The sequence below is a fragment of the Salipiger pentaromativorans genome (genome assembly GCF_024721115.1).
GTDB lineage: Bacteria > Pseudomonadota > Alphaproteobacteria > Rhodobacterales > Rhodobacteraceae > Salipiger > Salipiger pentaromativorans.
Map to the genome: position 1 here is coordinate 1 of NZ_JAMDHK010000002.1, position 54451 is coordinate 54451.

General features: G+C 67.0%; 59 protein-coding genes and 1 tRNA gene (1 of these 60 cut by a window edge). 34 read left to right on the plus strand and 26 right to left on the minus strand.

Features of this window, described 5'->3' with window-relative positions; genetic code table 11:
- Positions 1-75 precede the first annotated feature (75 nt).
- The 4 genes from M4578_RS03070 to M4578_RS03085 form a co-directional block, all read right to left on the minus strand.
- Positions 76-486 carry a hypothetical protein gene (locus M4578_RS03070; RefSeq protein WP_258091977.1) on the minus strand — a complete coding sequence of 137 codons (411 nt, stop codon included), beginning with the start codon at positions 484-486 and terminating at the stop codon, positions 76-78.
- 9 nt (positions 487-495) lie between these two features.
- Entirely contained in the window at positions 496-2454 is a 1959-nt protein-coding gene (parE, locus tag M4578_RS03075; protein ID WP_258091978.1) for a DNA topoisomerase IV subunit B, read from the minus strand.
- A 112-nt stretch (positions 2455-2566) separates the two neighbouring features.
- Positions 2567-2854: a hypothetical protein gene (locus tag M4578_RS03080; protein ID WP_258091979.1), complete on the minus strand. Its 288-nt coding sequence runs from the start codon at positions 2852-2854 to the stop codon at positions 2567-2569.
- Positions 2855-2926: 72 nt separating this feature from the next.
- On the minus strand, positions 2927-3523 hold the full coding sequence (locus tag M4578_RS03085) for an outer membrane protein (protein WP_258091980.1): 597 nt from the start codon (positions 3521-3523) through the stop codon (positions 2927-2929).
- Positions 3524-4062: 539 nt separating this feature from the next.
- On the opposite strand from M4578_RS03085, the gene M4578_RS03090 reads away from it, so the two are divergent.
- Positions 4063-4485 carry a DUF4168 domain-containing protein gene (locus tag M4578_RS03090; protein ID WP_258091981.1) on the plus strand — a complete coding sequence of 141 codons (423 nt, stop codon included), beginning with the start codon at positions 4063-4065 and terminating at the stop codon, positions 4483-4485.
- A 96-nt stretch (positions 4486-4581) separates the two neighbouring features.
- Here the strand turns inward: M4578_RS03090 and M4578_RS03095 are convergent, their stop codons facing one another.
- Together M4578_RS03095 and lepA are read right to left on the minus strand one after the other, a co-directional pair.
- Positions 4582-4824, minus strand: a complete 243-nt coding sequence (locus tag M4578_RS03095) for a hypothetical protein (protein WP_258091982.1) — start codon at positions 4822-4824, stop codon at positions 4582-4584.
- A 192-nt stretch (positions 4825-5016) separates the two neighbouring features.
- Positions 5017-6816 carry a translation elongation factor 4 gene (lepA, locus tag M4578_RS03100; protein ID WP_258091983.1) on the minus strand — a complete coding sequence of 600 codons (1800 nt, stop codon included), beginning with the start codon at positions 6814-6816 and terminating at the stop codon, positions 5017-5019.
- A 68-nt stretch (positions 6817-6884) separates the two neighbouring features.
- Here lepA and M4578_RS03105 point away from each other — a divergent pair, with 68 nt between their 5' ends.
- Both M4578_RS03105 and M4578_RS03110 read left to right on the plus strand, forming a co-directional pair.
- A complete protein-coding gene (locus M4578_RS03105) occupies positions 6885-8399 on the plus strand; it encodes a hypothetical protein (protein WP_258091984.1) in 1515 nt (504 codons plus the stop codon).
- A 195-nt stretch (positions 8400-8594) separates the two neighbouring features.
- Complete coding sequence (locus tag M4578_RS03110; protein ID WP_258091985.1) at positions 8595-8939, plus strand: hypothetical protein; 345 nt, start codon at positions 8595-8597, stop codon at positions 8937-8939.
- Positions 8940-9031: 92 nt separating this feature from the next.
- Here the strand turns inward: M4578_RS03110 and hisD are convergent, their stop codons facing one another.
- A complete protein-coding gene (gene hisD, locus M4578_RS03115) occupies positions 9032-10321 on the minus strand; it encodes a histidinol dehydrogenase (RefSeq protein WP_258091986.1) in 1290 nt (429 codons plus the stop codon).
- A 90-nt stretch (positions 10322-10411) separates the two neighbouring features.
- Here hisD and M4578_RS03120 point away from each other — a divergent pair, with 90 nt between their 5' ends.
- The gene (locus tag M4578_RS03120) at positions 10412-11380 is read left to right on the plus strand and encodes a LysR family transcriptional regulator (protein ID WP_258091987.1); all 969 of its coding nucleotides are present in this window, start codon (positions 10412-10414) and stop codon (positions 11378-11380) included.
- A gap of 120 nt (positions 11381-11500) precedes the next feature.
- Here M4578_RS03120 and M4578_RS03125 read toward each other — a convergent pair whose 3' ends face one another.
- Positions 11501-12265: an alpha/beta fold hydrolase gene (locus M4578_RS03125; RefSeq protein WP_258091988.1), complete on the minus strand. Its 765-nt coding sequence runs from the start codon at positions 12263-12265 to the stop codon at positions 11501-11503.
- A gap of 122 nt (positions 12266-12387) precedes the next feature.
- On the opposite strand from M4578_RS03125, the gene M4578_RS03130 reads away from it, so the two are divergent.
- Entirely contained in the window at positions 12388-12768 is a 381-nt protein-coding gene (locus M4578_RS03130; protein ID WP_258091989.1) for a hypothetical protein, read from the plus strand.
- A 47-nt stretch (positions 12769-12815) separates the two neighbouring features.
- Here M4578_RS03130 and M4578_RS03135 read toward each other — a convergent pair whose 3' ends face one another.
- Together M4578_RS03135 and M4578_RS03140 are read right to left on the minus strand one after the other, a co-directional pair.
- Positions 12816-13508: an NUDIX hydrolase gene (locus tag M4578_RS03135; protein ID WP_258091990.1), complete on the minus strand. Its 693-nt coding sequence runs from the start codon at positions 13506-13508 to the stop codon at positions 12816-12818.
- 45 nt (positions 13509-13553) lie between these two features.
- Positions 13554-14006: a DUF983 domain-containing protein gene (locus M4578_RS03140; RefSeq protein ID WP_420854796.1), complete on the minus strand. Its 453-nt coding sequence runs from the start codon at positions 14004-14006 to the stop codon at positions 13554-13556.
- A 253-nt stretch (positions 14007-14259) separates the two neighbouring features.
- On the opposite strand from M4578_RS03140, the gene M4578_RS03145 reads away from it, so the two are divergent.
- From M4578_RS03145 to M4578_RS03160, 4 genes are all read left to right on the plus strand, one after another.
- Positions 14260-14940 carry an EF-hand domain-containing protein gene (locus M4578_RS03145; RefSeq protein ID WP_258091992.1) on the plus strand — a complete coding sequence of 227 codons (681 nt, stop codon included), beginning with the start codon at positions 14260-14262 and terminating at the stop codon, positions 14938-14940.
- Between the two features lie 91 nt (positions 14941-15031).
- On the plus strand, positions 15032-15616 hold the full coding sequence (locus M4578_RS03150; RefSeq protein WP_420854793.1) for an RNA polymerase sigma factor: 585 nt from the start codon (positions 15032-15034) through the stop codon (positions 15614-15616).
- On the plus strand, positions 15609-15983 hold the full coding sequence (locus M4578_RS03155; protein ID WP_258091994.1) for a hypothetical protein: 375 nt from the start codon (positions 15609-15611) through the stop codon (positions 15981-15983). The genes M4578_RS03150 and M4578_RS03155 overlap by 8 nt, the downstream gene beginning before the upstream one ends.
- Positions 15984-15986: 3 nt before the next feature.
- On the plus strand, positions 15987-16490 hold the full coding sequence (locus M4578_RS03160; protein WP_258091995.1) for a periplasmic heavy metal sensor: 504 nt from the start codon (positions 15987-15989) through the stop codon (positions 16488-16490).
- Between the two features lie 17 nt (positions 16491-16507).
- On the opposite strand, the gene M4578_RS03165 is transcribed toward M4578_RS03160, so the two are convergent.
- Entirely contained in the window at positions 16508-17941 is a 1434-nt protein-coding gene (locus M4578_RS03165) for a diguanylate cyclase (RefSeq protein ID WP_258091996.1), read from the minus strand.
- Between the two features lie 105 nt (positions 17942-18046).
- Here M4578_RS03165 and M4578_RS03170 point away from each other — a divergent pair, with 105 nt between their 5' ends.
- From M4578_RS03170 to M4578_RS03190, 5 genes are all read left to right on the plus strand, one after another.
- Positions 18047-18331: a DUF3572 domain-containing protein gene (locus tag M4578_RS03170; RefSeq protein WP_258091997.1), complete on the plus strand. Its 285-nt coding sequence runs from the start codon at positions 18047-18049 to the stop codon at positions 18329-18331.
- The gene (locus M4578_RS03175) at positions 18328-19023 is read left to right on the plus strand and encodes an HAD family hydrolase (protein WP_258091998.1); all 696 of its coding nucleotides are present in this window, start codon (positions 18328-18330) and stop codon (positions 19021-19023) included. The genes M4578_RS03170 and M4578_RS03175 overlap by 4 nt, the downstream gene beginning before the upstream one ends.
- A gap of 97 nt (positions 19024-19120) precedes the next feature.
- Positions 19121-19738 (plus strand): heme NO-binding domain-containing protein, encoded by a 618-nt coding sequence (locus M4578_RS03180; RefSeq protein ID WP_258091999.1) that lies wholly within the window; start codon positions 19121-19123, stop codon positions 19736-19738.
- A complete protein-coding gene (locus tag M4578_RS03185) occupies positions 19735-20724 on the plus strand; it encodes a GGDEF domain-containing protein (RefSeq protein ID WP_258092000.1) in 990 nt (329 codons plus the stop codon). The genes M4578_RS03180 and M4578_RS03185 overlap by 4 nt, the downstream gene beginning before the upstream one ends.
- Before the next feature lie 82 nt (positions 20725-20806).
- Positions 20807-20881, plus strand: a tRNA-Gln gene (locus M4578_RS03190).
- Between the two features lie 64 nt (positions 20882-20945).
- On the opposite strand, the gene M4578_RS03195 is transcribed toward M4578_RS03190, so the two are convergent.
- Positions 20946-21926 carry a LysR family transcriptional regulator gene (locus M4578_RS03195; RefSeq protein WP_258092001.1) on the minus strand — a complete coding sequence of 327 codons (981 nt, stop codon included), beginning with the start codon at positions 21924-21926 and terminating at the stop codon, positions 20946-20948.
- 94 nt (positions 21927-22020) lie between these two features.
- Here M4578_RS03195 and M4578_RS03200 point away from each other — a divergent pair, with 94 nt between their 5' ends.
- From M4578_RS03200 to M4578_RS03235, 8 genes are all read left to right on the plus strand, one after another.
- Positions 22021-22887 (plus strand): ABC transporter permease, encoded by an 867-nt coding sequence (locus M4578_RS03200; protein ID WP_258092002.1) that lies wholly within the window; start codon positions 22021-22023, stop codon positions 22885-22887.
- The gene (locus M4578_RS03205) at positions 22887-23669 is read left to right on the plus strand and encodes an ABC transporter permease (RefSeq protein ID WP_258092003.1); all 783 of its coding nucleotides are present in this window, start codon (positions 22887-22889) and stop codon (positions 23667-23669) included. Before M4578_RS03200 ends, M4578_RS03205 begins: the two co-directional genes overlap by 1 nt.
- Positions 23670-23711: 42 nt before the next feature.
- Positions 23712-24854, plus strand: a complete 1143-nt coding sequence (locus M4578_RS03210; protein ID WP_338054499.1) for an extracellular solute-binding protein — start codon at positions 23712-23714, stop codon at positions 24852-24854.
- Positions 24855-24976: 122 nt separating this feature from the next.
- On the plus strand, positions 24977-26062 hold the full coding sequence (locus M4578_RS03215; protein WP_258092005.1) for an ABC transporter ATP-binding protein: 1086 nt from the start codon (positions 24977-24979) through the stop codon (positions 26060-26062).
- Complete coding sequence (locus M4578_RS03220; protein ID WP_258092006.1) at positions 26059-27396, plus strand: aminotransferase family protein; 1338 nt, start codon at positions 26059-26061, stop codon at positions 27394-27396. Before M4578_RS03215 ends, M4578_RS03220 begins: the two co-directional genes overlap by 4 nt.
- A complete protein-coding gene (kce, locus tag M4578_RS03225) occupies positions 27396-28322 on the plus strand; it encodes a 3,5-dioxohexanoate:acetyl-CoA acetone transferase (protein ID WP_258092007.1) in 927 nt (308 codons plus the stop codon). The genes M4578_RS03220 and kce overlap by 1 nt, the downstream gene beginning before the upstream one ends.
- On the plus strand, positions 28319-28798 hold the full coding sequence (locus tag M4578_RS03230) for a GNAT family N-acetyltransferase (protein WP_258092008.1): 480 nt from the start codon (positions 28319-28321) through the stop codon (positions 28796-28798). The genes kce and M4578_RS03230 overlap by 4 nt, the downstream gene beginning before the upstream one ends.
- The gene (locus tag M4578_RS03235; protein WP_258092009.1) at positions 28795-29817 is read left to right on the plus strand and encodes a histone deacetylase family protein; all 1023 of its coding nucleotides are present in this window, start codon (positions 28795-28797) and stop codon (positions 29815-29817) included. Before M4578_RS03230 ends, M4578_RS03235 begins: the two co-directional genes overlap by 4 nt.
- Here the strand turns inward: M4578_RS03235 and M4578_RS03240 are convergent.
- Positions 29814-30080, minus strand: a complete 267-nt coding sequence (locus M4578_RS03240) for a c-type cytochrome (protein WP_258092010.1) — start codon at positions 30078-30080, stop codon at positions 29814-29816. The two genes, M4578_RS03235 and M4578_RS03240, sit on opposite strands and share 4 nt — an antisense overlap.
- An 80-nt stretch (positions 30081-30160) precedes the next feature.
- A complete protein-coding gene (locus tag M4578_RS03245; protein WP_258092011.1) occupies positions 30161-31051 on the minus strand; it encodes a LysR substrate-binding domain-containing protein in 891 nt (296 codons plus the stop codon).
- Positions 31052-31180: 129 nt separating this feature from the next.
- Here M4578_RS03245 and M4578_RS03250 point away from each other — a divergent pair, with 129 nt between their 5' ends.
- Positions 31181-32401 carry an acyl-CoA dehydrogenase gene (locus M4578_RS03250; RefSeq protein WP_258092012.1) on the plus strand — a complete coding sequence of 407 codons (1221 nt, stop codon included), beginning with the start codon at positions 31181-31183 and terminating at the stop codon, positions 32399-32401.
- A gap of 120 nt (positions 32402-32521) precedes the next feature.
- Here M4578_RS03250 and M4578_RS03255 read toward each other — a convergent pair whose 3' ends face one another.
- From M4578_RS03255 to M4578_RS03290, 8 genes are all read right to left on the minus strand, one after another.
- On the minus strand, positions 32522-34711 hold the full coding sequence (locus M4578_RS03255; RefSeq protein WP_258092013.1) for a 3-hydroxyacyl-CoA dehydrogenase NAD-binding domain-containing protein: 2190 nt from the start codon (positions 34709-34711) through the stop codon (positions 32522-32524).
- Positions 34708-35181, minus strand: coding sequence for a cupin domain-containing protein (locus M4578_RS03260; RefSeq protein WP_258092014.1), 474 nt, complete (start codon positions 35179-35181; stop codon positions 34708-34710). The genes M4578_RS03255 and M4578_RS03260 overlap by 4 nt, the downstream gene beginning before the upstream one ends.
- Positions 35182-35183: 2 nt before the next feature.
- Complete coding sequence (locus tag M4578_RS03265; protein WP_258092015.1) at positions 35184-36395, minus strand: acetyl-CoA C-acetyltransferase; 1212 nt, start codon at positions 36393-36395, stop codon at positions 35184-35186.
- A gap of 10 nt (positions 36396-36405) precedes the next feature.
- Entirely contained in the window at positions 36406-37044 is a 639-nt protein-coding gene (locus M4578_RS03270; protein ID WP_258092016.1) for a glutathione S-transferase family protein, read from the minus strand.
- 361 nt (positions 37045-37405) lie between these two features.
- Entirely contained in the window at positions 37406-37618 is a 213-nt protein-coding gene (locus tag M4578_RS03275) for a hypothetical protein (protein WP_258092017.1), read from the minus strand.
- 49 nt (positions 37619-37667) lie between these two features.
- Positions 37668-39446: an acyl-CoA dehydrogenase C-terminal domain-containing protein gene (locus tag M4578_RS03280; RefSeq protein ID WP_258092018.1), complete on the minus strand. Its 1779-nt coding sequence runs from the start codon at positions 39444-39446 to the stop codon at positions 37668-37670.
- A gap of 33 nt (positions 39447-39479) precedes the next feature.
- The gene (locus M4578_RS03285) at positions 39480-39878 is read right to left on the minus strand and encodes a MerR family transcriptional regulator (protein WP_258092019.1); all 399 of its coding nucleotides are present in this window, start codon (positions 39876-39878) and stop codon (positions 39480-39482) included.
- 252 nt (positions 39879-40130) lie between these two features.
- Positions 40131-40502 (minus strand): MerR family transcriptional regulator, encoded by a 372-nt coding sequence (locus tag M4578_RS03290; protein WP_258092020.1) that lies wholly within the window; start codon positions 40500-40502, stop codon positions 40131-40133.
- A gap of 137 nt (positions 40503-40639) precedes the next feature.
- Between M4578_RS03290 and M4578_RS03295 the strand changes: the two genes are divergently transcribed.
- The 4 genes from M4578_RS03295 to trpB all read left to right on the plus strand — a co-directional run bounded on the left by M4578_RS03295 (position 40640) and on the right by trpB (position 44317).
- Complete coding sequence (locus M4578_RS03295; protein ID WP_258092021.1) at positions 40640-41065, plus strand: PaaI family thioesterase; 426 nt, start codon at positions 40640-40642, stop codon at positions 41063-41065.
- Positions 41062-41571 carry a PaaI family thioesterase gene (locus tag M4578_RS03300; protein ID WP_258092022.1) on the plus strand — a complete coding sequence of 170 codons (510 nt, stop codon included), beginning with the start codon at positions 41062-41064 and terminating at the stop codon, positions 41569-41571. Before M4578_RS03295 ends, M4578_RS03300 begins: the two co-directional genes overlap by 4 nt.
- 49 nt (positions 41572-41620) lie before the next feature.
- The gene (locus M4578_RS03305; protein WP_258092023.1) at positions 41621-42970 is read left to right on the plus strand and encodes an MATE family efflux transporter; all 1350 of its coding nucleotides are present in this window, start codon (positions 41621-41623) and stop codon (positions 42968-42970) included.
- Between the two features lie 120 nt (positions 42971-43090).
- Positions 43091-44317, plus strand: a complete 1227-nt coding sequence (trpB, locus tag M4578_RS03310; RefSeq protein WP_258092024.1) for a tryptophan synthase subunit beta — start codon at positions 43091-43093, stop codon at positions 44315-44317.
- Positions 44318-44382: 65 nt separating this feature from the next.
- Here trpB and M4578_RS03315 read toward each other — a convergent pair whose 3' ends face one another.
- Positions 44383-45531: an MFS transporter gene (locus M4578_RS03315; protein ID WP_258092025.1), complete on the minus strand. Its 1149-nt coding sequence runs from the start codon at positions 45529-45531 to the stop codon at positions 44383-44385.
- A 161-nt stretch (positions 45532-45692) separates the two neighbouring features.
- Here M4578_RS03315 and M4578_RS03320 point away from each other — a divergent pair, with 161 nt between their 5' ends.
- Positions 45693-46310: a 50S ribosomal protein L25/general stress protein Ctc gene (locus M4578_RS03320; RefSeq protein ID WP_258092026.1), complete on the plus strand. Its 618-nt coding sequence runs from the start codon at positions 45693-45695 to the stop codon at positions 46308-46310.
- Between the two features lie 124 nt (positions 46311-46434).
- On the opposite strand, the gene M4578_RS03325 is transcribed toward M4578_RS03320, so the two are convergent.
- Positions 46435-47601 carry an alpha-hydroxy acid oxidase gene (locus M4578_RS03325; RefSeq protein WP_258092027.1) on the minus strand — a complete coding sequence of 389 codons (1167 nt, stop codon included), beginning with the start codon at positions 47599-47601 and terminating at the stop codon, positions 46435-46437.
- Positions 47602-47750: 149 nt separating this feature from the next.
- Here M4578_RS03325 and M4578_RS03330 point away from each other — a divergent pair, with 149 nt between their 5' ends.
- Entirely contained in the window at positions 47751-48518 is a 768-nt protein-coding gene (locus M4578_RS03330) for a ZIP family metal transporter (protein ID WP_258092028.1), read from the plus strand.
- Between the two features lie 118 nt (positions 48519-48636).
- The gene (gene argC / locus M4578_RS03335) at positions 48637-49581 is read left to right on the plus strand and encodes an N-acetyl-gamma-glutamyl-phosphate reductase (protein ID WP_258092029.1); all 945 of its coding nucleotides are present in this window, start codon (positions 48637-48639) and stop codon (positions 49579-49581) included.
- A 111-nt stretch (positions 49582-49692) separates the two neighbouring features.
- Here the strand turns inward: argC and trpA are convergent, their stop codons facing one another.
- Positions 49693-50484 carry a tryptophan synthase subunit alpha gene (gene trpA, locus M4578_RS03340; RefSeq protein WP_258092030.1) on the minus strand — a complete coding sequence of 264 codons (792 nt, stop codon included), beginning with the start codon at positions 50482-50484 and terminating at the stop codon, positions 49693-49695.
- Positions 50485-50744: 260 nt separating this feature from the next.
- Between trpA and ppk2 the strand changes: the two genes are divergently transcribed.
- Entirely contained in the window at positions 50745-51761 is a 1017-nt protein-coding gene (gene ppk2, locus M4578_RS03345) for a polyphosphate kinase 2 (RefSeq protein ID WP_258092031.1), read from the plus strand.
- 90 nt (positions 51762-51851) lie between these two features.
- Here ppk2 and M4578_RS03350 read toward each other — a convergent pair whose 3' ends face one another.
- Positions 51852-52493, minus strand: coding sequence for a TIGR02453 family protein (locus M4578_RS03350; RefSeq protein ID WP_258092032.1), 642 nt, complete (start codon positions 52491-52493; stop codon positions 51852-51854).
- 110 nt (positions 52494-52603) lie between these two features.
- Here M4578_RS03350 and M4578_RS03355 point away from each other — a divergent pair, with 110 nt between their 5' ends.
- The 3 genes from M4578_RS03355 to M4578_RS03365 all read left to right on the plus strand — a co-directional run.
- Positions 52604-53236, plus strand: a complete 633-nt coding sequence (locus M4578_RS03355) for a DUF1007 family protein (RefSeq protein WP_258092033.1) — start codon at positions 52604-52606, stop codon at positions 53234-53236.
- On the plus strand, positions 53218-54168 hold the full coding sequence (locus M4578_RS03360) for a nickel/cobalt transporter (RefSeq protein ID WP_258092034.1): 951 nt from the start codon (positions 53218-53220) through the stop codon (positions 54166-54168). Before M4578_RS03355 ends, M4578_RS03360 begins: the two co-directional genes overlap by 19 nt.
- Before the next feature lie 182 nt (positions 54169-54350).
- Positions 54351-54451 carry the beginning of an MATE family efflux transporter gene (locus M4578_RS03365; RefSeq protein ID WP_258092035.1) on the plus strand. 1276 nt of this gene lie beyond the right edge of the window, so only the first 101 of its 1377 coding nucleotides appear in the window; the start codon lies at positions 54351-54353; the stop codon falls past the right edge of the window.

The following is a 54451-nucleotide window of genomic DNA, read 5'->3' on the forward strand; positions in this document are numbered from 1 at the left end:
GGCTGCTTGGGCATGATGGGGCTTCCTTCTTCGTCCCGCAAAGTCTATACCAAACCCCTCAGAGCGCGAGGTTTTTCAGACCTTCCTTAGATCTTTGAGGCCAATACGAGAGAATAGCTCGTCAATCTTTTCGTCTCTGTGCGTGGTGTGAGAAGAAAGTGAGTTTTGAACGATTGTGCGAATTTTCCGAAAAGGTCGTTCAGAAGCAAGTAGCTCTAAAGCAAATTTTGCATTGAGGCCAGCTGCTTCGAGGCTGTCATATAGCTCCGAGTATATCCTTTGGCCGCTCTTCAGGTGTGGGACAAGAATGTCGCAATATTTGGCTGTAAAATATCTGTCAAAGCCAGCTACAGATAAGATAACTGCGGCCCGGATAAGATCGTCGAGTTCCTCTAAAGCAGGTTGTTCTTCGTGAAGTTTAAGCAGAGATACGGCTCTCTCAACCGTTTTTTCAAATGTTGTAATTGGCTTCGTAACGCTTGCCATATCTGAACCTCACACATCCAACTCCTCCACAAACCGCGCGTTCTCCTGGATGTACTGGAACCGCAGCTCGGGCTTCTTGCCCATCAGGCGCTCCACCAGATCTCCGGTTTCGCCCGGTTCGTCCTCGTCGATGGTCACCCGGATGAGCTTGCGCGTCGCCGGATCCATGGTCGTCTCCTTGAGGTCCTTGGCGTCCATCTCGCCCAGACCCTTGAAGCGCTGCACGTCGATCTTGCCTTTGCCGCCCAGACCCTTGGCCAGCATGGCCTCTTTCTCGGCGTCGTCCGCCACATAGATCCGCCGCGCGCCCTGTGTCAGGCGATACAAGGGCGGGCAGGCCAGATACAAATGCCCCTGGTCGATCAGCGGCCGCATCTGGGTGTAGAAGAAGGTCATCAAGAGCGAGGCGATATGGGCGCCGTCCACATCCGCGTCGGTCATGATGATGATCTTTTCGTAACGCAGATCGTCGATGGTGAACTTGGTGCCGAGCCCGACGCCCAACGCCTCGCAAAGATCGCGGATCTCGGCGTTCGAGGTCAGCTTGTTCGAGGCCGCACCCAGCACGTTCAGGATCTTGCCCTTGAGCGGCAAGAGCGCCTGGGTCTCGCGGAAGCGGGCGCCCTTGGCGGAGCCGCCCGCCGAGTCGCCCTCGACGATGAAGAGCTCGGTGCCCTCGCGGGATTTCGCCGTGCAGTCGGTCAGCTTGCCCGGCAGGCGCAGCTTTTTCGTCGCCGATTTCCGCGCGGTCTCTTTCTCCTGACGCCGCCGCAGCCGCTCCTCGGCGCGCAGCACGAGGAAATCGAGAATGGCACCGGCGGATTTCGTATCCGAGGCCAGCCAGTTGTCGAAATGGTCGCGCACCGCGCCCTCGACCAGCCGCTGCGCCTCGGTGGTGGCCAGCCGGTCCTTGGTCTGGCCGACGAATTCCGGCTCGCGGATAAAGCAGGAGACCAGCGCGCAGCCGCCGGTGATCAGGTCGTCGCGGGTGATCTGGCTGGCTTTCTTGTTGCTGACCAGCTCGCCATAGGCGCGGATGCCCTTGAGGATCGCCGACCAGAACCCGGCCTCATGCGTGCCGCCCTCGGGGGTGGGGACGGTGTTACAGTAGCTCTGGATGAAGCCGTCGCGCGAAGGGGTCCAGTTGATCGCCCATTCCACCTTGCCCGGCGTGTTGAACTTTTCCTTGAAATCCACCGTCCCGGCAAAGGGCTTGTCCGCATAGGTGCTCGACCCGTTCAGCGTTTCGGACAGGTAATCCGCAAGGCCGCCGGGGAAGTGGAAGGTCGCCTCAAGCGGGGTTTCCTTGTCGTCGATGGCAGATTTCCAGCGGATCTCCACCCCCGAGAACAGATAGGCCTTGGAGCGCACCATCTTGAAGAGCCGCGCCGGTTTGAAACGGTGATGGCCAAAGATCTGTTCGTCGGCGTGGAAGGTCACCGTGGTGCCGCGCCGATTGGGCGCCGCGCCGACCTTTTCCACCGGGCCCAGCGGGATGCCGCGGGAAAAGCGCTGCTCCACCAGCTCCTTGTTGCGTGCGACCTGCACGACCATGCTGTCCGACAGCGCGTTCACCACCGAGGCGCCCACGCCGTGCAGACCGCCCGAGGTTTCATAGGCCTTGCCCGAGAACTTGCCGCCCGCATGCAGGGTGCAGAGGATGACCTCGAGCGCCGATTTGCCGGGAAACTTGGGGTGCGGATCGGTCGGGATGCCGCGTCCGTTGTCGCGGATCGTCACCGCGTAATCGGCGTGCAGCTCGATCTCGATGCGGTTGGCATGGCCCGCCACCGCCTCGTCCATGGAGTTGTCGAGCACCTCGGCCACCAGATGGTGCAGCGCCCGCTCGTCGGTGCCGCCGATATACATACCGGGGCGCTTGCGCACCGGCTCCAGCCCTTCGAGCACCTCGATGGAGGAGGCGTCGTAGGTGGATGTTTCGGTAGCCGCGAGAAGATCGTCTGCCATGGTGCCCTGCTCGTCTTGTGCGATGATTGCCGGCAAGTATGGCAGAGCGGCGCGGGCGGGGGAAGGGCTGGCTGCGCGTCAGACCCCATGATCATGGGGGAAAGCCTGTGGATTACGCCGGATCTTGTGGCGGCAGCGTGGCCCAATGTTCGCCCATGGCGACGATGCAGGAGGTGCCCGAGGCATAGGCGATGACCATGGTCCAGTCGCCCTGCGCGTCGGTCCAGAGCTCGACCACCTCTTCGGGGTTGCGCAGCCCGGTCGAGGTGAGCGTGGCGCCGTGGCGCTGGGTCAGCCGTTCGGTCATGCGCGGGCCGGGCTCGCAGAGCACGTCCGCGATGGGGGAGGCCGCAGGCGCGGCCGTCGGCAGCAGGAAGGGAATCAGAAGAAGAGACCGCATTCACCGAAGTGTAACGGTTTCATGACGATCTGGGAATCCCGCACCCGGGTGCGCCCCGGGTGCGGGGCGCGTTCAGAAGCGGTAGTTCAGGCCCACCGTCGCGGTGGTCGCGCCAACCTTGAGGTCGCCCGCGTCGAAGTCGTTGAACTCGTTGTAGTTCAGCTCGCCGCTGACGGTCACGTTGTCGGAGACATAGGTCTCGGCACCGATGCCCACGTAATAGCCGTCCGAGCTGCCCGCATCGAGCGCGCCGCCATCGGTCGAGGCATGGGCATAGCCGCCCGAGCCGTAGATCATCGTGCGGCCCATGTCATAGCCGACCCGTCCGCCGAGCTTGGCGATGCCGTCCAGCGTGCCGGCGTTTCCGAGGTCGATGTCGGTGCCGTCGTATTGCAGCCCGCCACCGGCGACCCAGTTGCCGAAGTCATGGTCGTAATAGGCCCGCAGACCGTAGAGCGCGCCATCCTCGTAATCATCCGCCGGGCCGTCCGCATCGGCATTGCCATAGCCGAGCTGCAGACCGACCGAGGGGCCGGTCCAATCGGTCGACGGGGCCAGCGCCACCGGGGCCGGGGCCATCGGCACGGGTTCGGGCGGGGTCTCGGTCAGCGAGCCGGCCAGCGCGGGCGTGGCGAGGAAGGGGAGAAGGATGAAGGGTTTGATAGACATGATCGTCTGCTCCTGTTGTTTGGCGGGGTGAGTGGCACCCGCGACTGAGGAGGTAACGACGGCCCGGGCGGATCGCTCCACACGCGGCGATCACGTTGTTTTGCTGTTGCGGAACCGGGACAGTTTTGGGGTATTTTCGCTGTTCCGGCAAAGGTTTGCCGGGGCGTGAGCGGTCGGTGGCAGGGTTTGGCCGAGCCGCGCGGGGAGCAAGGAACAAAATGCCGGAGCGGTGTGGGCGGACGCATTCGGCGCTAGGACGGATCCGGCGTTGCGAAAGGGGGCCGGGCCGCTGGCGGTCCGGGCGGGCGGATGTTTGCAGGAGGCGCGGGCGCCGCGCGGCGGGTTCCCGCCCGGCGCGCAGCATGCGCGGCGGGGCGCCGCCCGCGGGGGCTGGTTCCGGCGGGCCGCCGCCGCCAAAAGGCGCCCTGGGCGGGGGGCTCTTTCCTCATCCGGGGAGGGCTGCCTAGCTTCAGGGGAGAGGCGCGGGGAGGATCCCGCGTCCACAGGAAGCAAACCGGACCGTCCGGAAAGGAGACCCCATGACACTGCATGCCAATCTGCTGAAATCCACGGTGATCGCCGCCCTGATCGCCGCACCGCTGGCGCCCGCCTTCGCCCAGAGCATGGCGCCCGAGGCCCCGGCCGAGGCCGCTCCGGCAACGCCCGAGACGGGCTTTACCGAAGCGCAGCTCACCTCTTTCGTCGATGCGGCGATGCAGGTGCAGGCGCTTCAGGAGGACTACGAGGCCCGCATCGACGCGGCCCAGGCGCCCGAGGGCAAGCAGGCGCTGGCCGAACAGGCCCAGGCCGAGATGGTCGCCGCGGTCGACGAGACCGAAGGCATGGATGTGGAGACCTACAACGAGATCAGCGCTGCCGCACAGGCCGACCCGGAGCTGAACGAGCGCCTGCTGGCGATGGTTCAGACGCGGCAGGGCGGCGGTGCCACGATGATGGAGTGACCCGGTCGCTACACCGGGAAATCGCTCGGGCCGCCCTTCGGGGCGGTCCTTTTTTATTCGTACTGGTCGCGAACGGGTCCGATGCGGCGGAACGCCCTATTTGATCCCAAGCAGCCTCATCGCGTCTGCCAGTGTCTTGACCGACGCGGCATGGTCTCCGGCCTTATGCTGCGTTTCGCCAGTTGCGCGCAGGGTCCGCACCTGGACGAGCTCGCTGTCCGAGAGCGAGGTTCCGGCGGCAAGCGCGGCGTCGATCTTCTTCATGTCGGCGGGGCAGTGGAATGCGAGCGCCGGGCTGGCGGCAAGGCAAAGCACGGTGGCAAGTGTGAAACGGGTCACGGGCGGTCCTCCCTCTGAGTGAAGAGATCATAGCACGGAACGGGGGGATCCGCAGGACGTCTTCTCTGGCGCGGGGCCGCGGCGGGTGAGGTGGGGCGAGCGGTGGTGGTGCGCGCTATTCGACCGAATGGGCGCGCGGGATTTGGCTGGGCCAAACCCGCTGCCGCCCATGCGCCCTGAAAATGGTCAGCTTTAACTGTCCATTTTCAGGGCGGAGATAAACGCTTCCTGCGGGATGTCGACCTTGCCGAACTGCCGCATCTTCTTCTTGCCGGCCTTCTGCTTCTCGAGCAGCTTCTTCTTCCGCGTCGCGTCGCCGCCATAGCATTTGGCCGTCACGTCCTTGCGCAGCGCCGAGAGAGTCTCGCGGGCGATCACCTTGCCGCCGATGGCCGCCTGGATCGGAATCTTGAACATGTGGCGCGGGATCAGCTCTTTCAGCTTCTCGCACATCGCCCGGCCACGCATCTCCGCCCGGTCGCGATGCACCATCATCGACAGCGCATCCACCGGCTCGTCGTTCACCAGAATCGACATCTTCACCAGGCTGTCCTCGCGGTAGCCGGTCAGGTGATAATCGAAGGACGCATAGCCCTTGGTCACCGATTTCAGCCGGTCGTAGAAATCGAACACCACCTCGTTCAGCGGCAGGTCGTAGACCACCATCGCGCGCGAGCCGGCATAGGTCAGATCGAGCTGAATGCCGCGCCGGTCCTGACAGAGCTTCAGCACATCGCCGAGATACTCGTCGGGCACCAGGATCGTCGCCTTGATCCGCGGCTCCTCGATACGGTCCACCTTGGACATGTCGGGCATGTCGGCGGGGTTGTGCAGGTCGATCTTTTCGCCGTCTTTCATGTAGAGGTGATAGACCACCGAGGGCGCGGTGGTGATCAGCTCGATGCCGTATTCGCGTTCCAGCCGGTCGCGGATCACCTCGAGGTGCAGGAGCCCGAGGAAGCCGCAGCGGAAACCGAAGCCGAGCGCGGCGGAGGTCTCCATCTCGAAGCTGAAGGAGGCGTCGTTGAGCGCCAGTTTCTCGATGGCGTCGCGCAGATCTTCGAACTCGGCGCTGTCCACCGGGAAGAGCCCGCAGAACACCACCGGGATCGAGGGTTTGAAGCCGGGCAGGGGCTTGTCCGCGCCCTTTTTCTCATGGGTGATCGTGTCGCCCACCTTGGTGTCGCGCACCTGCTTGATCTGGGCGGTGAGAAAGCCGATCTCGCCCGGTCCCAGCTCGTCCACCACCTGCATGGCGGGGCGGAAGACGCCGATGCGGTCCACCGGGTAGAGCGCGCCGGTCTGCATCATGCGGATGCGGTCGCCCTTTTTCAGCACGCCGTCCATGATGCGCACCAGCACGACCACGCCGAGATAGGGGTCGTACCACGAATCCACCAGCATCGCCTTCAGCGGCGCGTTGCGTTCGCCCTTGGGGGCGGGCAGGCGGTGCACGATGGCCTCCAGCGTCTCGTGAATGCCGAGGCCGGATTTCGCCGAGACCAGCAGCGCCTCGGAGGCGTCGATGCCGATCACGTCCTCGATCTGTTCCTTGACGCGCTCGGGCTCCGAGGCGGGCAGGTCGATCTTGTTCAGCACCGGGACGATCTCGTGATCGGCGTCGATGGCCTGATAGACGTTGGCGAGCGTCTGCGCCTCGACCCCTTGCGTGCTGTCGACCACCAGCAGCGAGCCCTCGACCGCGCGCATCGAGCGCGAGACCTCATAGGCAAAGTCCACATGGCCGGGCGTGTCGATGAGGTTCAGCACATAGACCTCGCCGTCCTCGGCCTTGTAGTCGATGCGGACGGTGTTGGCCTTGATGGTGATGCCGCGTTCGCGCTCGATGTCCATGCTGTCGAGCAGCTGGGCCTTCATGTCGCGGTCGGCAACGGTGTTGGTGGACTGGATCAGCCGGTCGGCCAGGGTGGATTTCCCGTGGTCGATGTGGGCGACGATGGAGAAGTTGCGGATATGCGCGAGGTCGGTCATGATTTGCTGGATATGATGGGGTTTTAGGGACCGGTCAAGGTGGGTTTTGGGGTGAGGCGCGGGTAGGCGTGGAGTTTAAGGACAACAAGGAATTCGAGGCCTGGCTGGAGACGCAGCCGCAGGAGATCTGCGTCATGATCGCGACGCGGGCGGCGATGCGGGTGTGGTGGAAGATCGCCTGGACTTCGGACGGCAACAACCTCACCGATGAGCGCCGAAGACTTGCGCTCTTGACGGGACGTGCGATGCTGATTTCGGGGGTTGCGGCTGTTGCACCAACCCCCGAAATCAAAAAGGCCGTCCGCCCCGCCGCCTTCGACGCCTCCGCCTTCGCCTCCGACGCCTCCGCCTCCGCCTCCGCCTCCGCTGCCGCCTTCGCCGACGCCGACGCCGCCTTCGCCGCCTTCGCCGACGCCGCCTTCGCCGCCTTCGCCGCCGCCGCCTCCGCTGCCGCCTCCGCCTTCGACGCCTCCGCCTCCGCCTTCGCCGCCTCCGTCTTCGCCGCCGCCGACGCCGCCCGCCCCGCCGCTTATGAAGACGCGGGTCAATCGGTCGAGGCGTTGAGAACGAAGCCACTCTGGGGCGTCAATCGCCCTGATTTTCTTGTGACGATCCTGACCGGAACCAAACCGATCTCGGCTTATGATCCGGATTTCGCCTTTTGGACCCGCTGGTACGAGGCTGCCGACCGTGGCGAGCCGCTCGATTTCGATCTGCAATACCGCATCGCCACCGAGATCCCCGATGAGATCTGGACCGGCGAAGACGCGCCGCGCCAGGTGGCCGAAGAGATTGCGCGGATCGAGGCGGAGTTTCTCGCGGAAAAGGCACGACTTGCCGAGACCGTTTCCTTCAACGCCGAGACTGGAAAATTCCGCGTCGACGCTGCGCCAATGGAGAATGCACCGCTCATCGGTGCCATGCTTTCCCGAACCGAAGACGCGCTGGACGATGCTCTGCAAGGGCGCAACGGTCTCCGGGAGGATATGCGCGATGTGCGGGTGCTGCGCCGGACACATTCCCGCTACGCCAACGATCCTCAAAGGATCGAGCTGGATTACACCTCGGTCGCCATCAGCCTGCGTCGTCAGTTCGAGATAGATGAACTCGCGGAGACTGACGACAATCAGGCTCTGCTCGAAGCGGTCGAGGAGGGCGCGCTGGCGATCCGGGCGCATCACCCCGAGGTTGCTGCGAACCGGGACAGGCTTGCCCAGCAAAAGCTTAGGGAGCTGCCGAAAGAAGACCGCACGCTTCTGGAAGATGCGCTGCCGGTTCTAGAAGAGATGTCCGAAGAGGTCATGCAGGAGGATTTCCGCGCGGATATTCCCCAGCTCCTCAACGATGCAACCCTGCCTTTGCCAAGCGGGGCGCCGCCACTGCCCGGAGCCGACGAGACGACGCGGATCTTCTATCGGGTATCTCGCATCAAGCTGCTTCGTGACGAATTGAACAAGGCAAGCAAGAAGGGCGCGCAGATTTTCGATAGCCCAGAATTCAAGACATTGCGCTTGGGGCTCACCGTGTCGGCGCTTTTTGCGGAGATGGTGAGGCTGGGTCTGTTCCTGTTCGGTGTCATCTGACACCAAGCTGGCCAAGAGGCATCAATTCGATCCCATGCCGTTTTGCATACCTTGGACGTTTGCATGGCTGCCGACCCCAACTGACACTCAGGTGAATTGAACCCCGGCGCGATTTCGGGCATTCTGCGGCAAATCTCCCGTATCAGGAGGGCGCGAAGCCCCGCGGGGAGGGGCGAGCGGAAGGATGACAGGCGTATGAGAGCGATTTCCATGGTACTGGTGCTGGCCATCGTCGCGGGCTGCGGCGGGGGCGGCTCGCGGAGCAGCGATTACCGCGTGACCCGCATGGCCAGCGGGCCGATCAGCAAGGCCTGCATCACCTCGGACCGCAAGGCACGCAACCCGCAGCTCTGCGGCTGCATCCAGGCCGCCGCCAATGCCGAGCTGAGCGGCTCCGACCAGTCGCTCGCTGTCAGCTTCTACCGCGACCCGCATCGCGCGCAGGAAATCCGCCAGTCGGACCGCAGCCATCACCGCGCCTTCTGGGACCGCTACAACGCCTTCGTGGACCGCGCCGAGCGGCAGTGCCGGGGGCTTTGAGACCTCCCCGGAGGTGAGACGGGAGGCGGTGGGCAGGATTGCCCACCCTACGGGTTCGCGCTGCGATCGGGTGGTGGGCAGGATTGCCCACCCTACGCCTGGACGCGGTGGCGTGTCGCGCGGGGATGCCGTGCCTCGCAGGCGAGCGCATGGCCTTCCATCCCCTCGGCGCGGGAGATCCCGGCGCTGGCGCGGGCGAGATCCGGCAGGGCCTGCGGTTCGGCGCGCTGCCAGGTGACGCATTTCAGGAATTTATGCACCGAGAGCCCGCCGGTATAGCGCGCGGCGCCGCCCGTGGGCAGCACATGGTTCGGCCCCGCCGCCTTGTCGCCGAAGGCCACGGTGGTGCCCGCGCCGAGAAACAGCGAGCCATAGGCGCGCAGCCGGTCGCGCCACCAGCCCAGATCGGCGGCCATCACATGCAGATGCTCGGGCGCATAGGAATCGGCCTGCGCCGCCATCTCCTCGCGGTTCTCGGCCAGCAGGACTTCGCCGAGCGCGTCCCAGGCGGTGCCTGCCGCCGCGCGGTTGGGCTCGGGCAGGGCGGCGATGAGGCGCGGCACCTCGCGCAGCACCGCCTCGGCCAGCGGGCGGTGGGTGGTGACCAGCCAGACCGGGGAGGTGGCGCCATGCTCGGCCTGGCTGACGAGATCCAGCGCCACGCGATGCGGCGAGGCCGAGGCATCGGCGAGGATCATCGAATCCGTGGGCCCCGCCACCATGTCGATGCCGATGGGGCCGAAAAGCTGGCGCTTGGCCTCGGCCACAAAGGCGTTGCCGGGGCCCGCGAGGAGATCGGCTTCGGGCAGACCGAAAAGCCCGAGCGCCATGGCGGCGACGCCCTGCACCCCGCCCATGGCCAGCACCCGGTCGACCCCTGCCACATGCAGCGCGTGCAGGATCGCGGGGTGCGGGCCGGTCCGGCCCGGCGGCGTGACGGCCACGACCTGCGGCACGCCGGCGGCGCGGGCGGTGGTGACCGTCATCAGCGCCGAGGCGATATGGGCGTAGCGTCCGCCCGGCACGTAACAGCCCGCGCAGCCCAGCGGGATGAGCTTTTGTCCGGCGAAGAGGCCGGGGCGCAGCTCGGTCTCGAATTCGGTGACCGAGCCGCGCTGTGCTTCGGCGAAGGCGCGGATATTGGCATGGGCATAGGCGATGTCCTCGATGAGGGTCACCGGCAGATGGCGGTAGGCGCTGGCGAGCGCCTCTTGCGGCAGTTCCGGCGCGGCGTCGCAGCCATCGAGCCGGCGGGCATAATCCAGCGCGGCCTCCTCGCGCCCGGCGCGAAGCCGGGCGAGCATGATCCGGACGGTGTCGGCGACATCTGCCGCGCTTTGCGGCGGCAGACCGGGGGCGGTTTTGAGAAAGCGACGGGGCATGGTGGGAAGGCTTGACCTGCGGCAGTGGGAGTTTCAGAAAAGGTGAATGTAGCGGGCGGAGGCGGGGCGCCGGTCCGGGAGAGGGGCACGATGTTGATCAAAGGGGTGACGCTGCGCGGGCTCGAGGTGTTCGAGGCGCTGGCGGCAAGCGGCTCGGTGGCCCAGGCCGCCGAGATCACCGGGCTGAGCCAGCCCGCGGTCAGCCAGCAGATGCGCAATCTCGAAGCCGCGCTGGGGGCCGAGCTGGTGGATCACGGGCGCCGGCCCATGCAGCTGACCCAGGCGGGGCGGTCGTTCCTGTTGCGCACGCAGAGTGTGCTGAGCCAGTTGCGGCTGGCGCAGAACGAGCTGACGGTGATGGATCTCACCCATCTCAGCACGCTGAACCTGGGGGTGATCGACGATTTCGACAACGATCTGACGCCGCAGCTTGTGACGATCCTCGCCGAGAACATGACCCGCTGCCGGTTCAAGCTGGTCACCGCGCCGAGCCACGAGATTGCCCTGGCGATGCGCGAGCGAAAGCTGCATATCGCCATCGCCGCAAGCTCGGGGGCGGTGCTGGACGGGGTGATCGAATATCCGCTGGTGCGCGATCCGTTCATGCTGGTCTGCGCGCGCGGCGCGCTGGCAGAGGCGGGCGGGGCCGAGGCGCTGATGCGCGGGCTGCCGATGCTGCGCTACGATCGCGAGCAACTTATCGGGCGGCAGATCGAGGCGCATCTCAGCCGGCAGAAGCTGGAATTTCCCGAACGGTTCGAGATCGGCGCGCATCTGTCGCTGATGACGCTGGTGGCGCGCGGGGTGGGCTGGGGCATCACCACGCCGCTGGGCTATATGCGCGCGGGGCGGTTCCACGACCGGATGGAGGCGCATCCGCTGCCCTTCAGCCCCTTCGCCCGCACGATTTCGCTGTTTGCCGCTTCCGACTGGAGCGACCGTGTGCCGCGCGATGTGGCGCGGACCATGCGCAAGCTGGTCTCGGAACTGGTGATCGACCCGGCACTGCGCCAGTTGCCCTGGCTCGAGGGCGATCTGCGGGTTCTCGCGGGCGAGTAGCGGGCGGGGCATGGCGCGGTCCTTTCCTGCCAGAGACAAGGGCGGGACCGCCGGGCGTTTCAAGCCATGCCGGGGCGCATTTGGGAACACGACCCGGCAGTTTCGGAATTCGTGAAACTGTTAGCCGCGCGCCGCCAGACAGGCGCGCACCGCCGCCTCGAATTCGCGCGGTTTTTCAGCATGCAGCCAATGACCCGCTCCGGGGATCTTGGCAAAGCGCGCCGCGGGAAAGAGCGTGCGGATCCGTTCGCGGTATTCCGGCAGCACGTAATCGCTCTCGGCGCCCGAAAGGAACAGGGTGAGGCCCTCGAACACGCCCTCGATCTCGGGGAAGGAGAGGATCTTGGGCATCTCGGCGGCCAGCACGTCGAGATTGAGCTTCCAGCGCTTCTCGCGCAGGTCGAGGGACTGGGTGAAGAAGGCGCGCAGCGCGGGGTCGCTCACCGAGCGGGCGAGCTGGTCGCTGGCATCGGAGCGTTTCTCGACCCGATCCAGATCCACCGCGCGCATCGCCTCGATATACTGGATCTGCGAGTGGCTGTAGGCCACCGGCGCAATGTCGGCCACGATCAGCCGGTTCACCAGTTCGGGCCGGGTCAGCGCCAGCAGCATCGCGGCCTTGCCGCCCATGGAATGGCCCAGCACGTCGGCGCGCCCGCCATGGGCCTCGATCACCTCGGCCAGATCGCCGGCCATGTCGGGATAGCTGTGGCTGTCGCTCCAGGCCGAGTCGCCGTGGTTGCGTTGATCCACGGCGATGACCTGGCGTTCATCCGACAGGCGCTTGGCGATCACGCCCCAGTTGCGGGCTGAGCCATACAGCCCGTGGACGATGAGAAGCGGCGGTTCGGCACCGGGGGTGCCGTGCAGGATCGTGTTCAGCATGGGGCCTGTCTAGGAAAGTTGCGCGGGGAAGGGAATGGCGCTGTGGCGGATTGTCGAGGAAATGGAAACCGATTGATGCCGGGCTCTTGCATTGAGTGCGGAATTGCGCAGACCTAGCCTGCATGTCGATGATCGAAGACCAGCATATCGGCCCTGCGGTGGCCCGGCTCGAACGGCTGTTCGAGGAAAAGCTCTCGCTGCGGCGCGGCGGCTTCGAGCGGCGCGCGGCGCAGGCGCGGCGGATCCTGCCGCGCGGGTTGCGCAACGATCTGGCGCAGGTGCTCGAGGCGCGGCGCGCGGCGGGCCATCCCAAGCTGGCGCGGATGGTGAACGGCGCGGCGGTGAGCGCCGCCGCCGGGCGTATCGAGGCGCATCTCAAGGCGATCGACCTTGCCGACCGGCGCCGCGGGCGGCTGCTGTCGCTGCTGGGCGGCGTGATGCTCAACCTGCTGCTGGTCTTCGCGGCGGTGATGGCGCTGCTGCTCTGGCGGGGCTTTGTCTAGCCGGCGCCGCGTCTGGTGACAGACGGCTCCCGCCCCGGGCGCTGGTCCTAATCCGGCAGCGCGCGCCCCTTGAGGCGCAGGAACAGGCTTTCCTCGTCGTCGTTGCGGAAGAAGGGCACCGAGACGGGGGGGCTTTCGTCATGGGCGCGGGCGGCGACCTCGGCCAGCACCACCTCGGTGATGAAGGGCATGTCGAAATGGCGCAACTCGTCGAGCCCGACCCATTGCAGATGGCTCAGCTCGTCGGAGGCGGCCGAGAAATCGTCGGGATCCGAGGCCAGCGCATCGGCATCCACGAGGAAGAAGCGCGCGTCGAACCGGCGCGGGCGGCCCGGCGGGGTGATGGCGCGGAACACGAATTGCAGCGCCGAGGCATCGGGCACATGGCCGGTCGCGGCAAAGCTGCGCCAGTCCATCGGCGGATCGGCCCAGTCGCCGGGCACCCCGAGAATCAGCCCGGTTTCTTCCCAGAGCTCGCGAATCGCGGCAATCGCCAGCGGATGGGCCAGATCGGCGCGGGTGTCCTCCTGTAGCCGCGTCTGGCAGAGCGCCGGCAGCGCGCCGGTCAGCGGCACCTGCGCGTCTTCGGCATCCACCGCGCCGCCGGGGAACACGAATTTGTTGGGCATGAAGGCCGCCGCCGCGCCGCGCTGTCCCATCAGGATACGCGGGGCGCTGTCGCGATTGCGCAGCACGATCACCGAAGCCGCGTCGCGGATCGCCGTCTTGTCGATTGTCATCTGTCCTCCTGCCGCCGCGGGCAGGGGCGCCGCCGCACCGGTCCGTCAGAACCCGTGCATGTGGCGCGCCCATTGAAACCCGACGATCGCTCCCTTCAGTCGCGGCAGAAGATAAAGCGACAGGCCGATGCAGCCAATGGAGAATATGGTGATCAGGATCAGCGGCTCGGGGCGCCAGGTGGTGAAGACCCAGAGCAGCGCCGGCGCCATGATGTGGCCGACGATCAGGATCGTCAGATAGGCGGGGCCGTCGTCGGCACGGTGGTGGTGCAGCTCTTCGCGGCAGACCGGGCAATGGTCGCGCACCTTGAGATAGCTGCTCAGCATCGGGCCGGTGCCGCAATTGGGGCAGCGCCGCCGAAAGCCTTTCCAGACCGCGGGCCAGGTGTCGCGCTCGTCCAGCGCGTCGCTGCCGCTTGTCTGGGGCGCGGCGTCGAGCGGCGCGGCGGCCGGATCGGCGGAGCGCGCGGCCTCGGGTTCCTTCGAAATATGCGTCATGTCGGACATGGGGTTCCTCGTCTCGTCCCCGTAGGGTGAAGCAGCCGCTTATATATAGAAAGTGCGCAGACTGTCCTTGCGGCGCCATGTCGCAAATCTGGGCGGAGCGTACATCTTTGTTTTCCGACACCGAAGCGGGTCTGTCGAATTTTTTCCGACGGAATTGCGCGGCCCCGGCGTGAAAAGAACAGATCGGCGGCCAGGAGGGCGTCGGCAAGGACGCAAAGACGCGATGATACAGGAGATCGCAGCTATGACACGCATGACCAAACTTCTCATGGGCGCCGCCATTGTCGTGATGGGCACCGCCGGTCTGGCCTCGGCCTTTCCCGGGGGCAATGCGCAGCGGGGCGACGCTCAGGGCCGCGCGCCGATGATGCTGGAGATGTTCGATCAGCTCGACGCCGACGGCGACGGCAAGGTGACCAAGGACGAACTGGCGGCGATGGGGCCGGCGGCGGCCTTTGCCGAGGCGGATGCCAATGGCGACGGCGCGCTGGAGGGCGATGAGCTGACCGCATTCCAGGCCGCGCAGGACAAGGCCCGCGAGGCGCGCCGCCAGCAGATGATGCTGCAGCGCTTCGATGCCGACAAGGACGGCAAGCTGAGCCTGGAAGAGATGCAGGCCAACGCGCGGGGTCCGGCGCAGATGTTCGACCGGCTCGACACGGACAAGGACGGCGCTGTGAGCAAGGACGAGCTGAGCGCGCTGCAACAGATGCGCCCGATGATGGGCGGCGACCGCAAGGGCCAGGGCGAGCGGATGGGCCGCGACTTTGGCCAGCGGGGACCGGACGGCATGCAGGGCCAGCGTTTCGGCAAGCACGGCCATGGCAACATGCAGGGGCGCGATTATGCGCAGCGCGGCCCGGACGGGATGCGCGGCGGTGCACGTGACGGTGCCTGCGGCCAGCAGCCGATGTGGCGTCGCTGAGCCGGGGATGACGGATCCGGGCGGCGGAGACCCGCTGCCCGGGGCCATTGCGCCGCGCCTGTCTTCGGGCTAGCGCGTTGGGATGGATCGGATGCCATATGACGCGATGAGCGATACGAGTGACGAGTCCCTGCTCGCGGCCTATGCCGCCGGCGAGCCCGCGGCGGCGCGCGCGCTGACGCTGCGGCTGGGTCCGCGGGCGTTCGGTCTGGCCATGCGGATGCTCAAGGACCGGGCCGAAGCCGAGGATGTGGCGCAGGAGGCGCTGCTCCGGCTCTGGCGCGCGGCGCCGGGCTGGCGGATGGGCGAGGCCAAGGTCTCGACCTGGCTGTACCGGGTGGTGTCGAACCTCTGCATCGACCGGATGCGGCGGCGCCACGGCGGCCATGTCGATCTCGACGCGGTGGCCGAGCCGGAGGATCCCGCGCCCTCGGTCGAGCGCAGCCTGCAGGAGACGGCCCGCGGGACGGCGCTTCAGGAGGCGCTGGACAGGCTGCCCGAGCGGCAGAAGCAGGCGGTTGTGTTGCGGCATCTCGAGGGGCTTTCGAACCCCGAGATCGCCGAGATCATGGACATTGGCGTGCGCGCGGTCGAAAGTCTGACCGCCCGCGGCCGCAAGGCGCTTGAAGGGCTTCTGCAAGCCCGGCGCTCGGAGTTAGGATATGACGATGACTGACAAGCGCAAGGCGGAGGAAGGGGGGCTGGCCCCCTGGTTCGAGGCGGGCCGCGCCGAGGTGCCGGCGCCGTCGGGAGATTGGCTCGCCCGCATGGAGGCGATGGCGCTGGCCGAACAGCCGGCACCGCGCCCGCAGCAGGCGCCTGACGCCGGCGCCGCGCCGCGCGGCGGCTGGCTGCGCGAGATGCTGGGCGTGCTGGGCGGCTGGCCGGCGATGGCGGGGCTGGTGGCGGCCTGCGCCACCGGCATCTGGTTCGGCGCGGCGGCCCCGTCGGGCGTGTCGGACTGGCTGTCGGCCAGCGCCGGCGACGGGATTTCGGCGCTGGAGCCCGCCAGCGGATTTGACTATGCGATGCTGGGGCTCTGAACCATGTCGGACGCTGTAAAACAAACCAAAACCGCGCCGTGGCTGCGGATCGTGCTCTTTGCGTCGCTGGCGGCGAACCTCGCGGTGGTGGGGATCGTGGGGGGGATGTTCTTCCTGCGCCCGCCGCTCGACCGCGACGGCCCGCCACGCGGGCGCGATTTCGTCTTTCCCTACACCCGCGCCTTCACCGAGACCCAGCGGCACGATCTGGGCCGCAACCTGCGCGGTGCCTTCGACCGGGACCGCGATCGCGCTTCGGGCCGGAGTTTTCTGTCGGGGTATCGCTCGGCGCTCGATGTGCTGCGCGCCGAACCCTTCGACGCGCAGGCGTTTGGCGCGGCGCTGCGGGCCCAGGGCGCGGAGGCCGAGCAGCGGCAGGCGGCGGGGCAGCGGGTGCTTGTGGACTATGTCGCGGCGCTGCCCGCCGAGGACCGTCAGGCCTATGCCGACCGGCTCGAGGCCGAGATCGAGGAGATGGCGCAGCGCGTCGGAAAGATGCGCCACTGAGCCGCCGGTCCGGCGGGTCAGGGCCGCGCCGAGGAGATCGCCCGGGGCGGACAATCGTCTGAGGATCCCGAGGGCGGATCGAGCGGGGCGAGGGCGATCCGGTTGCGCCCCGCGTCCTTTGCCATGTAGAGCGCCCGGTCGGCCCGGTCGAGCAGCGTGTCCGGTGTTTCGCTGATGCCGGGGCGTGGCAGGGCGACGCCGATGCTGAGGGTGATCCGGGCGCTGCGGTTGCCCGGGCCGGGCAGGGCGAAGGGGGTCTCGGCAATGACCCGGCACAGCCGTTCGGCGGTGCGCTGCGCCGCCGCCTCGTCGGTGTCGGGCATGGCCACGAGAAACTCCTCGCCGCCGATCCGCGCGACCAGGTCGGCCACCCGCAGGTTTTCCGTCATCCGCCGCGCCAGCTCGACCAGCACCGCATCGCCCGCCGCATGGCCGTGGGTGTCGTTGATCCGTTTGAAATGGTCGAGATCGGCGAGCAGTAGCGCATAGGGCCGCCGCTGTGCCGCCGCGCGCTCGGACAAACGGGCAAGATGGGGCAGCGCGTAGCGGCGGTTGTAAAGCCCGGTCAGCGGATCGGTCACCGCCGCGCGCAGCCCGTGGCGCATATTGGCGCGCAGCCGGTCGGCGGTGCGCTTGCGGGCGATCTGCTTGGGCAGGCGCAGCACCAGTTCCTCGGGATCGAAGCCGCCTGCCAGCAGGTCGTTGGCGCCGAGATCGAGCGCGCTGGCCGCCTCGCGCCGGCAATCGGGCCGGGTGACATAGACGATGGCGGATTGCCGGAAGGACGGGCTGGCGCGAAGCTGGGTGAGCAGCGACAGCCCGGCGCCGGGGGCGCTGCCGGTATCGACGATCACGAAGACCTCGGGCAGCGGGCCGTCGTCGCGCAGCGCCTGGTCCGGGCGCAGCGTCTCGAACCGGTCCGGCAGCCGGGTGCGCAGCGCGGCAATGCCCGCGCGCACCGGAATATCCGCCTGCACCGGCACGACGGCGATGCGCGCGGGCACCTGCAACCCCGCCGGAGGCTCGGCCAGCCCCAGCGCCCGGCGGGTATCGTCGCGCAGCCGCAGCTCGTCTTCGGCATGGCGCGCCCGCAGCAGGCTGCGCAGCCGCGCCAGCAGCACCAGCTCGTCCAGCGGGCGCGCGATCACGTCATCGGCGCCGGCGGCGAGCGCGCGCATCCGCTCGGCCCGGTCGGGCTCGGGATGCACCAGGATCACCGGGGTTTCCGAGGCGTCTGGCATGGCGCGCAGCCGCGCACAGAAATCCCGCCCCGCCATGTCGGGCAGATCCGACGCGGCGATGACCAGATCCGGTTTTTGCCGCCGCACGGTCAGCAGCGCCTCGGCCCCGGAGCCTGCCTGGAGCACATCGTAATAGGCCGAGGTGAGCTTGACCCGCAGCACGATCCGGTTGGTCGGAACGCCCTCGGCGATAAGTATCCGTCCTGTCATTGCACCAGTCCCGGCCATCGGTTAGGCAGTCGCAAGGCTTGCGCTTCCTCTGACGGGCAGTCTTCCTGAAAAACGGTTAACAAACTCTTTCGGATTTGAGGCGAAATGATGTTGTCGCGGGAATCCGCCGAACTGATCGGGTTGCAGGCCGTGGCCTGGCTGGCGGCGAACGACGATCTTCTGCCGGTGTTTCTGGGGGCGACCGGAGCCTCGGCCGAGTCGTTCCGGACGGGGCTCGACGATCCGTCGTTTCAGGGCGCGGTGCTGGATTTCATCCTGATGGACGATGCCTGGGTGGCGGCGTTCTGCGAGGCCGAGGGGCTGGCCTATGACCGGCCGCGCGCGGCGCGCGCGATGCTGCCCGGCGGCGGCGAGGTGAACTGGACATGAGCCTGCGTGCCGATGCGGTGCTGTTCGACAAGGACGGCACGTTGTTCGAATTCGGAGCCACCTGGAACACCTGGGGCCGTATGGCGCTGCGCCATCTCTCCGGCGGCGACGCGGCGGCGCTGCAGGCGCTGGCCGAGGCCGCCCGTTTCGATCTGGAGCAGGAGGTCTTCCTGCCCGAGAGCCCGGTCGTCGCGGGCACAAATCGCGAGGCTGCGGAATGTCTTGCCGGAGCGCTGCCGCATCTGGTGGCGGATGAGGTCGAGCGGTATCTGATGCTGACGGGCAGCGAGGCGCCGCTTGTCGAGGTGGTGCCGCTGGCGCCGCTGATGGCGCGGCTCGACGGGCTGGGGCTGCCGCTGGGGGTGATGACCAACGACGCCGAATTCGCCGCGCGGGGGCATCTGCGCAGCGTCGGGATCGAGGCGGCGTTCCGCTTCATCGCCGGCTTCGACAGCGGCTACGGTGCCAAGCCCGCCCCCGCGCCGCTGCTGGCCTTCGCCGATGTCGTGGCCATCGCGCCCGAGCGTGTGGTCATGGTCGGCGACAGCCCGCACGACCTCTCCGCCGGGCGCGCCGCGGGCATGCAGACCGTGGCGGTGCTGACCGGCCCGATCCCGGCCGAGACCCTGGCGCCGCTGGCCGATGTGGTGTTGCCCGATATCGGGCATCTGCCGGGCTGGCTCGGCGCCTGAGCCGCTTGCGGATTTTTTCCGACAATTGTTCCTGTTTGCGTTGTCTTAAACCGGCTCTGCCAATCTGCCGGGAAAGACAGGCAAGCGGGAAGGGCCGATGCACGGGCTGATCGCCAGGACACTTCAGTGTTTCCTGCAAGACACTTACGGGCAGAGCGCGTGGCAGGAGATTGCGCGCAGAGCGGAGTTCGACGCGACGGATTTCGAAGCGATGCTCGATTATGACACACGCATCGTCGAGCAGGTGCTCGACAGCGCGGTACTGCGGCTCGACAAGCCAAGGGAGGCCATTCTCGAAGACATCGGCACCTATCTGATCACCCATCCGAACAACGAAGGGCTGCGCCGGCTGATGCGCTATGGCGGGGTCGATTTCATCGACTTCCTGCATTCGCTCGAGGATCTGCCGGGCCGGGCGCGGCTCACCGTGGCCGATCTGGAACTGCCGGAGCTCGAGCTGACCGATTCCTCGCCGGGGCAGTTCCTGATTTCCTGCCACGGCAGCCTACGCGATCTGCCGGGTTTCGGCCATGTGCTGGTGGGGGTGCTGCGGGCGATGGCGGATGATTACGGTGCGCTGGTGATCCTCGATCATCGCGGCGCGCTCGACGGGGCCGAGATCATCGACATCACCGTGGTCGAAACCGATTTCGCCGAGGGGCGCGATTTCGATCTCGCCGCCGCCCCGCCGATCCGGCGCGAGGCCGCGTCATGAGCCTGCCCGCCGACACGATGGACACGATCTGCCCGCTGCATCTACAGGTTGGGGCCGACGGGCGGGTGCGGCGCATGGGCCCGACGCTGCGCAAGCTGCTGAGCGGGCGCTGCTGTCGCGGGCTGCCCTTTGCCGATGTGCTGCACATCTACCGCCCGAAAGGGGTCAGCACGCTGCCCGGGCTGCTCGAGATGGCGGGGCGCAAGTTGCAGCTCCGGCTCTGCTGCGGGCCGCGCATGACGCTGAAGGGGCTGGCGATGCCGGACGGCGAGGGCGGGGCTTTGGTCAGTCTCTCCTTCGGGATCGGCGTGGTCGAGGCGGTGCGGCTGCACGCGCTGACCAGCACCGATTTCGCCGTCACAGATCTGGCCATCGACATGCTTTATCTGGTCGAGGCGAAATCCGCCGCGATGGAGGCGTCGCGCACGCTCAACCGGCGGCTTCAGGGCGCCATGCTCGCCGCCGAGCAGCGCGCCTATACCGACACGCTGACCGGGCTTCAGAATCGCCGCGCGATGGATCATATGCTGCAACGGCTGATCCGCAGCGGCGAACGGTTTGCGCTGCTGCATCTGGATCTCGATTTCTTCAAGCAGGTGAACGACACGCGCGGCCATGCGGCGGGCGACCGGGTGTTGCAGGCGGTGGCGCGGATCATGCTGGACGTGACCCGCAAGGAGGATCTGGTGGCGCGCGTCGGCGGGGACGAATTCGTCATCCTGCTGGCGGGGCTTGTCGACACTGCGCGCCTGTCGGAGCTGGCCGACCGGCTGATCCGCCGAATCGAGCGGCCGATTCCGATGGACGGCGCGCTGTGCCGGGTCTCGGCCAGCATCGGCATTGCGCTGAACGATCCGGAGGCGGGCGGGGCGCAGACCGCCGAGGCGCTGCTGGAGCATGCGGATATGGCGCTTTACACGGCCAAACGGCTGGGCCGCGCCCAGCATGCCTTTTACGTGCCGGAGCCGGTCGATGGCGCGCAGTGACGGACCCGGCGGAAAGGCGCATTTTTTTGCAATCCGAGGTCTTGATCCCCGTCAGCGGGTAGCGTAAGACCGCCGCCACGGTTGGGGTGTAGCCAAGTGGTAAGGCAACGGTTTTTGGTACCGCGTACCGTAGGTTCGAATCCTACCACCCCAGCCAAGTTTCCCTAAGTCACGACACAATCCGCGTTTTCCGGGCCGCGAGCCCTGGTGCGCGTTTCAGGTCACTGCCCCCGCAGCGCCGGCAGATAGGTGCGCTCTTCGATGGGGGCGGCCTCGATGGCCTCCTGGATCATCTGTAGCAGGATCGCCTCGGCACGGTTCATCACCGCCTGCGGGTTCCAGACCAGATGCACGTCGATGGCGGGCAGCCCCTCATAGGGTGGCGTCTGCCAGAGCAGCCCGTCGATCACATCGCGCCGCGCCACATGCACGGGCAGCGGGCCGATGCCCAGCCCGGCGATGATCATCCGGCGCACCTCTTCGAGATTGCTCGACATGCCGGTGATCCGCATGCCCAGCCGCGATTGTGCCCGCATCAGCGCCACCGGTTTCAGCACATCCTCCAGCCGGTCGGTGTCGAAACTGACCGAGGGCAGCCCCTCGAGATCGGCGGGGGTGAGCCCCTCCTGGCCGAACAGCGGGTGATAGGGGCCGCAGAACAGGCCGAAGAACTCCCGGTAAAGCCGCCGGTATTCCAGCCGGGCATTGCGCGCGCGCACCAGGCAGATGGCAAAGGAGGCGCGCTTGGCCGAGACCTCGGCCAGCGCCTGGGCGCTGGAATGCACGTCGATCGACAGGCTGGCGCCGGGGTTCTGCGCGTGAAAGGCCGCCAGCACGCGATCAAAAAACGGGCAGACGACGTGACTGGCCACCGCGATCTTCACATGGCCGCGCACCTCGTCGGTCATCTCGCGCAGCAGCGTCGACAGCCGCAGGATGGAGCCGTTGATCTCCACCGCCTCGCGATAGAGCAGCCGGCCGGCATCGGTCAGTTCGTAGCGCCCGGGCTGCCGGTCGATGAGCTTTCGGCCCACGCGATCTTCCAGTCTTTTCAAGGCGGAAGAGACCGAAGGCTGCTTCAGCCGCAGCCGCGCAGCACCCTCGGTGATCGAGCGCGATTCCGCCAGAACCACGAAGGTGCGCAGCAGGTTCCAGTCAAGCTCGCGGGCGATGCGCTCGGGGTCGTAAGGATCGGGCGGCATAGATATCCTCAATAATGAAAATTCTCATTATCTATTTGATCAATGTGGCGCGCTTCCGAAGCATCGGCAACAGGAAACCCACGAGGAATCGCAGATGTCGGTCGAAGCCCGCGAGGCGCGCCAGCCCTGGATACTGCTGTCACCGGCGCTGACGGCGGTGGCGCTGCTCTTGATCGTGCCGCTGTGCTTCATCGTCGTCTACAGCTTCTGGCTGCGCACCGCGACCGGTGCGGATCAGCCGGGCTTTTTCCTCGACAACTGGGCCGAGGCGCTCACCGATCCGTTCTATCGCGACATTCTGATCAATACGCTGAAGATCGCCGCGATCACCACGCTGGTCTGCGCGCTGATGGGCTATCCATCGGCATATTTCATCGCAAGATCAAATGGTAACAAGGCGATCCTTCTGCTTCTTCTGATGCTGCCATTCTGGATCAGCTATATCATCCGCACGATGAGCTGGATCAATATCCTGGGGGTGTCCGGGGCGCTGAACAGCTTCCTGCTCTGGACCGGGATCATCTCGGAACCGCTTCAGATGCTCTACAATCAGGCCACGGTGATCCTCGGGCTGGTGCATTTCCTGCTGCCTTTCATGATCCTCAATATCTTCGTCAGCCTCGACGGCATCGACGTGACACTCGAGGATGCGGCCAATTCGCTGGGGGCGACGCGCTGGGAATCCTTCCTTCAGGTGACCCTGCCGCTGTCGCTGCCGGGGCTCGCCGCCGGCGGGCTGCTCTGCTTCGTGCTGGGGGCGGGCACCTATATCACGCCGCTGGTGCTGGGCGGGCCGCGCGACGCGATGTTCGCCAATCTCGTCTTCGAGGCGATCATCACCCAGCTCAACTGGCCGCTGGGTTCGGCGCTGAGCCTGATGCTGCTGGTGGTGCTGGGCCTCCTGGTGGCGATCTACAACCGCTATCTCGGCATGGCGCAGCTTATGAAGGGGCTGGGCTGATGGGCTGGTTTCTCATTCGCGGCTACGCGATCCTCGTCTATATCTTCATGTTCCTGCCCGTCGCCGTCGTTGTGCTGCTCAGCTTCAACGCCTCGCAGTTCGGCGCCTTTCCGATGACCGGCTTTTCCTTCCGCTGGTTCGTGGAACTGGCGCAGAACGAGGCGATCCTGCGCGCCTTCCGCACCTCGGTGATCCTCGGGCTGCTCACGGCGCTGATCTCGACCACGCTGGGTGTGCTGGCGAGCCTCGCGCTGGTGCGCTACCGGGTGCCGGGTGCCAATCTGGTCTCGACCCTGCTGATCGCGCCGATCCTCGTGCCCGAGGTGGTGCTGGCGGTGGCGCTGTTGCTCTTCCTCAACGTGCTGGGCGTCAACAAGAGCTTTGCGCTGCTGCTCTTCGGCCATGTCATTTTCACGCTGCCCTTCGTGATCCTCGTCGTGCAGGCGCGGCTGGTGGCGATCCGCCGCGATGTGGAGGAGGCGGCGATGAGCCTCGGCGCCAGCCCGATGCAGACCTTCTTTCAGATCACCCTGCCGCTGATGCTGCCGGCGGTGCTGGCGGGCGGGCTTTTCGCCTTCACCATCAGCTTCGACGACATCACCGGCACGCTGTTCTGGAAGCCCGGCGGGGTCGAGACCGTGCCGACCCAGATCTTCGCCATGCTGCGCAATTCCATCAGCCCCGAGATCAATGCGCTGGGCACGGTGATGATCGTCATGACCGTGGGTCTGCCGCTGCTCGGCGCCGCCATCGCAAGACAACTATCCAAGAAGAGCGGCTGACACCGCTCCGCCTGACCCGACAAGGAGAGAGTTTTGAAAAAAATCGACAATACAACCCGTTACGAGCGTCTTCGAGAGCGCTACATGAATGGCGATCTGGACCGGCGCGGCTTTCTGGGCCTGATCGGCGCGGCCGGTCTCGCCTATGGGGTGCAGACACCCTTTGCCCGCTATGCCAATGCCCAGACGGTCAGCCAGGTGCGGTTCGACGGCTGGGGCGGTGTGGTCTCGGAAGCCTTCCGGAAATACGCTTTCGACCCCTATACCGCCGATACCGGCATCGCGGTGGTCGATGGCACCTTCGGCGGCGGCGACGAATATCTGAGCCGCGTCAAGGCCAGCCAGCCGGGCGAATACAATATCGCGCATCTCTCGGGCGTCTTCGACTATGCGCGCTATCACAATCTCGGCCTCAGCTCCGAGCTGAACGAGGCGAATATCCCCAACCTGCAATATGTCATCCCCAAGCTGGTGGATGTGTTCCGCAAGGTCTCGGGCGGGGCGCTGTCCTGCGTGCCCTACGATTACGGCACCACGGGGCTGGCCTATAACCGCAAATATATCTCCGACGCGGAGATGCAGGAGAAGGGCGCCAAGATCCTCATCGACGCGGCCTATAAAGGCAAGATCGCCGGCTGGAGCGACTGGCGCACGCGGATCTGGTTCGCCTCGCTGCAAACCGGGCAGGATCCGAACGGGGCCACCGATATGGACGCCGTCTGGGACGCGATCCGCGCCCATCGCGATCTGTCGCTGAAATACTGGACCTCGGGCGCCGAGCTGATGTCGCTGCTGGCCGAGGAGGAGATCTATGTGACCGAGGGCTGGTCGGGCCGGATCTACGCGCTTCAGGAGCAGGGCCACGACATCGGCTATTACGATCCGCCCAACGGCTACGGCTGGCAGGAATGCCTCTTCGTGCTCAAGGGCTCGCCGATGGAGGCCTGCGAAGAGCTGCTGAACTTCATGCTGGCGCCGGAAACCTCCATCGCCGTGGCCGAAGGCCAGAACTATCCGCCGGCGCTCGACCCGAACAAGGTGGACCTGGGGGCCAAGATCCCGACGTTGCCGGCCTTCGACCCCAAAGGCACGCTCGAAGGGCTGACCTTTGCCGATCCGGCCTATTGGAACGGCCACGAGGCAGACTGGTCGAAGACCTTCGGCCGCGTCCAGAAAGGCTACTGACCCGCGCGCCCCGGGCTCTGCCCCGGGGCGTCCGCGCCGGACAGGCGGCCCCCGGGCCGGGGCCTGTCCGGCGTCACCGGCTCCGGTCGCCGACCGTTTCTTCATCTCAGGACATCCAGCCCATGAGCTCCGTCATCCTTCGCAACGTCGTGAAGCGCTTTCACAAATTCACCGCGGTGCACAAGACCAGCCTGGAGATCCCCGACGGCGCCTTTGTCACGCTGCTCGGCCCTTCGGGCTGTGGCAAGACCACCAATCTGCGCATGATCGCGGGGCTTCTGGACCCGAGCGAGGGCGAGATCCTGATCGGCGGCAAAGCGGTGAACAACGTGCCGATCCACAAGCGCAATCTGGGCATCGTGTTCCAGAACTACGCGCTGTTTCCGCACAAGACCGTGGCCGAGAACGTCGCCTTCGGGCTGAAATACCGCAACGTGCCGAAAGCCGAGATCGCGGGACGGGTGCAGAAGGCGCTGGATCTGGTGCAGCTTCCGCATGTGGGCGCGCGCTATCCCAAGGCGCTTTCGGGCGGGCAGCAGCAGCGCATCGCGCTGGCCCGTGCCATCGTGATCGAACCCGATGTGCTGCTGCTCGACGAACCGCTCTCGGCGCTCGACGCCAATCTGCGCGAGGATATGCGGGTCGAGCTGAAGCGCATTCAGGACCAGATCGGCGTCACCACCGTTTTCGTCACCCACGACCAGTCCGAGGCGTTGGCCATGTCCGACAGCATCGTGGTGATGAGCGCGGGCCGGGTCGAGCAGATGGGCTCTCCCGACGAGGTCTATAACAACCCGGCCAGCGAGTTCGTGGCGAATTTCCTCGGCGCCTCCAATATCCTGCCGGCGCAATGCAGCACGCGCGGCGCCGATGGCGCGGTGCTGGAGCTGGCGCCCTTCGGCAAGGTGCCGATCCCGGCGGAAAAGGCGCAGCGGCTGAGCGACGCGGGGCCGGCCAAGCTGGTGCTGCGCGCCGAGAAACTACAGGTGCTGCCGCAGGGCGCCGCGCCCGAGGGCGTCATCACCACCCCCGCCACCGTGGAAACGGTGGATTATCAGGGCCAGACCGTGCGGTATTTCCTGCGGCTGGGCGACCGTCAATTGCAGGCCATCAACATGATCGACGACAAACCGTTCGAGGAGGGCGCCGCCGTGCAGATCGGCTTTCGTCCGAAAGACTGCTCCGCGCTTCCCGGGGAGGCGGAATGAGCCACCTCTTCTATCAGGGGCACGGGCGCAAACCCGTGCTGGACCAGGCCCGCGGCGTCTATATGTGGGACACCGACGGCAAGCGCTATCTCGATGGCTCGTCCGGCGCGATGGTCTGCAATATCGGCCATTCCAATGCCAATGTGCTTGCCGCCATGCGCGAGCAGATGGACCGCGCGACCTTTGGCTACCGGCTGCATTTCGAGACCGAGGCGAGCGAGCGGCTGGCACGCAAGACCGTCGAGAAGATGCCCGAGGGGCTCGACAAGGTGTTCTTCGTCTCCGGCGGGTCGGAGGCGATCGAAAGCGCCATGAAGCTCGCCCGGCAATATGCCGTGGCCATCGGGCAGGGCAGCCGCTGGAAGGTCATTTCGCGCAGCCCCTCCTATCACGGCTGTACGCTCGGCGCGCTGGCGGTCACCGGCTATGCCTCGCTGACCGAGCCCTTCGCGCCGATGATGCGGGAAATGCCCAAGGTGCCCGCGCCGCGCGCCTATCTCGACGGGCTCGATCCCTCTGACCCCGCGACCGGGCACCATTACGCCGATCTTCTGGACGCGCAGATCATGCGCGAGGGGCCCGAATCCGTACTGGCCTTCATCCTCGAGCCGGTGGGCGGCGCCTCGACCGGCGCGCTGGTTCCGCCCGAGGGCTATATGGCGCGCATCCGCGAGATCTGCGACCGTCATGGCGTGCTGCTGATCATGGACGAGGTGATGACCGGGGCCGGGCGCACCGGGGCCTTTCTGGGCTGCGAACACTGGAACACACGGCCCGACATCGTGGTGATGTCCAAGGGGTTCGCCGCCGGCTATGCGCCTCTGGGCGGTATCGTGGCGCCCGACTGGATGGTGGCGCCGGTGCTGGACCAGGGCGGTTTCGCGCATGGCTTCACCTATGCGGGCAACCCGCTGGCCTGTGCCGCAGGCAGTGCCGTGCTGGACGAGATCGACCGTATGAACCTTGTGGAGAATGCCGCCGTCATGGGCGACAAGCTCAAGGCGCGGCTGCACGCGCTGGCGCAGCGCCACGAGATCATCGGCGATGTGCGCGGCAAGGGGCTGTTGCTGGCCTTCGAGTTCATGTCCGATCCGGTGACGAAAACACCGCTGCCGAAAGAGTGGCGCGCCTTCGACCGTTTTGTGCAGATCGCCTATGATAACGGGCTGATCGTCTATTCCCGCCGCACCCGCGACGGGATCGAGGGCGATCATATCCTTGTCTGTCCGCCGCTCATCGTGGAGGACACGCATCTGGACGAGATCGTCGAGGGGCTGGACCGGTCGCTGGGGCAGTTCCGGGCCGAGCTGCCGGCGCTCGGCAGGGTGTCGTGATGTCCAAGATCCTCATCACCTGTGCGCTGACCGGGTCGATTCACACGCCCTCCATGTCGCCTTACCTTCCGGTGACCGCCGAGGAGATCGCCGAACAGGGCGTGGCCGCCGCCGAGGCCGGCGCGGCCATCCTGCATCTGCACGCGCGCGATCCCGAAACCGGCCGGCCCTCGGCGGATCCGGCGCATTACGCCGCGTTCCTGCCTCGGCTGAAACAGGCCACCGGGGCGGTGCTCAACCTCACCACCGGCGGCAGCGCGGTGATGACGCTCGACGAGCGTCTGGCCGCGCCGCTGGCCGCCGCGCCGGAGATGTGCTCGCTCAACATGGGCAGCATGAATTTCGCGCTCTACCCGATGGCCGAGCGGATTTCCGAGTGGAAACACGATTGGGAACAGCCGTTCCTGGAAAACTCCGACGATCTGATCTTCAAGAACACGCCGCGCGACATTGCATATGTGCTGACCGAACTGGGCGTGAAGCGTGGCGCGAAATTCGAGTTCGAATGCTACGATGTCGGCCATCTCTACATGCTGCGGCATTTCATGGATCGCGGTCTGGTCGCGGGGCCGGTGTTCCTGCAATTCGTTTTCGGGGTGCTTGGCGGGATCGGGGCCGATCCGGAAAACCTCATGCATATGAAGCGGATCGCGGACAAGCTGTTTGGCGACGACTACCGGTTCTCGGTGCTGGCGGCGGGGCGTCACCAGATGCCGCTTGCCAGCATGGCGGCGGCGATGGGCGGCCATGTGCGCGTGGGGCTGGAAGACAGCCTGACGATCTCTCGGGGCAAGCTGGCGCGCTCGAACGCCGAACAGGTCGAGAAGGTGCGCCGCATCGTCGAGGAGCTTGGGCGCGAGCCCGCCACCCCGGACGAGGCCCGCGCGCTTCTGGGGCTCAAGGGCGCCGACCGGACGGCGATATGAGCATTCGTTTCCGACCGGCCGGCGAGGCCGATGTGCCGCGTCTCAATGCGGCGCTGGCGCGGCTGTCGGCGGATCTGGGCGACCGGCACAAGGCCAGCGACGCGGATCTGCGCCGGGCGGGGTTCGGCCCGCACCCGGTCTTTCGCGCGATGCTGGCGGAAGAGGCGGGTGCCGTGCTGGGCGTGTCGCTTTATTCGCCGAGCTTTTCCACCGCGCGCGGGCTCACCATTGCCTATGTCGCCGATCTCTGGGTCTCGGCAGAGCGGCGCGGCCAGCGGCTCGGGCCCCGGCTGCTGGCTGCGGTGGCGCGCGATGCCATGTCAACATGGGGCGCCAGAGCGTTGAAACTCAACGTTTATCATGAAAAGGCCGATGCGCGGCGCTTTTACGAGCGGCTGGGGTTCGTCCCGGCCACCCATCACACCGAGATGTATCTGGACGAGGCCGCGACAGCGGCCCTTGGAGCGAGCCAATGAAAGCGTTTTTCGATCCCCGGCAATGGAAGCATGCGCCCCGGCATTTCATGGCCAACGGCGCGCTGCTGCCCAACCCCGAAGAGCCGCGCCGGATCGACATTCTGACCGACGGCGCGCTTGCGGCGGGCTGTTCCTTCGAGACACCGGAGGATGCCGGGCTCGGCCCCATCGCGGCGCTGCACAGCGCGGAATACATCGCGTTCCTGCGCAACATCTATACGCGCTGGCGCCGGATCGACGGGGCCGGGGAGGAGGTGATCCCCAATATCCACCCCGCCAACCGCACCGATGGATACCCCAAATCCGCCGTCGGGCAGGCCGGGTTTCACCAGGCCGATACCGCCTGTCCCATCGCCGAACACACCTATGAGGCGGCCTATTGGTCGGCGCAGACGGCGATTGCCGGCGCCGATGCGCTGAGTGCCGGCGCCTCTCTGGCCTATACGCTGTCGCGCCCGCCGGGGCATCACGCCTTTGCGGATCTCGCGGGAGGGTTCTGTTTCTTCAACAATTCCGGCATCGCGGCGGAACGGCTTCGCGCGCGGGGGATGCGCCCGGCCATCGTCGATGTCGATGTGCATCACGGCAACGGGACGCAGGGGATCTTCTATGCGCGGGGCGATGTCCTGACCGTCTCGATCCACGCCGATCCGGCGCGGTTCTATCCGTTCTTCTGGGGGCATGCGCAGGAACGCGGCGAGGGCGCCGGGCTGGGCGCCAACCTCAACCTGCCGCTGGCCCGCGGCACCGGGGACGAAGACTATCTGCGCACGCTCGGCACCGCGCTGGAGCGGGTGGAGAGCTTTGGCGCCGATGTCATCGTTGTGGCGCTGGGGCTCGATGCCTCGATCGACGATCCGTTCAAGGGGCTCGCGGTCACGCAAGAGGGGTTCGCCCGGATCGGCGCGGCCTTTGCCGCGACCGGTCTGCCGGTGCTCTTCGTGCAGGAGGGCGGCTATGTGAGCGACACGCTGGGCGCCAATCTGACCGCTGTGCTCAAGGGCGCGCAGGCGGGCTAGCGATCCGGGTCGAGGCTGGCGAGCCAGCCATGCAGGGCGGCGATCTCCGTCGGCTCGAGGGCGAATTCCGGCATCTGGTCGAAACCGTGCAGCGCCCGTTTCAGCGTGCCCAGGGGCACGGCGCGGATGTCGGGCGCGCGGTCGTCGCCAGCGGCGTCTTCCATATGGCAGGCGCTGCACTGCTCGGCAAACAGCGTGGCGCCGTCCTGCGCCGAAGCGGCGGCGGGCAGAACACAGAACGCGAGGAACGGAAGGCGGATCATGATGACCTGTTCTAGCGCCTGTCCCGTGACAGCAGCGTGACGGGGGGGGCGCGGCGGATCGGCGCGGGGCAGGGGCCGGGCTAGCGGGCGATCTCGCGCAGCAGCCAGTCGCGGAAACGCTGCACATGCGGGCTGGTCCGGGCACGTTCGGGCAGGATCAGCGCGTAATGCTCGCCGGTGGCGAAGCGGCGCGGCGCGGCCAGCGCCAGCGCGCCGCGCTTGAGCGCCGGGCGCGCGACGATCTCGGGCATAATGCCCACGCCGAGCCCGGCGATGGCAGCATCCACGATCATGTCGAAATGATCGAAACGCGCGCCGCGCAGGATGCGGCGCGGGTCGGTGTCGGAGCCGCGGAACCAGTCGAGCCAAAGTGTCGGGCGGGTGGATTGCTGTAGCAGCGGCAGTTCCAGAAGCTCGGCATCGTCCAGCGCGGCGCGGCCCTGCAGCAGTGCCGGCGCGGCGACGATCACCAGCGTTTCGGGCAGGATCGGTTCGGCGCTGGCGCCGGGCATATCATGCCGGTTGCGCATAATGGCCAGATCGAAGGGTTCGCGCCCGAAATCCACCGGCAGCAGCCGCGCCGAAAGGTCGAGACTGATTTCCGGCGCCTCGCGGGCAAAGCGTGCGAGCCGCGGGATCAGCCAGATCCGTGCCAGGCTCGGCAGCACCGCCATGCGCAGCACCGCGTCGCGTCCGCCGAAGGCCATCACCCCCATCGCCGCGTCGTCGAGCCCGGCCAGCAGCCGCTCGGCGCGGTCCAGAAACGCATGGCCGGCCGGCGAAAGCACCAGCCGTTGCCGCACGCGGTTGAAGAGGGCAACGCCCAGCCGATCCTCGAGCGAGGCCAGCGAGCGCGAGATGGCGCTTTGCGTCAGCCCGAGGCTTTCCGCCGCCATCGTCGTGGTGCCGCGCCGGGCGCAGGCGGTGAAGGCTTCCAGCTCGGCGACCGAGGGCATATAGGGTTTGCGCATGGGCCGGGCTCCTCTGCGGCGGGCATGCGAATACTATGAGTTTTCCTCATTGGTTGCGCAAATTAAATCGTTTCCCTGCGGCCTCCGTCCGGCTTAGGGTGTCCGGCGAAACAGATAGGATAGAGACCCATGGCCGACGCCCCCGATCTTCGCCCCAAGGACCGCCCCGCGCTTGCCGCCTTCTCCTGGGAGGATCCCTTCCTGTTCGACGGGCAGCTTGAGGAAGACGAGCGCATGATCGCCGAAAGCGCCCGTGCCTTCGCGCAGGACAAGCTGCTGCCGCGCGTCGAACACGCCTATATGGAGGAAGAGACCGATCCGGCGATCTTTGCCGAGATGGGCGCGCAGGGGCTTCTGGGGGTCACGGTGCCCGAGCAATATGGCGGCATCGGCGCGGGCTATGTGAGCTACGGGCTTGTGGCGCGCGAGATCGAGCGGGTCGATAGCGGTTACCGCTCGATGATGTCGGTGCAATCGAGCCTCGTGATGTACCCGATCTATGCCTATGGCTCGGAAGCGCAGCGGATGAAATACCTGCCGAAACTGGCCTCGGGCGAATGGATCGGCTGTTTCGGCCTGACCGAACCGGACGCGGGCAGCGATCCGGCGGGCATGAAGACGCGCGCGGTGAAGACCGAGGGCGGCTATGTGCTCAAGGGTGCGAAGATGTGGATCTCGAACGCGCCCATCGCCGATGTCTTTGTGGTCTGGGCGAAATCCGAGGCGCATGGCGGCAAGATCCGCGGCTTCGTGCTGGAAAAGGGCATGAAGGGGCTCAGCGCGCCGAAGATCGGCGGCAAGCTGTCGCTGCGGGCGTCCATCACCGGCGAGATCGTGCTGGACGATGTCGAGGTGGGCGAAGACGCGCTGCTGCCCAATGTGGAGGGGCTGAAGGGGCCGTTCGGCTGTCTCAACCGGGCGCGCTATGGCATCGCCTGGGGCGTGATGGGCGCGGCGGAGGCCTGCTGGCATCAGGCGCGGCAATACGGGCTCGACCGCAAGCAGTTCGACAAGCCCATCGCCGGCACGCAGCTTTATCAGAAGAAGCTCGCCGATATGCAGACCGAGATCGCGCTGGGGCTTCAGGCCTGCCTGCGGGTCGGGCGGCTGATGGACAGCGCGCAGGCCGCGCCCGAGATGATCTCGCTCATCAAGCGCAACAATTGCGGCAAGGCGCTGGATGTGGCGCGGATGGCGCGCGACATGCATGGCGGCAACGGCATCCAGATCGAATACGGCGTGATGCGCCATGCGGCGAACCTCGAGACGGTGAACACCTATGAGGGCACCCATGACGTGCATGCGCTGATCCTGGGCCGGGCGCAGACCGGGATTCAGGCGTTTTTCTGACGCGGTTTTGAGGGGGGTGGGCAGATTGCCCACCCTACGGGCCGCGCCTCTTGGCGTGATTTTTTTGAGTATTTGGAGAAAGATGAAAGGGCTTTGGCGGTGCGCTGTCCGGCGCCGGGGTCAGGCGGCGTTTGCCGTGCCGAAGCGGTCGTAGAAGCCTTCTCCGTCTTCCGCCAGCTCGCGCAGCAGCGCGGGGCAGGCGAAGCGGGGGCCGTAGCGCGCTGCGAGCCGGTCGCAGCGTTCGGCGGCATAGGGCGTGCCCAGCATGTCGAGCCAGCCGAACGGGCCGCCCGACCAGGGCGCGAAGCCCCAGCCGAGGATCGCGGCCACGTCGCCCTCGCGGATGTCGGTGAGCACACCCTCCTCCAGTGCCCGCACCGCCTCCAGCACCTGCACGAAGAGCAGACGGTGCTGCACGTCCAGCAGATCGGGCTGTTCCTCTTCGGACGGGTAGCGTGCCGCGAGCCCGTCCCAGAGGCCCAGCCGCCTGCCGCTGTCGTCATAGGCATAGAACCCGGCCTTTGCCTTGCGGCCGAGCCGCCCGGCCTCCGCCATCTCGAAGATCACCGCATCCACCGCGCCGTCGGGATAGGCATCGCCCAAAGCCGCGCGGGTGGCCTGCGCGATCTTCACCCCCAGCTCGATCGAGGTTTCGTCGATGAGTTGCAGCGGCCCCAGCGGCATGCCCACCAGCTTCGCCGCGTTTTCGATGAGGGCCGGGGCGACGCCTTCGCCCAGCAGGCGGATGCCCTCGTTGATATAGGGGATGATGCAGCGGTTGGCGTAGAAGAAGCGGGCGTCGTTCACCACGATGGGGGTCTTGCGGATCTGGCGCACGAAATCCAGCGCCTTGGCGACCGCGCGCGGGCCGGTTTCGCGGCCCTTGATGATCTCGACGAGCGCCATTTTCTCGACCGGCGAGAAGAAATGGATGCCGATGAACTCCTCGGGGAAGGCCAGCGCCTCCGACAGATCCGAGACCGGCAGGGTGGAGGTGTTGGTGGCAAAGACCGTGTCGGGCGCGATATGCGCTTCGGCCTTGCGGGTGGCGGCGAATTTGACCTTCGGGTCCTCGAACACCGCCTCGACGATCAGGTCGCAGCCCGCGAGCCGCGCGTAATCCCCGGTGGCGGTGATGCGCGCCAGCGCCGCCTCTTTCTGCTCGGGCGTGGATTTGCGCCGGGCGATGCCCTTGTCGAAATAGGTTGCGGTATAGGCTTTGCCTTTCTCGGCGGCCTCTGCGCTCTGGTCGACCAGCACCACCTCGATCCCTGCACGGGCGGAGACCAGCGCGATGCCCGCGCCCATCATCCCCGCGCCGAGGATGCCCAGCTTTTTCACGCCGCTTTCGGGCAGGTCGGGGCGGTTGGCGCCCTTCTCCAGCGCCTGCTTGCTCTGGAACAGGGTGCGGATCATGGCGGCGGAAGAAGGGTTCAGCAACACGCTGGTGAACCAGCGCGCCTCGATTTTCAGCGCCGTGTCGAAAGGCACCAGCGCGCCCTCGTAGACGGCGCTCAGCATCGCCTTGGCGGCCGGGTAGACGCCCTTGGTCTTGCCCATGACCATGGCGTTGGCGCCGACGAAGGTCATGAAGCCCGAGGGGTGATAGGGCGCGCCGCCCGGCAGCTTGTAGCCTTTTTTATCCCAGGGTTTGACGAGATCGGCCTCGGCGGCGCTTTGCACCCAGGCGCGGGCGGCGGCGAGCGGGTCGTCGCAGACCTCGTCGATGAGCCCGGCGGCCCTGGCCTGTTGCGGGGTGCAGAGCTTGCCTTCCAGCAGGTAAGGCGCGGCGCCCATGGCGCCCAGCTTGCGCACCAGCCGTGTGGTGCCGCCGGCGCCTGGGAAGATGCCGACGAGGATCTCCGGCAGGCCGATCCTGGCCTTGGCGTTGTCGGCGGCAAAGATCCGGTGGCAGGCCAGCGGCAGCTCCAGCCCGATGCCGAGCGCGGTGCCGGGCAGGGCGGCGGCGATGGGTTTGCCGCCCCTGTTCTGCGCATCCATGCCAGCGCGTTCGATCTTGCGCAGCAGCGCGTGGATGCGGGTGAGCCCGTCGAAGATGCTCTGCGCGGGATCGTCGCCATCCTCGCGCATGGTTGCCAGCACGTTCAGATCCATCCCGCCCGCGAAGCTGCCGGGCTTGCCGCTGGTGATCACGATACCCTTGACGCGGGTGTCGGCGAGGGCGCTGTCGATCAGCGCCTCAAGGTCAAGAAACCCCTGCAGGCTCATGACATTCATGGATTTTCCCGGCGTGTCCCAGGAAATGACGGCGACCCCGTCGGCGCCGGTTTCGAGGCTGAAATCGCTCATGCCTCCTCTCCCGGATAGGGGCTGCCGTCGCGGCGGGAAAACGTGGCAGCGCCCTCCGCCACGTCTATTACGAGATCGACATCCGAGTAATGCGCCCGCTCCGGATCCCTCTTCGAGCCGACCACCAGAAAGCGCGCCTCGCTGTCGGTGCGGTTGACGAAGTGATGCCCGTCCGCCAGTCCGGCGGGAAAGGCGGCGCAGTCACCGGGGCCCATGGGCGTTTCGCCCGCATCGGTCACCAGCGTGCAGGTGCCGCTGAGGATCATGACGAATTCGTCCTCGCGCTCGTGCCAGTGACGCAGCGAAGAGAGCGCGCCGGGCGCCAGGATGACCTCGTTCACGCCGAACTGGGTGAGCCCGCCCGCCTGACCCAGCCGCAGCGAGGACCGGCCCGCCATCATCTCGGCATAGGGGGCGGGGTAGATCGACCCGGTGCGCGGCGTCAGCGCGGTCTTGTCGATGATCGGCATGTTCAAACCCTTTCGATAATCGTTGCGGCGCCCATGCCGCTTGCGACGCAAAGCGTGGCGAGCCCGGTGCCTTTGCCGCTGCGCTCCAGCTCGTCGAGCAGCGTGCCGAGGAGGATGGCTCCGGTGGCGCCCAGCGGGTGGCCCAAAGCGATGGCGCCGCCGTTGACGTTGACCTTGTCCGCGTCCACGTCGAAAGCCTGCAAAAACCGCAGCACCACCGCCGCGAAGGCTTCGTTCACTTCGAAAAGGTCGATGTCGGAGATCGCCATGCCGCTCTCGGCGAGGATCTTTTCGGTGACGGGCACGGGGCCGGTGAGCATCATCGTCGGATCGGTGCCGATCTTGGCGGTGGCGCGGATGCGGGCGCGGGGCGTCAACCCGTGGGCCTCGCCAAAGGCCTTGCTGCCGATCAGCAGCGCCGCCGCGCCATCCACGATGCCCGAGCTGTTGCCCGCGTGGTGGATATGGTCGATCCGTTCGAGATGCGGGTATTTCATCAATGCGAGCTGGTCGAAGCCGGGCATCACCTCGCCCATCTCCCGGAAGGCGGGGGACAGCGCGCCAAGGCTTTGCATGTCGGTGCCGGGGCGCATGTGTTCGTCGCGGTCGAGAAGGGTGAGCCCGTTCACGTCGCGGACCGGAATCACCGAGCGCGCAAAACGCCCCTCGTCCCAGGCGATGGCCGCGCGGCGCTGGCTTTCCACCGCCAGCGCGTCGGCCTCGTCGCGGGAAAAGCCGTATTCGGTGGCGATGAGATCGGCGGCGATGCCCTGCGGGATGAAATAGGTCTTCATGGCCAGGCTCGGGTCCACGGCGATCGCCGCCCCGTCGCTGCCCATGGCGACGCGCCCCATCATCTCGACCCCGCCCGCGATATAGCCCGCGCCCGCGCCGCCGCGGATCTGGTTCGCGGCGAGGTTCACCGCCTCCAGCCCCGAGGCGCAGAAGCGGTTGATGCTGAGGCCGGGAATGGCCTCGTCGAGCTCCGAGGCCAGCACGGCGGAGCGCGCCAGGCAGCCGCCCTGTTCGCCCACCTGCGTGGCGTTGCCCCAGATCACATCCTCGACCGCCGGGCCGGAGAGCCCGTTGCGCGCGGCCAGCGCGTCGAGCGTGAGGGCGGAGAGCCGCAGCGCGGTCACCTCCTGCAAGGCGCCGTCCTTGCGGCCCCGGCCGCGCGGGGTGCGGATCGCGTCGTAGATATAGGCCTCGGTCATCGGCGCCTCCTCAGGCCCGGTCGGCGGGCGAGCCGGGCATCAGATCGTAGGGGTGTTTCCAGCCGTCGAGGCTCTGGATATTGCCGAGCCAGCGGTCGATCCGCGGCCAGTCTTCGCGGGCAAAGCCGAAGGGTTCGGGGTAGAAAAGGTAACCGCAGCAGCAGAAATCGGCATTGCTGGGGCCGTCGCCCACCATCCAGTCGCGCCCGTCGAGATGGGCGTCGAGCACCTGATAGGCGGCCTTCAGCCGGCCCTGGGTGAAGGCGATGGCCTCGGCGGGGCGTTTCTCTTCGGGGAGGAAATTCATCAGGAACCGCGCCGTGCCCGCCTGGCTCGAAAGCTTGTGGTTGTCCCAGAACATCCAGCGCATCACCTCGCGCGCCTCCTCCGGCGTGGTGCCGCCGAAGCGGCCCGATTTCTCGCTGATATACATCTGGATGACGCCGGACTGGCTGAGCTTCAGATCGCCGTCCACCAGCACGGGCGCCTCGCCCATCTCGTTGATCTCGCTGCGATACTCCGGCGTGCGGGTCTCGCCGCCGAAGAAATTCACCTTCACCGGCGCCCAGTCTAGACCCGAGAGTTCCAGCGGCAGCGCCGCCTTGTAGGCGTTGCCGGATTCGCCAAAGCAATAGAGTTTCATGGTCATCGCGGGTCTCCCGTCGTTGTGTGGGCGGCACCGGAATGGTGCGTATTTTGAAAGAGAAGAAGCACAAGGGGGCAGGGGGAAAGTAACGCCCGGTTAACGATCTTCTGGTTGCATCGGGGGGCGGTACAGGCTGGCGAGCCGATGACCGCAAGAGGAGAAGCGCCGCCGCCCCGCCTGCGTTCCGCCTGGCGGTCGGGCCGGGCGGCGGCGTACCGGGAAGAAGGGCCGGCCGATTGCCGCCCGCGCTGCCTTTGAGGGTCCGATACGCGGTCTGCCCTTCTTCTCTTTCCAAATACGCGCATTCGGGTCTCTCCTCCCTTGCGGCGGCGGGGCAGGGGCGCCTGCCATGCCACCGGAACGCTCAGCGCTTGCGCGCCTCCAGCTCGGCATTGAAGAGCCGCAGCCGGTGCGCCAGCAGCTCGCCATCGGTGACGCTGTCGAAATGTTCGAAGAGAAAGGACAGCGCCTCGCCCTCGTCGAGCCCGGCCTCTGCGGAGAATTTCTTCAAGCCGCGATAGCCGTCTTCCGTCATCGCGACGGGAAAACGGCGGGTCAGGCGGAAGCGTTTGGGCATGTCGAAAATCTCTCCTCCGTAGGGTGGGCAATCCTGCCCACCGTCCGTCTCAGAACGCCTCCGCGTCAAGCGCCATCACCGGCGCGGCGCCGCTTTCGATGCGGGCCAGATGGGTGCGTGTGGCGGGCAATTGCCGTGCCATGTAGTAGCGGCCCGTCGCGATCTTGGCGGTGAAAAACCCCGCGTCGCCGCCGGCGTCCAGCGCGGATTGCGCCGCCAGGGCCATGCGGGTCCACATCAGGCCGAGGCAGACATGGCCGAAGAGATGCATGATATCATAGGCACCCGCCAGTACCGCGTTGGGATCTGCCGCGCCATGGCTCAGGCAAAAGCCGATGGCCGTGCGCAGATCCTCGGCTGCCGCCGCGAGCGGGGTCAGGAACTGCGCATCGAACGCCGCGTCCCGGCCCCGATGCTCGGCAAGCAGCGCGTCGATCATCGTCAGGAAGGCGGTGACCGCAGCGCCCTTGTCCGCGCCCAGCTTGCGGCCCACCAGATCCAGCGCCTGGATTCCGTTGGTGCCCTCGTAGATCGTGGTGACCCGGGCATCGCGCAGGAACTGCTCGAGCCCCGCGTCGCGGGTGAAGCCGGCACCGCCGAGGGTCTGCTGCGCCAGCAGCGTGGTCTCGACCCCCTTGTCGGTGAGAAAGCCCTTGATCACCGGGGTCAGCAACGAGATCAGCGCCTCCGCCGCGGCATCGCCGCCGCGATGCGCGCGGTCGATCAGCGTGGCGCCCCAGAGCACAAGCGCGCGGGCGCCCTCGACAAAGGATTTCTGGTCCATGAGATTGCGGCGCACATCCGGATGCACCAGGATCGGATCCGCCGGGCCCGCAGGGTTCCGGACCCCGGTCGCATCGCGCCCCTGCAGCCGCTCGCGGGCAAAAGCCAGCGCGGCCCCATAGGCCGCCGCGCCCTGCGCATAGCCTTGCAGCCCGACCGCCAGCCGCGCCTCGTTCATCATGGTGAACATGGCGCGCAGCCCGGCATGCGGGGGGCCGATCAGCTCTCCGATTGCGCCGTCGTATTGCATCATGCAGGTGGCGTTGCCGTGCAGGCCCATCTTGCGCTCCAGCCCGCCGCAGACCACCGCATTGCGCGCGCCGGGCGTGCCGTCGGCGTTGGGCAGGCGTTTCGGCACGATGAACAGCGAGAGGCCCTTGACCCCCTCGGGGCCGCCGGGGATGCGGGCCAGCACCAGATGCACGATGTTGTCCGTCAGATCGTGCTCGCCCGCCGAGATCCAGATCTTCTGGCCGGTGATCCGGTAGCGGCCGTCCGGCTGCGGGTCGGCCCGGGTGCGGATGAGCCCCAGATCCGTGCCGCATTGCGGCTCGGTCAGGTTCATGGTGCCGCCCCAGATCCCGCGCGCCAGCTTCGGCAGATAAAGCGCCTTCTGCGCCTCGGAGCCATGCGCGTGGATCGCGTTATACGCGCCATGCGCCAGGCCCAGATACATCTGAAAGGCCATATTGGCCGAGGAGAACAGTTCGCCCGCCGCGGTGGCGAGCACATAGGGCAGGCCCTGGCCGCCATAGGCCGGATCGCAGTCGAGCGCCGTCCAGCCGCCGTCGCGCATCGCGTCGAAGGCAGCCTTGAACCCCTCCGGCGTGCGCACCGCGCCGTTTTCGAGCCGGCAGCCCTCTTTGTCTCCTGCCGGGTTCAGCGGCGCCAGAACGGTCTCGGCCAGTTTCGCGGCTTCGCCAAGGATCGCGGCGGTGGTGTCGCGGTCCAGCTCTTCATATCCGGGGATCCCGGCCCGATCGACGTTCAGGACGTCGTGCAACACAAACATCAGATCCCCAACAGGGGCGGTGTAGCGCGGCATGGGCCTCCTCCTCGGTCCCGTGCCGGCTGATGCTCAGCCGGCCTTTTTCTGCTGCAGTTGCTCCAGCATCTTTTCGCCCCAGACCATCTGCTCCTGCAACTCGGCGATGGCCGAGTTCAGCTCGTCGCGCTGGGCGATCATCTCGGCGAGCCGCTGCTGGGCGACTTCGTAGGTGCGGGCGATCTGCGTCTGCTGCTGGTCGCCCATGTGGTAGAGATCCAGCAACTGCCGGATTTCCTCGAGGCTGAACCCGAAGCGCTTGCCGCGCAGGATCAGCTTGAGGCGGGCGCGGTCGCGCCGCGTGAAGAGCCGCTTCTGCCCTTCGCGGATCGGAAAGAGCAGTTCCTTCTGCTCGTAAAATCGCAGCGTCCGCGGTGTGACGTCGAACAGGTCGCACATCTCGCGGATCGTCATCAATCGGTCTTCGCTCATCGGTCTTGAAACCCTCACCTTGCGTTAAGATGCAGCGTGAGGTGCTCTTTCCCACCCAGTCTTACAATGGGAAATTTCGTTTACGTAACTCAGGCGCTACGTCACTTTTGGATTGACGTAACTTCCTTTCACGTCATGTGCCGATTGCGAAAACATTCTTTCAATGCGATATGTGTTTGCGCAACGCGGTTCGCGGCGTTTCCGGGGATTTTACCAAAGCGCTTCGAAAATAACAGGGGCGGGCGAATCGGATCACTCGCCGAGCGCCCTCGCGGTGTCGTCCCGAAGCGCTTTGAGTTCGGCCATCGCCTCTTCGAGCTGGCGGTGCTGCTCTGCCAGCTCGGCAAGTTGACGGTCGGCGATCTCGACCCAGGCGCGCATCTGCGCCTCGTTGCCTTCCTGGTCGCGGATCTCCAGCCATTGCCGGATGTCCTCGAGCTGGAAGCCGAACTTGCGGCCGCGCAGGATCAGCACCATGCGGGCCACCTCGCGAGGGCCGTAATACCGCGCACGGCCCTCGCGCTCGGGGGACAGCAGCTCGATATATTCGTAATAGCGCAGGGTACGCGGTGTGACCGCGAAGCGCTCGCACATTTCCTTGAAGCTGAGGCGGGTCTCGCTCATCCGCTCCTCCTTGGTTTCGGGCGGAACGTAGAGCGCGGCGTCAGGCAGGGCAATATGCGGGCAGCGGGCAGCCGCCATGCTCTTGCAGAGAGGCTCGGGGGTCCGCATAAAGGCCGCGACACGCAAGGAGACGCGCAATGAGCGCCGTAAAGACCCAGTTCGCCCGCGATTTCATCCAGCGCGTGCCGCAGGCGCGGGCGCTCGGGCTGGAAATGCTCGAGATCGGCGATGGGATCGCGGTGATCCGGATGCCCTATGATCCGGAGATCGTGGGCGACCCGGAAACCGGCGTGATCCATGGCGGCGCGGTCTCGACCCTGATGGACACCTGCGGCGGGGCGGCCTGCATGGCGCACCCGTCGAACCCCGGCGGCACCGCCACCATCAGCCTGCGCATCGACTATCTGCGCGCGGCCACGCCGGGGCAGGCGATCACCGCCCGGGCGGAATGTTATCATGTCACCCGGTCTGTGGCCTTCGTCCGCGCCACCGCGCATGACGACGACACCGAGAATCCGGTCGTCACCGCGACGGGCACCTTTACCGTGGAGCGCGCGCGATGAGCCGGCCGCAGCCCGAACCCATGCAGGTGGTCAAGCAGCGCCGCGACGCGGCGCTGGCGGCGCTGGCCGGCCGTGTGCCCTATATCCGCTTCATCAATATCAGCTTCGACCGGCGCGGCGACGAGCTGACCGGCGTGCTGAATTTCGACGAGAAGCTCATCGGCAATCCCGAGCTGCCGGCGCTGCACGGCGGCGTGACGGCGGCGTTCCTCGAGGTGACCTCGATCATCACCCTGAGCTGGACGGTGCTGTGGGAAGATGTCGAGACCGGCGCACTGACCCAGGAGGCGCTGGAAAAGGGCGCGCTGCCGCGGCTGCCCAAGACCATCGACTTCACCGTGGATTACCTGCGCTCAGGCCTGCCGCGCGATGCCTATGCGCGCGCCTACGTGACGCGCTCGGGGCGGCGCTATGCCAGCGTGCGTGCCGAGGCCTGGCAGGACAATCACGACCGTCCCATCGCGCAGGCGCATGCGCATTTTCTGATGCCGCGCAAAGATGTCTGAGCGCCGCGTCCCGCGCGCCCTGCGGCGGCGCTGAACCACGGGCCTGCTCATGCATCGCGACGACTCCGTTCCGCCCGTCACCCATGGCCGCGTGCTGAAGATCGCGGTGCCGATCCTGCTGTCGAACGTGACCATCCCGATTCTCGGTGCGGTCGATACCGGGGTGGTGGGGCAGATCCCGCAGCCCGAGCCCATCGCGGCGGTCGGCGTCGGGGCAATCGTGCTGTCGGCGATCTACTGGGTCTTCGGCTTTCTGCGCATGGGCACGGTGGGAATGGCGGCGCAGGCGGCGGGCGCGGGCGACCGCGCCGAGGTGTCCGCGCTGCTGACCCGGGCGCTGCTCATCGGCCTGGCGGGCGGGCTTGCGCTGATCCTGCTGCAACGGGCGATCTTTGCCGGGGCCTTCGCGGTCTCTCCGGCCTCGGCCGAGGTCGAGGCGCTGGCCCGCAGCTATATGCAGATCCGCATCTGGTCGGCACCCGCCGCCATCGCGATTTTCGGCATCACCGGCTGGCTCATCGCGCAGGAGCGCACGCGCGGTGTCTTTGTGCTGCAACTCTGGATGAACGGCATCAACGTGGGGCTGGACCTGTTCTTTGTGCTCGGGCTCGACTGGGGTGTCGAGGGGGTCGCGATTGCCACTTTCGTGGCCGAATGGTCGGGGCTCGCCATGGGGCTGTGGCTGTGCCGGGACACGTTCCGCGCCCCCGCGGCGCGGGACTGGGCGCGGATCCTCGACCGTGTCCGGTTGCGCCGCATGGCGCTGGTGAACACCGACATCCTGATCCGCTCGATGCTGCTTGAGGCGATTTTTGTCTCGTTCCTGCTGGTCGGCGGCAAGTTCGGCGATGTGACGCTTGCGGCCAATCAGGTGCTGCTCCAGTTCCTGATGATCACCGGCTACGCGCTGGACGGCTTCGCCTTTGCCGCCGAGGCGTTGGTGGGGCGGGCCTTTGGCGCGGGGCAGATCGCGCTGTTGCGGCGGGGGGCGCTGCTGACCAGCCTCTGGGCGGCGGCGGTGGCGCTGCTGATGGCGCTGGTCTTCGGCCTGTTCGGACCGGCCATCGTGGATGTCATGGCGACCGATCCCGAGGTGCAGGCCGAGGCGCGGGTCTATCTTCCCTGGATGGTGCTGGCGCCGCTGACCCAGCTTGCGCTGGTCATGTTCGACGGCATCTTCATCGGTGCGACCCGGTCGCGCGACATGCGCAACATGATGATCGTCGCGGCGGCGCTGTATTTCGCGACGCTGATGCTGCTGATCGGACCGATGGGCAATCACGGGCTTTGGCTGGCGCTTCAGATCTCCTTCGTGGCGCGCGGCCTGACGCTGGCGCTGCGCTACCCCGCGCTCGAGCGCGCGGCGGCGGGCGGCGGTCTTGCCGGAGGGGCGGTTTAGGCGCTTCCCGGCGCCTCGGGCCAGCCGTGACGGAGTTTCTTCCCCGAGAAGCCGGGGCAGGGCTGGTCAAGTGGCGGTGCAATGCACTAGAGAAGGGCCGTTGCGAGACGGAGAAGCGCGATGGACGATCTGGTCAATTCCTTCATGAACGGCCCCGACGAAAAGGGCCGCTTCGGTATCTATGGCGGGCGGTTCGTGTCCGAGACGCTGATGCCGCTGATCCTGGCGCTGGAGGAGGAATACGAGCACGCCAAGACCGACCAGAGCTTCTGGGACGAGATGGACGATCTCTGGAAGCACTATGTCGGCCGCCCCTCGCCGCTCTATTACGCGCAGCGCATGACCGAAGAGCTGGGCGGCGCCAAGATCTATCTCAAGCGCGACGAGCTGAACCACACCGGCGCGCATAAGATCAACAATGTGCTGGGGCAGATCATCCTGGCCCGCCGCATGGGCAAGACCCGCATCATCGCCGAGACCGGGGCCGGCCAGCACGGCGTGGCCACCGCCACCGTCTGCGCCAAGTTCGGGCTGAAATGCGTGGTCTATATGGGCGCGCATGATGTCGAACGTCAGCAGCCCAATGTCTTCCGCATGCGTCTTCTGGGCGCCGAGGTGGTGCCGGTGACCTCGGGTCGCGGCACGCTGAAGGACGCGATGAACGACGCGCTGCGCGACTGGGTGACCAATGTGCGCGACACGTTCTATTGCATCGGCACGGTGGCGGGTCCGCACCCGTATCCGGCGATGGTGCGCGACTTTCAGTCGATCATCGGCAAGGAAGTGCGCTGGCAGCTTGCCGAGCAGGAGGGCGAAGGCCGTCTTCCCGACACGGTGATCGCGGCCATCGGCGGCGGCTCCAACGCCATGGGGCTGTTCTATCCGTTCCTCGACGACCCTTCGGTGAAGATCATCGGCGTCGAGGCCGGCGGCAAGGGCGTGGACGAGAAGATGGAGCATTGCGCCTCGCTGACCGGCGGGCGCCCGGGCGTGCTGCACGGCAACCGGACCTATCTGTTGCAGGACGACGACGGGCAGATCCTCGAGGGCTATTCGATCTCGGCGGGGCTCGACTATCCGGGGATCGGGCCCGAGCACGCCTGGCTGCACGATACGGGCCGCGCGGAATACGTCTCGATCACCGACAAGGAGGCGCTGGAGGCGTTCCAGTTCTCCTGCCGCACCGAGGGGATCATCCCGGCGCTGGAGCCCTGCCACGCGCTGGGCCATGTGATGAAGCTGGCGCCGACGCTGCCCAAGGACCATATCCTCGTGATGAACATGTGCGGACGCGGCGACAAGGACATCTTCACCGTCGCCAAACATCTGGGGTTCGACATGAGCTGAGGCCCGGGGCAGGGCGCTTGCGCCCGTCTCGCCGATGACGATGACAGATCCGGGGCGGCAGAGATTTACTCTGCCGCCCCGCGTTTCATCCAGGGGACCAGAATCGCGGGGATCGCCGCGAGGATCAGCGCCACCGCGCCGAAGGCCGTCGCCAGCCCCATCAGGCCGGAGAGCCCGCCCATCATCGGCGGACCCAGGAAGAACCCCGCATAGCCGATCACCGACAGGCGCGAGATCGCCTGCGCGCGCCGTTCGGCGCCGACCCGGCCGGCGACGAAGGCAAAGGCCATCGGCACCACCACCGAGGCGCCGAGCCCAAGCACGGCAAACCCCGCATAGGCCGCCCAGAGCCCCGGCGCGAACCCGGCAAGCGCCGCGCCGCAGGCGGCGACCAGCGCGCCGGCGCGGATCACCGTGGGTTCCGCAAAGCGCTGCGCCAGCGCCTGTCCCGCCAGCCGTCCGACGCCCATGGTCAGCCCCAGCAGCGCGGGGCCGACGGCGCCCGCCGCGGCGCCGGCGCCGAGATTGCGTTCCAGATGCAGCGCCGACCAGCCTTCGGCGGATTGCTCGGCCAGAAAGCCGATCAGCACGATCGTCCCGCCGGGCAGGATGAGCCCCCAGCGCGGCAGGGCGCCTGCCTTCGTCTCCTCCGCGCCGTCTGTGGCGACCGGCGCGGTCAGCATGATGCCGGCAAGCAGTACCGCAACGAGGGCGAGCCCGGAAAACACCGGCAGTGGCGCGGCGCCGGTCTCGCGCGCCAGGCCGGTGGCCACTGCCGCCGCCGCATAGACCAGCGAATAGAGCCCGTGGTTGAGGTTCATCAGCGGGCGCCCGAGCGCCGCTTCGAGCGCCGCCACCCGGGCGTTCATCACCACGTCGAGCAACCCCGAGCCGGCGGCGGCCATCGCCATGGCCAGCGCAAAGCCCGTCCAGCTCTGTGCCAGCCCGGGCAGCGGGAAGGCCGCCGCCATGACGAGCGCCAGCACCGGCAGCGCGGCGCGGCCCAGCCGCGCCTCGGCGCGGGGGGCCAGCCACATGGCCAGCACCGCGCCGCAGGTCGCCACCAGCATCGCCATGCCGAAGCCCTCGTCCGAGAGTCGGGCCTGCGGTTTCAGATCCGGGACCAGCGCCGCGAATCCGCCCCAGAACAACCCCATCGCCGCAAAGGCCGCCGCCGGGCCGCGGCTGGCCGCAAGATCCTTTAAAATCGTCATGGCGACCCGCGTGCCACGCCCTGCGGGCGGCGTCCAGACGCCGCGATAGGGCGGGGCCTGCAAAATACGGTTGATAAATGTCCCGATCCGGTCTATCGCAGCGCCTCGACCACGGGGTGACAGCCTTGGAGGCACCCCGCCTTATCATATGGAGATTCAAAATGGCTGGTGAGATTCCTGATCTCGAAGCCCTGGAACGCACGGGGACAGGCAAGGGCGCCGCTCGTCAGGCCCGTCGCGACGGCATGGTTCCGGGGATCGTATTTGGTGGCGAGGCAGAGCCGATGCCGATCCAAATCCCGTTCAACTCGCTGCTCAAGCGTCTGAAAGCAGGTCGCTTCAAGTCGACGCTCTTCAACCTGAAGATCGAAGGCCAGGAAGACGTGCGCGTGATCTGCCGCGATGTGCAGCGCGACGTGGTCAAGGACCTGCCGACGCATTTCGACCTGATGCGCCTGCGCCGCACCAGCCGGATCAACCTGTTCATCCACGTCGATTTCATCAACGACGACAAGGCGCCCGGCCTGAAGCGCGGCGGCGTGCTGACCATCGTGCGTCAGGAAGTCGAGCTGAACGTGCTGGCGGGCGACATCCCGGACCACATCACCGTGGATCTGGAAGGCAAGCAGATCGGCGACGTGATCCACATCTCGGACGTTGTGCTGCCCGAAGGCGTCAAGCCGACCATCGACCGCGATTTCGTGATCGCCAACATCTCGGCACCGCGCGGCCTGCGCGCTGACGATGGCGATGAGGGCGAAGAGGCGGCCGAGGAATAATCCTCCGCCGAGACCGGTTTCGCGACGGCCCTGCCATGATGGCAGGGCCGTTTGCGTTTGGGGGGGAGAGCAAGGCCGGATTTTGCATGGCCTCTGCCCGCGGCGGAGGAGCTGGCGCGCGCGGTCAGTCTTCCCAGTCGCCCGAGAAGCCTTTGGGGATCATCAGGATGTCGCGGTTCACCGTGTTGATGTCGGTATGGCCGCAAAGCGCCATGGAGGTGTCCATCTCCTTGTGGATCACCCGCAGCGCCTCGGACACGCCCTTTTCGCCCATGGCGCCCAGCCCGTAGATATAGGCGCGGCCGATCCAGCAGCCCTTGGCGCCCGTGGCCACCGCCTTGAGCACGTCCTGCCCGCTGCGGATGCCGGAATCGAGATGCACTTCGATCTTGTCGCCCACCGCATCGAGGATCGGCGCCAGCGCGCGGATCGAGCTGAGCGCCCCGTCGAGCTGCCGCCCGCCGTGGTTGCTGACCACGATGGCATCGGCGCCGACATTGCAGGCTTCGAGCGCGTCGCGCGGGTCGATGATGCCCTTGATGATGAGCGGCCCGTCCCACATCTTGCGGAAGGTGCGGATGCGGTCCCAGTTCAGCGCCTGGTCGAAATTGTGATGGGTCCAGTCCACCAGGCTGGTATTGTCGCCGACGCCCTTGGCATGGCCGATGATATTGCCGAAGACGCGCCGCTTGGTTTGGAGCATCTCAAGCCCCCAGCCGACGCGCCAGGACATGTCGAGGATCGACCTGGCGGTCAGCTTGGGCGGGGCGGAGAGCCCGTTCTTGATGTCCTTGTGGCGCTGGCCGAGCAGTTGCAGATCCACGGTGATCACCGCCGCCGAGCAATTGGCCGCGCGCGCCCGGTCGAAGAGGCGCTGCATGAACTCGTCGTCCTTCAGCGTGTAGACCTGTAGCCAGAAGGGGGTGTCGGTATGTTCGGCCACATCCTCGATCGAGCAGATCGACATGGTGGAAAGGCAATAGGGCACGCCGAATTTCGCCGCCGCCCGGGCGGCGTGGATTTCGCCGTCGGCATGCTGCATTCCGGTCATGCCGACCGGGGCGAGCGCCACCGGCATCGCCACGTCCTGGCCGATCATCTGCGTTTTCGTCGAGCGCCCGGTCATGTCGATGGCGACGCGCTGGCGCAGGTAGAGCTTGTCGAAATCGGTGACGTTTTCGCGGAAGGTCTGCTCGCTCCAGCTTCCGGATTCGCAGTAATCGTAGAACATCTTGGGAACGCGCCGCTTGTAGATGCGCTTGAGGTCCTCGATTTCGGTAATGACGGGCATGGGGCGCGATCCTTTCCGCGAGGGTGGTAAGGTTTGATTACCAATCGGGCGGCCATCGCGCAATCTCCGAGGCTGGACATTTTCCCGGTGCGGGGCGCTAGTGTCGGAGGGGCGCTGTCGTGGTGTCCGGCCGGGTACGGAGACGGGCGATGGTGCTTTGGGGATTTCTGGCCAGCCTCGGGGCGGGTCTGATGACGGCGGTGGGGGCGCTGGCGGTGCTCTTCGGGCGCGAGGTCTCGCGCCGGACCAACGACATGATGCTGGGCTTTGCCGCCGGGGTGATGATTTCGGCCTCGTTCTTCTCGCTGATCCTGCCGGGGATCGCGCGGGGCGAGGAAATCTACGGCTCGACGCCGGTCGCGGCGCTGATGGCGGGGCTGGGGATCGCGCTGGGGGCGTTTGTGGTGGCGCAGATCAACCGCTGGGTGCCGCATGAGCATTTCATCACCGGGCCCGAGGGGGCCGATCCGGGGGCGTTGTCGAAGCTCTGGCTGTTCATCCTGGCGATCACCATCCACAATTTTCCCGAGGGCATGGCGGTGGGCATCGGTTTCGGTGGCGGAGACGTGACCAACGGGCTGTCGCTGGCCACCGGCATCGGGCTGCAGAACGCACCCGAGGGGCTGGCGGTGGCCGTGGCGCTGCGCGGGCAGGGCTACGGGCGGTTGCGCAGCGTCTGGATCGCCACGCTCACCGGGCTGGTGGAGCCGGTGGGCGGGCTCATCGGGGTGGCGGGGGTGACGGTCTCGGTCTGGGTGCTGCCGGTGGGGCTGAGCTTTGCGGCGGGGGCGATGCTGTATATCATCAGCCATGAGATCATTCCCGAGACGCATCGGTATGGGCATCAGAACCGTGCGACCACCGGGCTGATCGCAGGGCTGATCCTGATGATGTTGCTGGATGTGACGCTGGGCTGAGGCGAGGAGAGGCCGCGAGGGCTCGACGAGCGGCTCCTCCGCCCTTGCGGGCGTCCTCGCCGTTTGCTTTGCGCCCGGGCTCTGTTATAGGCGCGGCACGCAACAAGGGAGTCACGGGATGACCCATAAGGTGTTCATCGACGGCGAGGCCGGAACCACGGGATTGCAGATCCGCGAGCGCCTTGCGGCGCGCGCCGATATTGCGCTGGTGCAGGTCGCTTCGGAACGCCGAAAGGATCCCGTTGCGCGCTCCGAGGCGCTGGCCGAGGCCGATGTGGCCATTCTCTGCCTGCCGGACGAGGCGGCGCGCGAAACCGTCGCGCTGGCCGCGCCGCATGGTACGCGGATCATCGACGCCTCGACCGCCCATCGCGTCGCCGAGGGCTGGGTCTTCGGCTTTGCCGAGATGGCCGAGGGGCAGCGCGCCGCCATCGCCGGCGCGCGTCATGTCTCGAACCCGGGCTGCTGGTCGACCTGCGCCATTGCGCTGATCCGGCCGCTGGTTGCGGCGGGGCTGATCGCCCCGGAGGCAGCGCCGGCGATTTCCGGCGTGTCGGGCTATTCCGGCGGGGGCAAGTCGATGATCGCCGAATTCGAGAGCGGCGCGGTTCAGGGTGGATTTCTCTACGCCGTGAGCCAGACGCACAAGCACCTGCCCGAGATCGCGAAACACGGGCTGCTGAGCGCGGCGCCGGTCTTTGTGCCCTCGGTCGGGGACTACGCGCAAGGCATGGCGGTGGCGGTGCAGCTTCCCGGCCTCGGCAGCGACGGCTTTGCCGCGGCGGAGGCGGCGCTGCGCGCGGCCTATGCGGGCGAGCGCTTTGTCTCGGTGGTCGCTCCCTCGCTGCACGAGCCGCGGGTGATGCCGCAGCGGCTGAACGGCACCAACCGGCTGGAACTGTCGGTGCATGGCAATGCGCAGAGCGGTGCGGCGGTGCTGGTGGCGGTGCTCGACAATCTCGGCAAGGGCGCGTCGGGCGCGGCAGTGCAGAACCTCAACATCATGCTGGGCGTCGATGAGGGGGCCGGGCTCGAGGGGGACGCGGCGGCGGCAGCGGAATAGCGGCTGGCGTCCTGGCGATGGATGATGCGGCGGCGCGCCCGGTCTGACCGGCGCGCCGTTTTGCGTATTTGCGAAGAGAAGAAGACAGGGCGCGGGGGGCTGCCGCGCCCGTCAGGCCCGGTGGGCGCCGTCGGAGAGGGATTTCACGAAGGCCAGCACCTCGGAGACCGGCTTGTCCTCGGCCAGCGCCGCCACGATGGCCGAGCCCACCACGCAGCCATCTGCCACGGATGCGATGCTTTCCGCCGTGTCCGGGGTGCGGATGCCGAAGCCCACGATCACCGGCAGATCGGTGGCGGCCTTGATGCGGGCGACTTCGGGGCCCACATCGGCGGCCTCGGCCGCCGCCGCACCGGTGATCCCGGTGATCGACACGTAATAGACGAAGCCCGAGGTGTTTTGCAGCACCTTGGGCAGCCGCTTGTCATCGGTGGTGGGGGTGGCGAGGCGGATGAAGTTGAGCCCCGCCTTCTGCGCGGGGAGGCAGAGCTCCTCGTCCTCTTCGGGCGGCAGATCGACCACGATGAGCCCGTCGATCCCCGCCGCGTTCGCATCGGCGAGGAAGGTATCGACGCCGCGGCTGTAGATCGGGTTGAAATAGCCCATCAGCACAATCGGCGTGCTGTCGTCGCCGGTGCGGAAATCACGCACCATCTGCAGCGTCTTTTCCAGCGTCTGCCCCGCGTCGAGCGCGCGCTGGCCGGCAAGCTGGATCGTCGGGCCATCGGCCATGGGATCGGTGAAGGGCAGGCCCAGTTCGATCACATCGACCCCGGCTCCGGGCAGTCCCTTCACCACCTCGAGCGAGCGGGCGTAATCGGGATCGCCGGCCATCACATAGGCAACGAAGGCCTTCTTTCCTTCGGCTTTCAGCGCGGCGAATTTGGCGTCGATGCGAGTCATGGTCGTCCTTCCCTGCCTGTCCGCGCCGGTCTGCCGGAACCGGGGAGGAAAATCAATGCCAAGCGGTGCGGGCGGCCCGCGCGGGTGTCGGAAAGAGCGCTGCGGGCGCCTGTGCCGCAGGTCGTGCCGGGGCGGGCTGCCCGTATCGGCGCCGCGCCGGCGCGGAGGCGGGAAAAAGGCGCGGTTTTCTTGACACCTGTCAAGGTTCCCGGAGGGCTTTTCTGCTAGGCTGGTTTGCGATCAGACAGGAAAGGACGCGCATGACTGCCACGCCGACCACGCCCCCCGAACAGACGACCACCGATACCGCCGCAGCCGAGGCCGCGCCCGCTCTCAACGGGGCGGCGCCTGCTGCCGAGGTGCCGGTGGTGCCCGAGACGCCGGAGGCGGTTGTGGTGCCTTCGGTGCGCCGCCATGCGCCCACGCCGGACGAGATCCGCCGCGCCTTCGAGACGGGCGAATATCCCTATGCCACGAAGATGTCGCGCCGCGCCTATGAGCGTCAGAAGGCCAAGTTGCAGGCGGAGCTGCTGAAGGCGCAGCTCTGGGTGCAGGAGACGGGCCAGCGCTTTGTGCTGCTGTTCGAGGGGCGCGATGCCGCCGGCAAGGGCGGCACCATCAAGCGCTTTACCGAGCATCTCAACCCGCGTGCCGCCCGTGTCGTGGCGCTGAACAAGCCCAGCGACGTGGAAAAGGGGCAATGGTACTTCCAGCGCTACATCGAGCATCTGCCGACCGCGGGCGAGATCGTGCTCTATGATCGCTCCTGGTACAACCGGGCCGGGGTCGAGCGGGTGATGGGGTTCTGCGAACCCAACGATTACCTGGAATTCATGCGCCAGACCCCGGATCTGGAACGGATGTTCGTGCGCTCGGGGGTCAGGCTCTACAAATACTGGTTCTCGGTCACCCAGGAGGAGCAGAGACGCCGGTTCAAGAGCCGCGAGACCGACCCGCTGAAGCAGTGGAAGCTGTCGCCCATCGACAAGGCCAGCCTCGACAAATGGGACGATTACACCGAGGCCAAGGAGGCGATGTTCTTTTACACCGACACTGCCGATGCGCCCTGGATCGTGGTGAAATCCGACGACAAGAAACGCGCGCGTCTGAACTGCATGCGGCATTTCCTGTCCACCCTGGATTATCCGGGCAAGGATCACAAGATCGCCACGCCGCCCGATCCGCTGATCGTGGGCGGGGCCGCGCATGTGATCCATCGCTCGGACCACATCCTGGGCACCGCATTGCATCCGCACACCCGGCATGTGTCCGGCTGACAGGTTGGGAGTGAGAGGGGCCCGCGCCCGCGCTGCCGCTTCGGCACCGCGGGCGCGGCAACGTTTGCGCGCGCGTCGAGGCGGCGGGGCTCAGAGGTTGTCCGCCAGCCAGTCCTGAAGCGGTTGCAGGCGCGCGAAGGCGCCGGTCAGCCCGGCCTCGGCATCGGCGCTCAGCGCGTCGAAGAGCTCGTCGAGCCAGACCACGCAGCCGGTCCGGCGCAGCAGTTCTGCCCGCGGGTGATCGCCGCGATAGGGGGCGGGTACCGTGTCGAGATCCGGCGGGTCGAGACGCGCGCCGAGCTCTGACAGAAGACCGTCCAGTGCGGGGCCGGGCGGGCCGTCGAGCGCGCTGCGCCAGCGCTCGGTTTGCGGGGCGTCGAAGCGCATCACGCCGCCGCCGGCGGTGGCGTAATCGGGCGACAGGCCGAAATACCAGCCGCGCCCGTCGGGCACTGACCAGGCGGCGTGAAGATGGGTGTGGTAGGGGGTCTTGTCGTCCGAGAACCGCACGTCGCGATGCGGGCGGAAGAGCTTGCTGCGCACCCGCTCTCCGGTCGCGGTCTCGAGCGACCGGGCGACGAGGTCCAGAAGCCGCTCGGCCGGGCGCCGGACCTCGGTGTCGTAGCGGGTCTTCTGCGCGCGGAACCAGCCACGATCGTTGTTTTCTGCCAGGTCTTTCAGAAAATTTCGGGCCCGGGGGGCAAAATCGGCAAGCTCAATCTGCGCGGGCATCGCGCATCTCCAAGGTGACTCGTTTATACATTTTTGGACGTTAGCATGATCCCGCCAAGGCGTCCGCCCTTGCGCTTGTAAAGCCCCTCCGGGGCAGCTACTTCCTGCTCATGATCCGGTGGTTTGCCTGCTTTCTGACATTATTGCCCGCCGCGCAAGCGCAGGCGCATCCTCATATTTTTGTCGATACCGCGCTGCGGCTCGAGATCAACGACCGTCAGGAGGTGACGGGGATCGAGGTGAGCTGGTCCTATGACGACTTCTTCACCCTGCTGATCTTCGAGGACATGGGGCTCGACCCCGATGGCGATGCGCAGCTGACGGAGGCAGAGCTGGCGCGGCTCCAGAGTTTCGATCTCGACAACTGGCCCGACGATTTCGAGGGCGATCTCTATCTTTACGCCGGCACGGAAAAGCTGGTGCTCGGGCACCCCGAGGCGGCCTCGGTGCGGATCGAGAACGGGCGGATCATCTCGGCGCATCACCGCAGCGTGACACCGACGCCGGCCGACGGTCTGCTGGTGATGCAATACGACCCGACCTATTACGTGTCCTACGAAGTGACCCGGGGTGTCGATCTGCCCGCCCCCTGCCGCGCGGCGATTGCAAAGCCCGATCTCGACGCGGCCGAGGAAGCGTTGCGCGAAGAGCTCGCACAGGTGCCCGAGGATCAGTTCGAGGTGATGCAGATCGGAGACGTCTATGCGGACAGGATCACGATTTCATGCGACCCGTCCTTCTGACCGGCGCGGCCGCTGTGGTGGCCCTGGCATTCTGGCTCTGGGGATTCGGCGGAGCGGATCAGCTTGCCCGCATGGCGGCCGAGGGCCAGCGCGAGGCGCAGGTGGCCATGGCCGGAGGGCTGCGGGCGCTGCGCGCGGGCGAGGCCGGGGCGCTTTGGGGGCTGCTGGGGCTCAGCTTTGCCTATGGATTCTTTCACGCGGCGGGGCCGGGCCATGGCAAGCTGCTCATCGGCGGCTACGGCGTGGGCCGGCGCGTGCCGGTGCTGCGGCTCACGAGCCTGGCGTTGCTGTCGAGTCTCGCGCAGGCGGCGACGGCGGTGGCGCTGGTCTATGCCGGGGTCTGGGTGCTGGGCTGGGGGCGCGAGCAACTGACCGATGCGGCGGATGTCTGGTTCGAGCCTCTGAGCTATGCGGCCATCGGCCTGATCGGGCTGTGGCTGCTGCTGCGCGGATTGCGCAAGCTCTGGGCGCGGGAAGAGGACGGGCATGGCGGCGCAGTGGCGGCGCGGCACGATCACGATCATCTGCATCCGGCGCCTCACGCTCATGCCCATGATGGCACGGTTTGCGCCAGTTGCGGCCATGCCCATGGGCCGAGTCTCGCGCAGGTGGAGGAGGTCCACTCGCTGCGCGATGCGCTGCTGCTGATCGGGGCCATCGCGATCCGTCCCTGTACCGGGGCGCTGTTCCTGCTGATCCTGACCTGGCGCATGGGCGTGGATTATGCCGGCATTCTTGGCGCCTTTGCCATGGGGCTGGGCACTGCCTCGGTCACGGTGGCGGTGGCGCTGGCCTCGGTCACCCTGCGCGAAGGTGCGCTGTCGCGCGTTGCCTCGGGCCCGGCGACGCTGCGCGCCATGGGCGGGATCGAGGCCGTCGCCGGGGCGGTGATCGCGGTGCTTGCGGCGCAATTCGTGCTGCGGGCGCTCTGAAGCCTGCCGGCGCGGCGGCAAGGCCCACTGACCGGCGGTCGGGCGGCGGGAGAGGGCGCTGACAGGGTGCCAGCCCCGCGCGTATGGCCGTGGGTGGGGCACAACCCCTGGTAATATAGAGGCCCCTGCGTCACCCTTCATAGGTGCTTGCCGTGCCCTATGCGAGTCTCTAAAGCCCCTGCATGACTCAGACGCTGCCATACCGTGCCCATGCCAGGGCGATCCTTCTGCTCGGACTGCCGCTGATCGGCGGGCAGATCGCGCAGATGCTCATCAGCCTCAC

Bases quoted from the DNA above. Each gene is read 5' to 3' on its own strand.
- M4578_RS03350 (WP_258092032.1), bottom strand. From the start codon at position 52,493: ATGCCCGCGCAGATTGAGCTTGCCGATTTTGCCCCCCGGGCCCGAAAT.
- M4578_RS03320 (WP_258092026.1), top strand. From the start codon at position 45,693: ATGGCTGGTGAGATTCCTGATCTCGAAGCCCTGGAACGCACGGGGACA.
- parE (WP_258091978.1), bottom strand. From the start codon at position 2,454: ATGGCAGACGATCTTCTCGCGGCTACCGAAACATCCACCTACGACGCC.
- M4578_RS03265 (WP_258092015.1), bottom strand. From the start codon at position 36,395: ATGACCGAGGCCTATATCTACGACGCGATCCGCACCCCGCGCGGCCGG.
- trpA (WP_258092030.1), bottom strand. From the start codon at position 50,484: ATGACTCGCATCGACGCCAAATTCGCCGCGCTGAAAGCCGAAGGAAAG.
- kce (WP_258092007.1), top strand. From the start codon at position 27,396: ATGTCCAAGATCCTCATCACCTGTGCGCTGACCGGGTCGATTCACACG.
- M4578_RS03235 (WP_258092009.1), top strand. From the start codon at position 28,795: ATGAAAGCGTTTTTCGATCCCCGGCAATGGAAGCATGCGCCCCGGCAT.
- M4578_RS03165 (WP_258091996.1), bottom strand. From the start codon at position 17,941: ATGACAGGACGGATACTTATCGCCGAGGGCGTTCCGACCAACCGGATC.
- M4578_RS03155 (WP_258091994.1), top strand. From the start codon at position 15,609: ATGACTGACAAGCGCAAGGCGGAGGAAGGGGGGCTGGCCCCCTGGTTC.
- M4578_RS03145 (WP_258091992.1), top strand. From the start codon at position 14,260: ATGACACGCATGACCAAACTTCTCATGGGCGCCGCCATTGTCGTGATG.
- M4578_RS03180 (WP_258091999.1), top strand. From the start codon at position 19,121: ATGCACGGGCTGATCGCCAGGACACTTCAGTGTTTCCTGCAAGACACT.
- M4578_RS03120 (WP_258091987.1), top strand. From the start codon at position 10,412: ATGTTGATCAAAGGGGTGACGCTGCGCGGGCTCGAGGTGTTCGAGGCG.
- M4578_RS03355 (WP_258092033.1), top strand. From the start codon at position 52,604: ATGATCCGGTGGTTTGCCTGCTTTCTGACATTATTGCCCGCCGCGCAA.
- M4578_RS03250 (WP_258092012.1), top strand. From the start codon at position 31,181: ATGGCCGACGCCCCCGATCTTCGCCCCAAGGACCGCCCCGCGCTTGCC.
- M4578_RS03175 (WP_258091998.1), top strand. From the start codon at position 18,328: ATGAGCCTGCGTGCCGATGCGGTGCTGTTCGACAAGGACGGCACGTTG.
- M4578_RS03290 (WP_258092020.1), bottom strand. From the start codon at position 40,502: ATGAGCGAGACCCGCCTCAGCTTCAAGGAAATGTGCGAGCGCTTCGCG.
- M4578_RS03185 (WP_258092000.1), top strand. From the start codon at position 19,735: ATGAGCCTGCCCGCCGACACGATGGACACGATCTGCCCGCTGCATCTA.
- M4578_RS03270 (WP_258092016.1), bottom strand. From the start codon at position 37,044: ATGACCATGAAACTCTATTGCTTTGGCGAATCCGGCAACGCCTACAAG.
- M4578_RS03245 (WP_258092011.1), bottom strand. From the start codon at position 31,051: ATGCGCAAACCCTATATGCCCTCGGTCGCCGAGCTGGAAGCCTTCACC.
- trpB (WP_258092024.1), top strand. From the start codon at position 43,091: ATGGACGATCTGGTCAATTCCTTCATGAACGGCCCCGACGAAAAGGGC.
- ppk2 (WP_258092031.1), top strand. From the start codon at position 50,745: ATGACTGCCACGCCGACCACGCCCCCCGAACAGACGACCACCGATACC.
- M4578_RS03205 (WP_258092003.1), top strand. From the start codon at position 22,887: ATGGGCTGGTTTCTCATTCGCGGCTACGCGATCCTCGTCTATATCTTC.
- M4578_RS03140 (WP_420854796.1), bottom strand. From the start codon at position 14,006: ATGACGCATATTTCGAAGGAACCCGAGGCCGCGCGCTCCGCCGATCCG.
- M4578_RS03220 (WP_258092006.1), top strand. From the start codon at position 26,059: ATGAGCCACCTCTTCTATCAGGGGCACGGGCGCAAACCCGTGCTGGAC.
- M4578_RS03325 (WP_258092027.1), bottom strand. From the start codon at position 47,601: ATGCCCGTCATTACCGAAATCGAGGACCTCAAGCGCATCTACAAGCGG.
- M4578_RS03085 (WP_258091980.1), bottom strand. From the start codon at position 3,523: ATGTCTATCAAACCCTTCATCCTTCTCCCCTTCCTCGCCACGCCCGCG.
- M4578_RS03135 (WP_258091990.1), bottom strand. From the start codon at position 13,508: ATGACAATCGACAAGACGGCGATCCGCGACGCGGCTTCGGTGATCGTG.
- M4578_RS03305 (WP_258092023.1), top strand. From the start codon at position 41,621: ATGCATCGCGACGACTCCGTTCCGCCCGTCACCCATGGCCGCGTGCTG.
- M4578_RS03070 (WP_258091977.1), bottom strand. From the start codon at position 486: ATGGCAAGCGTTACGAAGCCAATTACAACATTTGAAAAAACGGTTGAG.
- M4578_RS03315 (WP_258092025.1), bottom strand. From the start codon at position 45,531: ATGACGATTTTAAAGGATCTTGCGGCCAGCCGCGGCCCGGCGGCGGCC.
- lepA (WP_258091983.1), bottom strand. From the start codon at position 6,816: ATGACCGACCTCGCGCATATCCGCAACTTCTCCATCGTCGCCCACATC.
- M4578_RS03150 (WP_420854793.1), top strand. From the start codon at position 15,032: ATGCCATATGACGCGATGAGCGATACGAGTGACGAGTCCCTGCTCGCG.
- M4578_RS03125 (WP_258091988.1), bottom strand. From the start codon at position 12,265: ATGCTGAACACGATCCTGCACGGCACCCCCGGTGCCGAACCGCCGCTT.
- M4578_RS03360 (WP_258092034.1), top strand. From the start codon at position 53,218: ATGCGACCCGTCCTTCTGACCGGCGCGGCCGCTGTGGTGGCCCTGGCA.
- M4578_RS03110 (WP_258091985.1), top strand. From the start codon at position 8,595: ATGAGAGCGATTTCCATGGTACTGGTGCTGGCCATCGTCGCGGGCTGC.
- M4578_RS03130 (WP_258091989.1), top strand. From the start codon at position 12,388: ATGTCGATGATCGAAGACCAGCATATCGGCCCTGCGGTGGCCCGGCTC.
- M4578_RS03195 (WP_258092001.1), bottom strand. From the start codon at position 21,926: ATGCCGCCCGATCCTTACGACCCCGAGCGCATCGCCCGCGAGCTTGAC.
- M4578_RS03300 (WP_258092022.1), top strand. From the start codon at position 41,062: ATGAGCCGGCCGCAGCCCGAACCCATGCAGGTGGTCAAGCAGCGCCGC.
- M4578_RS03215 (WP_258092005.1), top strand. From the start codon at position 24,977: ATGAGCTCCGTCATCCTTCGCAACGTCGTGAAGCGCTTTCACAAATTC.
- argC (WP_258092029.1), top strand. From the start codon at position 48,637: ATGACCCATAAGGTGTTCATCGACGGCGAGGCCGGAACCACGGGATTG.
- M4578_RS03170 (WP_258091997.1), top strand. From the start codon at position 18,047: ATGATGTTGTCGCGGGAATCCGCCGAACTGATCGGGTTGCAGGCCGTG.
- M4578_RS03280 (WP_258092018.1), bottom strand. From the start codon at position 39,446: ATGCCGCGCTACACCGCCCCTGTTGGGGATCTGATGTTTGTGTTGCAC.
- M4578_RS03240 (WP_258092010.1), bottom strand. From the start codon at position 30,080: ATGATCCGCCTTCCGTTCCTCGCGTTCTGTGTTCTGCCCGCCGCCGCT.
- M4578_RS03230 (WP_258092008.1), top strand. From the start codon at position 28,319: ATGAGCATTCGTTTCCGACCGGCCGGCGAGGCCGATGTGCCGCGTCTC.
- M4578_RS03090 (WP_258091981.1), top strand. From the start codon at position 4,063: ATGACACTGCATGCCAATCTGCTGAAATCCACGGTGATCGCCGCCCTG.
- M4578_RS03160 (WP_258091995.1), top strand. From the start codon at position 15,987: ATGTCGGACGCTGTAAAACAAACCAAAACCGCGCCGTGGCTGCGGATC.
- M4578_RS03200 (WP_258092002.1), top strand. From the start codon at position 22,021: ATGTCGGTCGAAGCCCGCGAGGCGCGCCAGCCCTGGATACTGCTGTCA.
- hisD (WP_258091986.1), bottom strand. From the start codon at position 10,321: ATGCCCCGTCGCTTTCTCAAAACCGCCCCCGGTCTGCCGCCGCAAAGC.
- M4578_RS03255 (WP_258092013.1), bottom strand. From the start codon at position 34,711: ATGAGCGATTTCAGCCTCGAAACCGGCGCCGACGGGGTCGCCGTCATT.
- M4578_RS03295 (WP_258092021.1), top strand. From the start codon at position 40,640: ATGAGCGCCGTAAAGACCCAGTTCGCCCGCGATTTCATCCAGCGCGTG.
- M4578_RS03260 (WP_258092014.1), bottom strand. From the start codon at position 35,181: ATGCCGATCATCGACAAGACCGCGCTGACGCCGCGCACCGGGTCGATC.
- M4578_RS03275 (WP_258092017.1), bottom strand. From the start codon at position 37,618: ATGCCCAAACGCTTCCGCCTGACCCGCCGTTTTCCCGTCGCGATGACG.
- M4578_RS03080 (WP_258091979.1), bottom strand. From the start codon at position 2,854: ATGCGGTCTCTTCTTCTGATTCCCTTCCTGCTGCCGACGGCCGCGCCT.
- M4578_RS03285 (WP_258092019.1), bottom strand. From the start codon at position 39,878: ATGAGCGAAGACCGATTGATGACGATCCGCGAGATGTGCGACCTGTTC.
- M4578_RS03330 (WP_258092028.1), top strand. From the start codon at position 47,751: ATGGTGCTTTGGGGATTTCTGGCCAGCCTCGGGGCGGGTCTGATGACG.